51 protein-coding genes, 1 tRNA gene, 1 pseudogene and 1 riboswitch (1 of these 54 running past the window's edge) are annotated in these 57,671 nt (G+C 41.7%); of the genes and pseudogenes, 26 read left to right on the top strand and 27 right to left on the bottom strand.

Annotated elements, in window-relative coordinates; all coding sequences use genetic code 11:
• Both AACX33_RS14205 and AACX33_RS14200 read right to left on the bottom strand, forming a co-directional pair.
• Positions 1 to 579: the 5' portion of a hypothetical protein gene (locus tag AACX33_RS14205; protein ID WP_193998829.1), read on the bottom strand. Its footprint begins 231 nt before the window's first position; only the first 579 of its 810 coding nucleotides appear in the window; the start codon lies at positions 577 to 579; its stop codon lies beyond the left edge, outside the window.
• Positions 580 to 799: 220 nt separating this feature from the next.
• Complete coding sequence (locus tag AACX33_RS14200; RefSeq protein WP_193998828.1) at positions 800 to 2,287, bottom strand: glycosyl hydrolase family 57; 1,488 nt, start codon at positions 2,285 to 2,287, stop codon at positions 800 to 802.
• A gap of 49 nt (positions 2,288 to 2,336) precedes the next feature.
• Between AACX33_RS14200 and AACX33_RS14195 the strand changes: the two genes are divergently transcribed.
• On the top strand, positions 2,337 to 2,633 hold the full coding sequence (locus AACX33_RS14195; protein ID WP_193998827.1) for a hypothetical protein: 297 nt from the start codon (positions 2,337 to 2,339) through the stop codon (positions 2,631 to 2,633).
• 49 nt (positions 2,634 to 2,682) lie between these two features.
• Here AACX33_RS14195 and AACX33_RS14190 read toward each other — a convergent pair whose 3' ends face one another.
• The 5 genes from AACX33_RS14190 to AACX33_RS14170 form a co-directional block, all read right to left on the bottom strand.
• Positions 2,683 to 3,534: an SDR family NAD(P)-dependent oxidoreductase gene (locus tag AACX33_RS14190; protein WP_193998826.1), complete on the bottom strand. Its 852-nt coding sequence runs from the start codon at positions 3,532 to 3,534 to the stop codon at positions 2,683 to 2,685.
• Between the two features lie 1,132 nt (positions 3,535 to 4,666).
• Positions 4,667 to 5,152 (bottom strand): plasmid segregation centromere-binding protein ParR, encoded by a 486-nt coding sequence (locus AACX33_RS14185; protein WP_193998825.1) that lies wholly within the window; start codon positions 5,150 to 5,152, stop codon positions 4,667 to 4,669.
• Between the two features lie 5 nt (positions 5,153 to 5,157).
• Positions 5,158 to 6,306 carry a ParM/StbA family protein gene (locus AACX33_RS14180; RefSeq protein WP_193998824.1) on the bottom strand — a complete coding sequence of 383 codons (1,149 nt, stop codon included), beginning with the start codon at positions 6,304 to 6,306 and terminating at the stop codon, positions 5,158 to 5,160.
• 252 nt (positions 6,307 to 6,558) lie between these two features.
• On the bottom strand, positions 6,559 to 7,173 hold the full coding sequence (locus AACX33_RS14175; RefSeq protein ID WP_193998823.1) for a DedA family protein: 615 nt from the start codon (positions 7,171 to 7,173) through the stop codon (positions 6,559 to 6,561).
• Between the two features lie 223 nt (positions 7,174 to 7,396).
• Positions 7,397 to 8,479 (bottom strand): Gfo/Idh/MocA family oxidoreductase, encoded by a 1,083-nt coding sequence (locus AACX33_RS14170; RefSeq protein ID WP_193998822.1) that lies wholly within the window; start codon positions 8,477 to 8,479, stop codon positions 7,397 to 7,399.
• Between the two features lie 632 nt (positions 8,480 to 9,111).
• Between AACX33_RS14170 and queC the strand changes: the two genes are divergently transcribed.
• Complete coding sequence (queC, locus tag AACX33_RS14165) at positions 9,112 to 9,789, top strand: 7-cyano-7-deazaguanine synthase QueC (RefSeq protein ID WP_193999097.1); 678 nt, start codon at positions 9,112 to 9,114, stop codon at positions 9,787 to 9,789.
• 98 nt (positions 9,790 to 9,887) lie between these two features.
• On the opposite strand, the gene AACX33_RS14160 is transcribed toward queC, so the two are convergent.
• Positions 9,888 to 11,240, bottom strand: a complete 1,353-nt coding sequence (locus AACX33_RS14160) for a CNNM domain-containing protein (RefSeq protein ID WP_193998821.1) — start codon at positions 11,238 to 11,240, stop codon at positions 9,888 to 9,890.
• An 87-nt stretch (positions 11,241 to 11,327) separates the two neighbouring features.
• Complete coding sequence (locus tag AACX33_RS14155) at positions 11,328 to 12,029, bottom strand: hypothetical protein (RefSeq protein WP_193998820.1); 702 nt, start codon at positions 12,027 to 12,029, stop codon at positions 11,328 to 11,330.
• A gap of 207 nt (positions 12,030 to 12,236) precedes the next feature.
• Between AACX33_RS14155 and AACX33_RS14150 the strand changes: the two genes are divergently transcribed.
• Positions 12,237 to 12,309: transfer RNA gene (locus tag AACX33_RS14150), tRNA-Ile, on the top strand.
• A 64-nt stretch (positions 12,310 to 12,373) separates the two neighbouring features.
• Here the strand turns inward: AACX33_RS14150 and AACX33_RS14145 are convergent.
• Positions 12,374 to 12,808, bottom strand: a complete 435-nt coding sequence (locus tag AACX33_RS14145; RefSeq protein ID WP_193998819.1) for a hypothetical protein — start codon at positions 12,806 to 12,808, stop codon at positions 12,374 to 12,376.
• 101 nt (positions 12,809 to 12,909) lie between these two features.
• Between AACX33_RS14145 and pyrE the strand changes: the two genes are divergently transcribed.
• The 4 genes from pyrE to AACX33_RS14125 all read left to right on the top strand — a co-directional run bounded on the left by pyrE (position 12,910) and on the right by AACX33_RS14125 (position 15,222).
• Positions 12,910 to 13,530, top strand: coding sequence for an orotate phosphoribosyltransferase (gene pyrE, locus AACX33_RS14140; protein WP_193998818.1), 621 nt, complete (start codon positions 12,910 to 12,912; stop codon positions 13,528 to 13,530).
• Positions 13,531 to 13,628: 98 nt separating this feature from the next.
• Positions 13,629 to 14,471, top strand: a complete 843-nt coding sequence (locus AACX33_RS14135) for an Rpn family recombination-promoting nuclease/putative transposase (RefSeq protein WP_193998817.1) — start codon at positions 13,629 to 13,631, stop codon at positions 14,469 to 14,471.
• A gap of 179 nt (positions 14,472 to 14,650) precedes the next feature.
• Entirely contained in the window at positions 14,651 to 14,884 is a 234-nt protein-coding gene (locus tag AACX33_RS14130; protein ID WP_227788691.1) for a DUF433 domain-containing protein, read from the top strand.
• Positions 14,881 to 15,222 (top strand): DUF5615 family PIN-like protein, encoded by a 342-nt coding sequence (locus AACX33_RS14125; protein ID WP_193998815.1) that lies wholly within the window; start codon positions 14,881 to 14,883, stop codon positions 15,220 to 15,222. Before AACX33_RS14130 ends, AACX33_RS14125 begins: the two co-directional genes overlap by 4 nt.
• 33 nt (positions 15,223 to 15,255) lie before the next feature.
• On the opposite strand, the gene AACX33_RS14120 is transcribed toward AACX33_RS14125, so the two are convergent.
• The 5 genes from AACX33_RS14120 to AACX33_RS14100 all read right to left on the bottom strand — a co-directional run bounded on the left by AACX33_RS14120 (position 15,256) and on the right by AACX33_RS14100 (position 20,662).
• The gene (locus AACX33_RS14120) at positions 15,256 to 16,086 is read right to left on the bottom strand and encodes a hypothetical protein (RefSeq protein ID WP_193998814.1); all 831 of its coding nucleotides are present in this window, start codon (positions 16,084 to 16,086) and stop codon (positions 15,256 to 15,258) included.
• 108 nt (positions 16,087 to 16,194) lie between these two features.
• The gene (locus AACX33_RS14115) at positions 16,195 to 17,430 is read right to left on the bottom strand and encodes a DUF3825 domain-containing protein (RefSeq protein WP_193998813.1); all 1,236 of its coding nucleotides are present in this window, start codon (positions 17,428 to 17,430) and stop codon (positions 16,195 to 16,197) included.
• Between the two features lie 226 nt (positions 17,431 to 17,656).
• A complete protein-coding gene (locus AACX33_RS14110; protein WP_193998812.1) occupies positions 17,657 to 17,824 on the bottom strand; it encodes a PCP reductase family protein in 168 nt (55 codons plus the stop codon).
• Positions 17,825 to 17,935: 111 nt separating this feature from the next.
• The gene (thiC, locus tag AACX33_RS14105) at positions 17,936 to 19,309 is read right to left on the bottom strand and encodes a phosphomethylpyrimidine synthase (protein ID WP_193998811.1); all 1,374 of its coding nucleotides are present in this window, start codon (positions 19,307 to 19,309) and stop codon (positions 17,936 to 17,938) included.
• Positions 19,310 to 19,316: 7 nt separating this feature from the next.
• Positions 19,317 to 19,413, bottom strand: a riboswitch (TPP riboswitch).
• Between the two features lie 229 nt (positions 19,414 to 19,642).
• On the bottom strand, positions 19,643 to 20,662 hold the full coding sequence (locus tag AACX33_RS14100; protein WP_193998810.1) for an Npun_R2821/Npun_R2822 family protein: 1,020 nt from the start codon (positions 20,660 to 20,662) through the stop codon (positions 19,643 to 19,645).
• Positions 20,663 to 21,032: 370 nt separating this feature from the next.
• Between AACX33_RS14100 and AACX33_RS14095 the strand changes: the two genes are divergently transcribed.
• From AACX33_RS14095 to AACX33_RS14085, 3 genes are all read left to right on the top strand, one after another.
• Positions 21,033 to 21,668: an rRNA large subunit pseudouridine synthase E gene (locus tag AACX33_RS14095; protein ID WP_193998809.1), complete on the top strand. Its 636-nt coding sequence runs from the start codon at positions 21,033 to 21,035 to the stop codon at positions 21,666 to 21,668.
• A 195-nt stretch (positions 21,669 to 21,863) separates the two neighbouring features.
• Positions 21,864 to 23,834, top strand: coding sequence for a serine/threonine phosphatase (locus tag AACX33_RS14090; RefSeq protein WP_193998808.1), 1,971 nt, complete (start codon positions 21,864 to 21,866; stop codon positions 23,832 to 23,834).
• Positions 23,835 to 23,905: 71 nt separating this feature from the next.
• Positions 23,906 to 25,162, top strand: coding sequence for a protein kinase domain-containing protein (locus tag AACX33_RS14085; RefSeq protein WP_193998807.1), 1,257 nt, complete (start codon positions 23,906 to 23,908; stop codon positions 25,160 to 25,162).
• A gap of 39 nt (positions 25,163 to 25,201) precedes the next feature.
• On the opposite strand, the gene AACX33_RS14080 is transcribed toward AACX33_RS14085, so the two are convergent.
• From AACX33_RS14080 to AACX33_RS14055, 6 genes and pseudogenes are all read right to left on the bottom strand, one after another.
• Positions 25,202 to 25,420, bottom strand: a complete 219-nt coding sequence (locus tag AACX33_RS14080) for a DUF4327 family protein (RefSeq protein ID WP_193998806.1) — start codon at positions 25,418 to 25,420, stop codon at positions 25,202 to 25,204.
• 603 nt (positions 25,421 to 26,023) lie between these two features.
• Positions 26,024 to 27,859, bottom strand: a complete 1,836-nt coding sequence (sppA, locus tag AACX33_RS14075) for a signal peptide peptidase SppA (RefSeq protein ID WP_193998805.1) — start codon at positions 27,857 to 27,859, stop codon at positions 26,024 to 26,026.
• 119 nt (positions 27,860 to 27,978) lie between these two features.
• A pseudogene (locus tag AACX33_RS14070) lies at positions 27,979 to 28,125 on the bottom strand (alpha-hydroxy-acid oxidizing protein); the annotation flags it as partial.
• Between the two features lie 186 nt (positions 28,126 to 28,311).
• Entirely contained in the window at positions 28,312 to 29,349 is a 1,038-nt protein-coding gene (locus AACX33_RS14065) for an AI-2E family transporter (protein ID WP_193998803.1), read from the bottom strand.
• A gap of 674 nt (positions 29,350 to 30,023) precedes the next feature.
• Positions 30,024 to 30,401: a type II toxin-antitoxin system VapC family toxin gene (locus AACX33_RS14060; protein ID WP_193998802.1), complete on the bottom strand. Its 378-nt coding sequence runs from the start codon at positions 30,399 to 30,401 to the stop codon at positions 30,024 to 30,026.
• Positions 30,398 to 30,703 (bottom strand): hypothetical protein, encoded by a 306-nt coding sequence (locus tag AACX33_RS14055; protein ID WP_193999129.1) that lies wholly within the window; start codon positions 30,701 to 30,703, stop codon positions 30,398 to 30,400. Before AACX33_RS14055 ends, AACX33_RS14060 begins: the two co-directional genes overlap by 4 nt.
• 270 nt (positions 30,704 to 30,973) lie before the next feature.
• On the opposite strand from AACX33_RS14055, the gene AACX33_RS14050 reads away from it, so the two are divergent.
• The 3 genes from AACX33_RS14050 (at position 30,974) to AACX33_RS14040 (ending at position 33,920) form a co-directional block, all read left to right on the top strand.
• Complete coding sequence (locus AACX33_RS14050) at positions 30,974 to 31,495, top strand: pentapeptide repeat-containing protein (RefSeq protein ID WP_193998801.1); 522 nt, start codon at positions 30,974 to 30,976, stop codon at positions 31,493 to 31,495.
• A 72-nt stretch (positions 31,496 to 31,567) separates the two neighbouring features.
• Complete coding sequence (locus tag AACX33_RS14045; RefSeq protein WP_193998800.1) at positions 31,568 to 32,737, top strand: class I SAM-dependent methyltransferase; 1,170 nt, start codon at positions 31,568 to 31,570, stop codon at positions 32,735 to 32,737.
• Between the two features lie 304 nt (positions 32,738 to 33,041).
• On the top strand, positions 33,042 to 33,920 hold the full coding sequence (locus AACX33_RS14040) for an NAD(P)-dependent oxidoreductase (RefSeq protein WP_193998799.1): 879 nt from the start codon (positions 33,042 to 33,044) through the stop codon (positions 33,918 to 33,920).
• Positions 33,921 to 34,010: 90 nt separating this feature from the next.
• Here AACX33_RS14040 and AACX33_RS14035 read toward each other — a convergent pair whose 3' ends face one another.
• Positions 34,011 to 37,133 (bottom strand): MFS transporter, encoded by a 3,123-nt coding sequence (locus tag AACX33_RS14035; RefSeq protein WP_193998798.1) that lies wholly within the window; start codon positions 37,131 to 37,133, stop codon positions 34,011 to 34,013.
• Between the two features lie 517 nt (positions 37,134 to 37,650).
• On the opposite strand from AACX33_RS14035, the gene AACX33_RS14030 reads away from it, so the two are divergent.
• From AACX33_RS14030 to bchD, 4 genes are all read left to right on the top strand, one after another.
• Entirely contained in the window at positions 37,651 to 37,869 is a 219-nt protein-coding gene (locus AACX33_RS14030) for a chlorophyll a/b-binding protein (RefSeq protein ID WP_193998797.1), read from the top strand.
• A gap of 36 nt (positions 37,870 to 37,905) precedes the next feature.
• On the top strand, positions 37,906 to 38,118 hold the full coding sequence (locus tag AACX33_RS14025) for a chlorophyll a/b-binding protein (protein WP_193998796.1): 213 nt from the start codon (positions 37,906 to 37,908) through the stop codon (positions 38,116 to 38,118).
• A 635-nt stretch (positions 38,119 to 38,753) separates the two neighbouring features.
• Complete coding sequence (locus tag AACX33_RS14020; protein ID WP_193998795.1) at positions 38,754 to 39,941, top strand: sensor histidine kinase; 1,188 nt, start codon at positions 38,754 to 38,756, stop codon at positions 39,939 to 39,941.
• 224 nt (positions 39,942 to 40,165) lie between these two features.
• Positions 40,166 to 42,205 (top strand): magnesium chelatase ATPase subunit D, encoded by a 2,040-nt coding sequence (gene bchD / locus AACX33_RS14015; RefSeq protein WP_193998794.1) that lies wholly within the window; start codon positions 40,166 to 40,168, stop codon positions 42,203 to 42,205.
• 69 nt (positions 42,206 to 42,274) lie between these two features.
• On the opposite strand, the gene AACX33_RS14010 is transcribed toward bchD, so the two are convergent.
• The gene (locus tag AACX33_RS14010) at positions 42,275 to 43,060 is read right to left on the bottom strand and encodes an RNA polymerase sigma factor SigF (protein WP_193998793.1); all 786 of its coding nucleotides are present in this window, start codon (positions 43,058 to 43,060) and stop codon (positions 42,275 to 42,277) included.
• Positions 43,061 to 43,730: 670 nt separating this feature from the next.
• On the opposite strand from AACX33_RS14010, the gene AACX33_RS14005 reads away from it, so the two are divergent.
• From AACX33_RS14005 to AACX33_RS13975, 7 genes are all read left to right on the top strand, one after another.
• Positions 43,731 to 44,459 carry a Bax inhibitor-1/YccA family protein gene (locus tag AACX33_RS14005; RefSeq protein WP_193998792.1) on the top strand — a complete coding sequence of 243 codons (729 nt, stop codon included), beginning with the start codon at positions 43,731 to 43,733 and terminating at the stop codon, positions 44,457 to 44,459.
• A gap of 392 nt (positions 44,460 to 44,851) precedes the next feature.
• Positions 44,852 to 45,974, top strand: a protein-coding gene (gene prfB, locus AACX33_RS14000; protein ID WP_193998791.1) for a peptide chain release factor 2 whose coding sequence is annotated in 2 segments (ribosomal slippage) — positions 44,852 to 44,923 and positions 44,925 to 45,974 — 1,122 coding nt in all. Because the reading frame shifts where the segments join, the coding sequence is not laid out codon by codon here.
• 166 nt (positions 45,975 to 46,140) lie between these two features.
• Positions 46,141 to 46,293, top strand: coding sequence for a DUF3285 domain-containing protein (locus tag AACX33_RS13995; RefSeq protein WP_193998790.1), 153 nt, complete (start codon positions 46,141 to 46,143; stop codon positions 46,291 to 46,293).
• 42 nt (positions 46,294 to 46,335) lie between these two features.
• Positions 46,336 to 46,863 (top strand): rRNA maturation RNase YbeY, encoded by a 528-nt coding sequence (ybeY, locus tag AACX33_RS13990; RefSeq protein ID WP_193999095.1) that lies wholly within the window; start codon positions 46,336 to 46,338, stop codon positions 46,861 to 46,863.
• 129 nt (positions 46,864 to 46,992) lie between these two features.
• Positions 46,993 to 47,448 (top strand): diacylglycerol kinase family protein, encoded by a 456-nt coding sequence (locus AACX33_RS13985; RefSeq protein WP_193998789.1) that lies wholly within the window; start codon positions 46,993 to 46,995, stop codon positions 47,446 to 47,448.
• A 156-nt stretch (positions 47,449 to 47,604) separates the two neighbouring features.
• Positions 47,605 to 48,204: an anthranilate synthase component II gene (locus tag AACX33_RS13980; RefSeq protein ID WP_193998788.1), complete on the top strand. Its 600-nt coding sequence runs from the start codon at positions 47,605 to 47,607 to the stop codon at positions 48,202 to 48,204.
• Between the two features lie 7 nt (positions 48,205 to 48,211).
• Entirely contained in the window at positions 48,212 to 48,979 is a 768-nt protein-coding gene (locus tag AACX33_RS13975) for an MBL fold metallo-hydrolase (protein WP_193998787.1), read from the top strand.
• 126 nt (positions 48,980 to 49,105) lie between these two features.
• Here the strand turns inward: AACX33_RS13975 and AACX33_RS13970 are convergent, their stop codons facing one another.
• Positions 49,106 to 50,332, bottom strand: a complete 1,227-nt coding sequence (locus tag AACX33_RS13970) for an FG-GAP repeat domain-containing protein (protein ID WP_193998786.1) — start codon at positions 50,330 to 50,332, stop codon at positions 49,106 to 49,108.
• A 444-nt stretch (positions 50,333 to 50,776) separates the two neighbouring features.
• Between AACX33_RS13970 and AACX33_RS13965 the strand changes: the two genes are divergently transcribed.
• Positions 50,777 to 52,087: an aminopeptidase P N-terminal domain-containing protein gene (locus tag AACX33_RS13965; protein ID WP_193998785.1), complete on the top strand. Its 1,311-nt coding sequence runs from the start codon at positions 50,777 to 50,779 to the stop codon at positions 52,085 to 52,087.
• A 176-nt stretch (positions 52,088 to 52,263) separates the two neighbouring features.
• On the opposite strand, the gene AACX33_RS13960 is transcribed toward AACX33_RS13965, so the two are convergent.
• On the bottom strand, positions 52,264 to 52,821 hold the full coding sequence (locus AACX33_RS13960; protein ID WP_193998784.1) for a Uma2 family endonuclease: 558 nt from the start codon (positions 52,819 to 52,821) through the stop codon (positions 52,264 to 52,266).
• A 369-nt stretch (positions 52,822 to 53,190) separates the two neighbouring features.
• On the opposite strand from AACX33_RS13960, the gene AACX33_RS13955 reads away from it, so the two are divergent.
• Positions 53,191 to 54,501, top strand: coding sequence for a hypothetical protein (locus AACX33_RS13955; RefSeq protein WP_227788686.1), 1,311 nt, complete (start codon positions 53,191 to 53,193; stop codon positions 54,499 to 54,501).
• 180 nt (positions 54,502 to 54,681) lie between these two features.
• Here the strand turns inward: AACX33_RS13955 and ftsH2 are convergent, their stop codons facing one another.
• Together ftsH2 and AACX33_RS13945 are read right to left on the bottom strand one after the other, a co-directional pair.
• Positions 54,682 to 56,568, bottom strand: coding sequence for an ATP-dependent zinc metalloprotease FtsH2 (gene ftsH2 / locus AACX33_RS13950; RefSeq protein WP_193998782.1), 1,887 nt, complete (start codon positions 56,566 to 56,568; stop codon positions 54,682 to 54,684).
• Positions 56,569 to 56,948: 380 nt separating this feature from the next.
• Positions 56,949 to 57,443, bottom strand: a complete 495-nt coding sequence (locus AACX33_RS13945) for a hypothetical protein (RefSeq protein ID WP_193998781.1) — start codon at positions 57,441 to 57,443, stop codon at positions 56,949 to 56,951.
• Positions 57,444 to 57,671 lie beyond the last annotated feature (228 nt).

The following is a 57,671-nucleotide window of genomic DNA, read 5'->3' as shown; positions in this document are numbered from 1 at the left end:
TGCTCCTGAATTTGTTTTTTCAGTAGTGTTTTGTACAGCTTGGTTAACATCCTGGGCTGTCTGCTGTACTGCATTCAATGTACTGGCTGCGGTTTGCTTAACTCCCTCAGCAACACCTTGGGCTGTGTCTAATGCATCACCGATATCACCAACAACCGCATGGCTAGCACCTTCTGCAAAACTCTTGGCTACATCTCCTACACCTCTGGCTGTATGTCCAAGACCTTCAGCTATGGTCTTTGATGCGTCTTTGACACCTCTCATGGTGTGGTTAAATCCCTCACCAATTCTTCTCCCAGCCAAAGCCCCAGCTAATGATCCCAAAGTTCCACCAATAAGTCCACCGATCAAAGCTCTACTTAATGCTGGATTCATGCTGCCTTTTTCTCTTTGAGTTTCGGCTTGAGATCCATTTTTTACTGCACTGGAACGGGATTCGCCTGTAGTTGTGCGGTTAGCGTCTTCTGTACTAGATACTCCTCCCATATCCGCCCTTGTTGTACCCACGCAAGATTGTTCTGTAGTGGTACGGTTAACATTTTCACTTTGATTATTCGCAGTCTGCTTAGTCTCAACCATATTAATATTCTCCTGAGATAAAAACGATTAAGTTAATCTTGGTGTGTTGTTATCTAAGGTCAATTTAGCGATTTTAGATGAAATCTTAACCGTTCTCAAGGCAGACATATGAGACTATACAGTCTATCTGTAGTTGATTTAATTGTAATGTTTAGTTGTAGCTACAAACACAAACTAATCCAAGTTTAAAAATGGCGATATATCCTCTAATTTACAATTTTTAGCGAGAGTCGGATAGGGTTTTCAGCAAGTTTTCGCCCCTTTGGTAAATATTACGTGCATGGTCAGTCCAGGAACCTTGTCCCCAGTAACGAAAACAACTCGTTTGCAGCAACAAATTATGTACTAGAAGATGACGATATTCTGATGAATTAGTTGGGAATCTGTGATCAATATTTTGATGAAATAAACTGCTTAATTCATACATGGGAGAGATGACATTTTCATATCCTTTTACCCAACTAATATGATTCGTCCAGGAGGCTCCATCCATGTGAAAGTTGGGATTAATTTGTTTTAATTCTTGAATAGCAGTTTCTACAGCTTCAGGTTGGCAGTTTTCAGGTGAAACTCTCTGCCAGATTTGATGTTGTCCTACTGGTTGACAGGTGGGATAGTCTTCGGTTTGACAACCAGCATCTGTGATTAATTCTAAATATTCTGTACCACACACCCCGACAACGCCAGCTTTACCTCCTCCTTGATTTACCATATCTCCCCAAGCTTGTTGGAAAGCATTGGGAAATTCATTCATCATGACTCCACCATTTTCACCATCCCCAATTTGACTGACAATCGGTGGAATTAAAACATTTCCTACTTGTTGTTTATCTAAGGTTTTGGCTTCATAGTAAGGTTGCATCTGAGCGACTAATTTAGTATCTGAACCTTGGGTTTTAATCAGGGCTGTAATACTAATTGTTTCGCCTTGGGAGTTACGAGCAATTAACCGATGTGGTAAGTGTTTGTGAGTCAGAGATTGACCGCTAATTGTTTCTACGGAATGTTCTTGTACAAGTAACCAGCGATAGCCGCATTCTTTCAGAGCTTTGATAAATGCAAATAAGGTGTCAGGATGATTTGGGAGGTGCATTTCTGGGGGAGAAAATCCTTTGACTCTCGCTAGTGCTGACCAACCAAAAATTGCGGCAAAATGATGTTGCCAGGCGACGATATGCAATTTAATATCGGCTATGGGTGTGGATGGAATGACTGCATGACCCCACATTGTCCCCAGCCATTCTACATAAGGTTGATAGGTGGGATCGCAGGTGATCCGTTTGAGATTATCTAAGATATCGTTGCGTCCCATTTGTCTGAGTCCCCACAAGAGATTCCCAGAGTAATCCAACATCACACGGGGATTGCAACCTTGATTGACGAGTTCGGGGATCAAGTCTCCCATGCGGCTGTAACAATGGGCGAAAGGTGCGGCGTTATGGTTATCTCCTTCGTGGGTATGTTCAAACATATATTGCAGATTGCTGATTAATCCACCATCATGTCCCGCAGGTATTGTGGGCTGGTGCATATGTAAGGCGATCGCAAATACAGCTTTTACATCCTCTAAGCGGATATTTGTGGAGGGTAAAAATACAGGTGCATCATGGTTAACTACAGAAAGCACCTCTGTTTCCCAACCGCAAATATTTGGTAAGTCATCGATGATTTCGGGCAAAGTAGGAAGCGTTGTAGGTAATGTCAGCATTTATGCTTGCTCCGAAATAAGTTAAATCTATTCATTTTGCACCGATTACATGAATACTCCCAGCCATGCAATTCTCAATTTGGTCATTTTTAATCAACAACTACGAGATCAAGCAAGTCCGGCGATTCTCATCGGTGCAGTCTTACCAGATATTCCCATCTTTATGTTCTACTTGGTGATGAAGTTTGTTTACCGTCTGCCAGAAAAGCAGATTTGGTCAGATGTGTATGATCAACCTTTTTGGCAAAATATTGGCTCTACGTTAACAAACTGGGGTAAGGGAATGCTAATTGCGGTCAATGTGTTCTACCTGGTGGGTTATTACCGTTTTTATCTGAAAAGTTAAAGAAATTGACCGCAGGATAAAATTATTAAATTTTAGGGGGAGAGAAAATTCAGGTTCTTGACCATAACAAATCGCTAAAACGATAAATTTTGGTCATAAAACTGCGTTTGGCGGTAAGCTGTGGTTTTGTCACAGTTGGCGGAGTGGCGATTTGCAAAATTATCTCTAGTAGCCAAGGGGCTAAACGCTGACACCAAACTGCTAAATGACTTTGCCAACCAACTAAAATTTCTGGTGCATCTTTTTGCAATCCAGAGACGAGTACCTCCGCGACTTCTTCGGGGTTCATGGGGATCACCCAGCGAAATAATTTTAAGTCACGCGCCATATCTGTGTCTGTCAGAGTGGGTAATAAGGCAATCACCCGGATGTTGTGTTCGGCGAGTTCTCGACGCAAGGCTTGGGTAAAGCCGATGATGGCAAACTTGGTAGCTGAGTAAGTCGCCATTGTCGGTGCTGCTACTTTCCCCATCAAACTGGAGACATTGACGATTGTTCCTTCCTTTTGGCTGACCATGCGTCGGGCGATGAGGCTGGTGAGGTTGTACATTCCCAATAAGTTGACTGAGAGTTCTTCTTGCACTTGGGGTAGTTTGGTTTGCAAAAAGGACGTTTGATAGGCTACGCCTGCACAATTAACCAGCAGATGAATGGGGCCATAGTTGCGCCACAATTGCGCTACAGCTATGTTGACTTCAATTGTCTGAGTTAAATCAATGGACAAGATTGTGGTTTCTACGCCCATGGACTCAATTTGGTGAGCCACTTCAGTGAGCTTTTGGCGATCGCGTGCTACCAAAATCAGCCGCTTGATCCCTCGTTGCGCTAATGCAAATGCGATCGCCTTACCAATACCACGAGAAGCCCCAGTAATCAGAGCAACTTTGCCTTGAATATTCATCGGTTTTAACCTCCAAAATTGGTGTCTTACCCTACTCTTCGTGATTGCCGACAGAAACAATCAAAGCTACTCGCTTGCTTGCACAAGGTAAGACAAATAATTCAGTCGTTATTGAAATCAAAAGATAAATAAGCCTTTGGCAACGAAATATTCCTGGGTAATCTGCATTGTTTAATCAAGACATTTCTGCCTTGTTTTCCAGATCAAAAATCAACACTACACACAATTGGCTGAATGGATATAGCTCATAGGTTTCATCTCTCCTAAATTCAGAGCGTTCACCAGCATCGTTACCAATACACACGTTAACAATTAAATCAATTGATTGCAATATTCTTTAATAAGTATTTCTTAACATTTCTTAACTTAAAGTATAAATATTAAAATTATTGCCTAGTAGGACTTACACAATAACTCCCTGAAACTGTGATTCCTCCGTGAATTTTGCGCCCTATTTGAGTCCTAGACAGATAAGTTTTTATGAATACTTGGGGAAGATTATTTCCATTTCCTGACAATTCAAAAGTCTCGGATACTTATTGATTAAACTACGCGACTTTTTGCCCTAGCAGTCACAAAAAAAGACACAAGTAAGTGGGCGTAAATAAAGTTAACTGGTGGGGGTCGTCATTGGTCATTGGTAAGGGTTTTATGGGTGTTTACGAGTCGTAATATAGTTTGGTTTTTCCGAGTCCTATCTACATATACCAAGTTGGCTGATAGTTGCAATAGCAGAAAATCTCTAAAATGGGGCTAAATTCATACTTGGTTTCAGCAACGCCAATTTTTCAGTAGTGCTGTTAGCGGAGGCATAGGGTATGGTTACATCACGCAAGCTATCACCGCAATCATCGATTCTTAGTGATATTTTTGTTATGGGAACGGGACAGGGCGCTGAGGACATGAAAAAATTCCCCAACCAATTCACAGCAAGCATTTCACTTTTGACTTTTGACTTTAGCTATACCTCGCCCCTACTTCCTCCGATCGCACTTTTTTGGCAAATTTTATATACTGATTCTTCAGGATATTTACGTAATTTTAATTCTCAAAAATATTAATAATCCTTAATAGTAAAAACTATTAAGGATTGCTAAAAGGAGCGAATAATGCTCACAAACCTAATTCTTTCTTAAAAATCATCAAGAAACTGACTTAGGCGGCTGATGACGGGATCAACCTCTTCCGGAGGGTTATCAGTATAAGTAGTATTAGTTACTTCTTGTACTGGTGCTGATGGAGTTGCAGGCTGAATAACTGGCCGCTCAGTCACCATAATTGCCAAATCCGCCATTTGTTGCGTAAGTTGCAAAATATGGCTTTCTATCGACTCCAAACGCCGAGATTCATTCGCAAAAAAACGTTCCTCTAGGTCAGCCACTTGACGTTGCAACTGATCGATTTTGGTTTCAACCGAATCTGTTGTTACTGTTTTTGGACTAGGTTTTACAGTTTCCGGTACACATAAAGATTGCCATAGGGCTTCTTTACAGATGTCGCTAAAAGTTTTGTCAGGTAGTTGCTCCAAATAGTTTTCCACAACTGCTAACAAGCTTTCATCAGCAACTTCTGGGTTAAACGTGACCGATTTAACTACCTTTTTTGACCATTGGAACATCAGTTTTAAGCCCTAGCAGCTCGAACGGCGGACAATTGCGCCTCTCCATAAATATACTGCCCCAAAGCGTTAGCCTGGCGGGAAGGTGCAGCTAAATGGGCATTAATTTGGGCTTCTTTAAGTAAACGTTGAACGTCTTCCCAGAAGAATTCACCACCGCCCCCAGTGATAATCACATCAGTAACCCGCTCTGGCAACCAGGCTAACACACGACTACAAATGTCTCGCGAAAACATTTCTATGAGGTTGGGGAGAAAATCATCAAGGTTGGTGGGCTTACTTGCACCTTTAGGACGATATAAGCGTTCACCTTTGGGTTTGTTGACCGCAGAAATCAGTGCTAAAGATTGACTATCAGCGCCCTCTATTTCGGCAGCTACCATGTCATAGAACTTGTTCATGCCAAAGTCTTCACTTTGAGAAGCACCACGGGCAAAACGGAAGTTATCTACCATCAAAAGATCAATGGTTTGATGACCAATATCGACAACTGCCACCGAGATTTTTGTGAAATCGGGGACGTTACTACTTGTCTTAGGTTGAGCTTCCGACCAGAGAAGACTGCCATAACCTTCTGGCATCACCCAAACTTTGGTAATATTCAGCGAAATAGATTCGCCGCGGAAGTTGAACACATGAGGCCCACTTACCTGGCTGGTCAAGGCGGCTTTTTCCTTTTCAAATTGTTCTAAAGAAAGGAAAGGAAGACCCATGATCACGGAGATTTCATCTTTGAGTTTGAAGTAGCCAGCAGTAGCCAAAACTTTGATTAGTGCATCCTCTACTTTTGATTGTCCGACTCCTAAATTCGCCCCAAAGTCTGCTGCTATCTGACCAACAGCATAGCCATTACCTTGATATTCCAGCCATAAATCCATGAGAGGGTCAGTAGCTCTGGCTTCAAAAACGCCACCTTTGACCTGTTCTATGGACATTTTTTTGACGTTGGCAGGTACGAACACTACATTGGCTGGTTCGCGGCTGATACAAGTTTTGGTAGAAGTTCTGCCTAAATCCACACTGAGAATGGTTTTGCCTCCCAGATTTGGCCGATTGGCTCCAGGATTAGCATTCATTGGAGTAGACGCTGACATCCTATTGAGAGGTATGGCGGCGGCATTCATTGGGGTAGCGGCGGAAGGTTGATCTGTCATGAAAACTCCTAATCCTTACTTAACTTTAAAAATTTATCATGCTCAACTGACAAACATTTGAGATACCAAAAATTATAGGCTCCGTCAAGTGTAGCTAGAAATACGCCAAATGTTTAGTTTAGGCGATATTTTTTTGGTGCGATCGCTACGGGAACTATAGACTTATCCCAGGCTTATTCAGCATTATTTGGCATAATTTAGGCGAATCTTGAGCATATGTAACTCTCAAGTCCAACTTAAAGTGGCTGTTTCTTAGCTTCTGGTATTTTTTCGCTGACGTTTGACTAACCAGCCCACAAATGCCAGCAGCAGAATCCCGATCACGATTTTAGATACAGGTGCGAGGTACTTTTCCACTAGTTCATACTGACTACCCAACGCGTATCCGGAGTATGTTAGCAAACCGACCCAGACAGCACTACCCAGAGTTGTATAAAATAAGAATGGTAGCAAGTGCATATTGCTGATCCCTGCGGGAACAGAAACCAAAGTGCGAATTCCCGGTACAAGGCGACCGATGAATACTGCTCTATTACCTTGCTTGTCAAACCATTTCTTTGCCTTAGTGATATCCTCGCTAGATATCGTCAACCACTTGCCGTACTTGTCGGCTAAAGTTATTAAACGCTGTTCACTCAAAAACTTACCTGGATAGTACCAGACAAGTGCGCCCACTACAGAACCTAAAAGTCCGGCAAAAAATACGCCAAAGATATTCAGATTATCTGGGGTTGTCCTGGCGGTAAATCCTGCCAGTGGCATAATCAATTCTGAAGGAATGGGCGGAAACAGGTTTTCTACGAACATCAGTAGAGCGATTCCCCAATAGCCCAAAGAGTTAATCGTATTAATTATTGATTCGAGCATCAAATTTCTTCCTGAAATTTTCTCTCCAGTCTTGTGGATAACTCTAGCTTACGTTTCTCAAAGGTGAATGATCTCTGCTTGCTGGAGTTGAAAACAAGTAGGGAGTCAGGAGCGGTAGAGATCAGGGGATCAGGAGAGAAGGAAGAGGATGAGGTGTAGGGGCGCAGAATACCCCCGTTCCCGGCTCACCTGCTGGGAAGTTTCCTTAACCCCATTCCCTCTTTTACACTGTTGGGGTTAAAGACTGCACTTTCGCTTCAGATTGCCAGTCTAATGGATTCAAAACCCGATCTTCCAAAGCCATTTGCTCAATTAAACTTGCTAATCTGAGGGCTTTGAGGGCTTGTTCACCACCTACCGAAGGTTGATTCCCACCGTGTACGCAATTGACGAAATGCTCCAATTCTGCGCTCAGGGGTTGGACATTAGTGGTGTAAACTCTCTCAATCAAACCATCCTGCCGATAAAGCACTTGTCGATGGTCAGTCAAAGTATTGTGATTTGTTTGTCGGTGAATTAAAATTTCATTATTGAGAAAATCTGCTTCTGTAAATGAGTTTTTGCAGTGAGCTACAATGCGGCGGATTTTGCGGTGAGTGACTTTGCTGGCAGTTAAAGTGGCAACAATACCATTGGCAAAGCCCAGGGTAGCTGTCACGTAATCCAAATAACCAGAATCCAAAGAACGAGTACCGCTAGCCGTTAATTTCACCACTGGAGAAGCAGCTAGTTCCAATAGCAGGTCAATGTCGTGGATCATTAAATCCAGCACCACCGAAACATCATTTGCCCGGTCTGAGTAAGGACTCATGCGATGAGCTTCTAGGGCCAGCAAGTTTTCTGTTTTTAGAACTTTACTCAGTTCCTTAAATGCGGGATTGAAACGCTCAATATGACCCACTTGCAGAATGCACTGAGAATCAGCCGCAGCATTTACTAGTGATTCTGCCTCAGAAATGCTGGCAGCAATTGGCTTTTCAATCAAAACATGAATTCCAGCCAATAGACAGTTGATGCCTACTGCGTAATGCATCCGGGTGGGGACAGCAACACAAACTGCTTCCACATGAGGTAGCAAGTCACAGTAATCTTCAAAAAAATGTCCCTTGTATTTACTAGCTGTTTCTAAACCGCGTTCAACATTAATATCTGACACACCGACTAGTTCAACATCTTTCATTGAACTCAGTATGCGCGCGTGATGTTGTCCCATGTTACCTACGCCAATTACGCCTATGCGAATTGGTTTTGGTTGATTGCGCTGTGTATATGAATTTGGTTCTGCCACTGACATGCTATTTTGCACTATTATTCTCTCCTCAACCACCAAATTTAGAGACGCTACGGCCGTTGGCATTTATACTTGAAAGCCAGTTATGCTCTGTCGAAAACCATCCAGATGGTAACATAGAGGTTACATTTATGAAGAATTTCAAAGTTGGGAATCAGTTCCCCAAATTTGGCTTTTTTTTGGATATTAAGTTGTAAATTGATTAATATTTTTTTCTTTACATAAAATATGCTATGTTTTTTTATTGACTTTATAAACCAATGAAGACGTAAGTAATAACTCATAAAAACCCTTGGGTATTAATAACCGGGATCAATATTTAACTTGGCACAATTCAAAAATAATATTGTTTTGTGATCAAAAATACAGAAATTTGAAAAAACGGCACGGTGATGGTTGTATGAAAAAAGAATATATTGGGAATTGCCACCACTGAAATACTCAAGCAATTTTGGCATAATTTCTGCAACTTCTAAATATTCAGCCGTCTATCTGTTTCCAGGGGCTGGTATAGGCAGTTTTGTTTGGCTATGTGAACACAGTAAAAACCGCCATAACCAAAATGGGTTTATGAGGACTGTAGCATTGTTTCTGGCATTTTGTTGAAGTGTGATTTGGCGATGGGAAATCCAAAAGTTGAAACCGAGATGAAAGCTGTAATTTTATTGTCTGGAGGATTAGACTCTTCCACAGTTTTGTATCAAGCCAAAGTAGATGGTTATGAATGTTACCCGATTTCTTTCGATTACCAGCAGCGACATCGGCGAGAGTTGCAGTCAGCTTTCCTGGTAGCTGAAAAAGCTGGGGTAGTTAAACATCAGGTGGTCAATTTTGACTTACGACAATGGGGTGGTTCGGCACTGACAGACGACACAATTAATTTACCCCAAGAGCGATCGCTCGAACAGATGTCGCAAAATATTCCAGTTACCTATGTACCGGCACGGAATACAATCTTTTTAAGTTTTGCCCTGGGCTATGCGGAAGCGATCGCATCTGAACGGGTCTACATTGGTGTTAACGCCCTAGATTACTCTGGATATCCTGATTGCCGTCCCGACTATATCCAGGCGATGCAGAAAGTTTTCCAGCTAGGAACCAAACAAGGACGTGAGGGCAACCCGATCAAAATTGTTGCACCTCTAATTGATTTGAAAAAAACCGAAATCATCCAACTTGGCAACCAATTGGGAGTTCCTTGGGATCTCACTTGGTCTTGCTATGCAGGATACGATGTCGCTTGCGGTGTCTGTGATTCTTGTCGTTTAAGGCTTGCAGCTTTTGCAGAATTGGGGTTGAAAGACCCCTTGCCTTATCAGCAGTAGGGAGTGGGGAGTGGGGAGTGGGGAGTGGGAAGGAGAAGACGGTAACTTCCAAATGACCAATGACCAATGACCAATGACTAATGACTAATGACTAATGACTAATGACTTGCGTCTAAGCGTCGCACTTGAATTTGATGTAGGCGTGGACCGACGGCTGAGACAACGGTAAATTCCAGATTCTCATAGTAGAAGGTTTCGTCTTTGACGGGGATTTTCTGGAGTTGATACAGCACAAAACCCCCCAAGGTTTGGTACTCCTTTGTCAGGGGTAAGTTGATATGTAAAACTTCGTTGAGGTCTTCGAGGTTGATTTGGGCTTGCACCAAAAATGTTTGGTTGTCTAACATTTCCACCAGCAAGTCGTCCATGTTGTCTGGTTCGCCTGCGTTACCAATAATTTCGGCAATGACATCTTGGATGGTCACCAATCCCACAGTACCGCCAAATTCATTGACTACTATCACCATAGCGGGCTTTTCTTGCTGCATCATAGGTAATAGTTCACTCAAGGGGGTTTGTTCCGGTACAAAGCGAGCGTGACGCATCCAAGGTTGGATATTTGCTTCTGGAGTTAATTTCCCTATTGCTAAAGGTTGTGCCAAATCTTTAAAATAAACTATGCCGCGAATGTCATCTAAAGAGTCTCCAATAATCGGATAGCGCGAGTGACCAGTAGAGATCATTTCTTGAAGTAAGGTCTGGAAAGTGGCATCTTTTGACAAGGCTGCAATGCTAGTCCGGGGAGTCATCACTTCTTGGGCTATGACATCACCGAACTCAAAGACATTATTCAACAATTCTCGTTCTGAAAGCTCTAAACCTGTTGATTCGCGTTCTGTGGAGATGATTAGCTGTAGTTCCTCTGGAGTCACAGGCGATCGCCAACTTTGTCCAGTGTATTCGATGCCAAACAGCCGCAACAAAAATCGGGTTGATTGGTTGAGAATCCAAATGAAGGGGTTAAAAAAACGCACGATCGCTTTGACTGAAGGCCCCAAAAATCGCGCTAGATCCTCGGAGTACAACAAAGCTAATGATTTAGGACATAGTTCACCTAAAACAATTTGCAGATAGGCTATTAAAAAAAAGGCGATGGGAATTGATAGGGAATGAGCGATCACATTACTCATCTCTAAGGGTAAAGGCCAGGATTTGACCCATGACTTCACCAGTACAACAATGGAACTTTCACCAATCCATCCCAGCGCCAAACTAGAAAGGGTAATACCTAACTGAGTTGTCGATAATAATCTTTCAATACTACGTTGTAGACCTTGAACAGCGATCGCCGGAATATCTCCAGCCTGAACCAGCTGATGAATACGCGATCGCCTGACTGTCACCATTGAAAACTCTGCCGTCACAAAAAAAGCATTGATCGCAATCAGCAATAGCACTGATAACAATCTCAGCCCCACATCCGTCCAAATTAAACTAGAAAAACCACTCACCGCCAAAGCTCGTGTAAAAATTACGCCCCCATCTTGGGATTAAGTATCAGGTAGCCAGAAAACTTTTTCCCACCCCCCAAATCCCATTTACCGTTCTACAGGAACATTTAACACCTCTAGCTTCAGCTTTTGAGCCGGATAATCTGTGAGAGACAGAGATATCTGATTCACATCATCCAGTAAAGCTGTAGGAATAATCACCGTACCGGAAACGGCTGGGCTATCAGGAGGTAATTCTGCTGGTAAACCCTCTGTACTAGCACTCAGTGTGCGTCCTTTTTCGTCGCTAACATCCAAAAAACTATACAAAAAGCGCACAGAATCAGTCCCTTTATTCTGCATATTCACTCTCATGAGCAAATCACCACCAGAGTAGCGAACAGATTGCACAGCAAAAGTTACACCCTCACTCTGTGCAGTCACTGGAAATCCTGGTTGAAGTTTTTCTGCAACCACTGCTGGGGGTTTTTCCTTGGGCTTCTGCCTACTGATTCTAGTTTCCTCGTCATTTTCCTCTAACTTTTCTGACTTAGCAGCCTTAGTCTTACCCTCAATTCGAGCCTTGACAATTTTCAGGATCTCATCTTCTTTCAATAGTGCCACACCTAACTGCTGAGAGTTATTGGCCTTACTGCTAGGAAATTTCGTGCTAGGGCGACCATCTGGGGTTGTCACACCTTTGAGCGCTGAACTCCCCATCTCAAAACCTAAAAACGCACTCACCGAACCTGCACCCAGCATCAAGATTAACAACGTTAAAGTTAAAAGTACAGTGGAATTTATTTTCATCGCTGACAAGCTATTGCCGAAAAATCCTGGTCTATTCTAAGCTTATTGAAGATTCAAAGTCTTGAAGCTGTGTACCGAAATCCTTAAAAGAACTTAATCAATACTAGTCTGCCCTATTTCCGAGAAAATATGTAGGTAGTATGAATATCGAATCAACTATTGTGGAGTTTACACAAGCGGTCAAATTACGCTACAATAAAAATTCGACCAGGGTTGGCCGAGCGGTTGAGGCAGCAAACTCATAATTTGCCCAAGGCAGGTTCAACTCCTGCACCCTGGATTTTGTCAGTTCTGAGTAAAGACGAAGACGCGATTAATCGCGTCTCTAGCAGTAACTTCTGATTTTACTGCTTTGTCATAGATTCAAATCGGAACTCAGTCCCAACTCTGAGCTTATTAGCATTCAGGCGAGGAGACATCAGCAAAGATGTGTCATAAGGATTAGGTAAATCCGGAGTGCGAAGATAGGGATCATTGCCTACCTGCTGTTGGAGGACATCACGATAGACAGCGTTAACTAAGTCAGCATCACGGGCAATTTCGTTTTCTGGGAAAGAATTCTGCAAAACCGAACCAGGACCCAGAATTACGTCTAACTGACGCTTGGGGGAGCTATTCTCGTAAAAGTTGCGATCGTGTCGAAAAAAAGCCCGCTCAATCACATCATTTGTGGTTTCATAATTCGGTGTTACCGTCTGAGCAACTACAACAGAAGGAAAAGCCACACCAGAAACTAGCAACCCTAATAAACCACCAAAGGTTTTAAATTTTATCCCCATATTCTGCACACCTCAACTTTTGGGCAAATCGTAACTTATGCTTAATTTCAGAACTCTGATCAGTTCAATCTTTGGTGTAACACAACTTTGACTGTTTTGTAATGACTTATACTACTGAAACCTTTACCCAATCAGATATTTGTGCAGCTACTACTGACCTGACTACCCTGCGCCACAAGCTACTAAATTTATTTTGCCAACTCGCTTATCAGGAAGGTGATTTTGTCCTTTCTTCGGGACAAAGCAGTTCTTACTACATTAATGGTAAGCAGGTAACACTTCATCCCCAAGGGGCTTTAGCCATTGGTCGCATTCTCTTATCCCTGTTACCCACAGATACTCAAGCTGTAGCAGGTTTAACATTGGGTGCTGATCCCATTGTCTCAGCCGTGAGTGTGGTTTCTGCTTATGAAAATCGCCCCATACCAGCGCTAATTATTCGTAAAGAAGCCAAAGGTCATGGAACCAGAGCTTATATTGAAGGGCCTAATTTGCCCGAAGGTGCAAAAGTCATCGTTTTGGAAGATGTCGTGACTACGGGGAAATCTGCCATGAAAGCCGTTGAGCGTCTTCGGGAAGCTGGTTATACGGTTGATACCGTAATTACACTTGTAGACCGACTACAAGGTGGTGCAGAGTTTTATCAGTCGGTGGGGTTGAACTTTCACGCGGTATACACGATTGCTGATCTTCAACAACGGTATCAAGAATTAGCTAATTAATTGGGAAATTAGGGTCGCGCTGCGACTCTCCCTAGTACAGTTTTTGATAGCTTTCTTAAATATTTATCTCTACTACTTGTAGGCGCATCTACAATACCATGACAAAATCCGCAGATGTCAGCACAAAACGCTTGATTAGCCTCGCACCTGATAACTGGGTAAAATGGGTAACGCAAATTCCCGATATTACAGCACAGGAAATACTCAACTCAGAATTTCAATGGATAAGTCGAGAAAGTGATGTTTTAATTCGTGCTAAAAGTCCCCAGTACGGGAATTTTCTCGTTCTCAATGAATTACAACTGCGTCCCACCCTGGATATGCCCCGAAGAATGCGTGCTTATGCGGCACTTGCAGAAGAAAAATATAAATTGCTGACGTATCCTGTATTAATCAACATTCTCAAAACTACGAACGCAGAAATATCTACAACTTATGAATCAAATATTGCTGGTTTGCGGGCAATTCAAGATTATCGCGTGATTAATTTGTGGGAAGTTGATGTAAATATTGCTTTTGAACAACCTTTACCATCTTTGCTGCCGTTTGTGCCAATTCTCAAAGGTGGGGAAAATGAGTCTACAATTCGAGAAGCTCTACAAATACTCCGGGCTGATGAACAATTAAACCAACTTGAGACGGTTCTAGCATTTTTTGCTACTTTTGTATTAGATAGCGCCTTAGTTCAGGAAATCATGAGGTGGGATATGGCTGTATTACGTGAATCGCCTTGGTATAAAGAAATCTTAGAACGCGGACGACAAGAAGGTACTGAGTTGGCATTGCAGGGTATTGAGATGCTATTAGAGATGAAGTTTGGCAACGAAGGTTTAGAGTTGATGCCGATAATCTCTCAAGTGAATGATTTGGAGCGATTAAAATCATTTCAACAGGCAATTAAAACTGCTAATACAGTTGAAGATTTGCGAGAGATTTTGTGATGCGATCGCATTCTCTCATATTTGCTCATAAAGGCGATCGCGCATTTTCTCAAAATAAATTAAGCAATAAAATCTGTATACAACAATCATCATGAACATTGAAAATATTGGAAAAAAGCGTATAGCCAATTTATCATATCGAAATTATGGTAAAATATAATTTTATATTCCAATAAACCATTAATTCAATGAGTGAATTATTGACTCGTATCACGCAAATTTCGGGTCAATGTGGGGGTCGTCCTTGCATTCGAGGTATGAGAATTAGAGTCAGCGACATTTTAGAAATGTTAGCGGAAAATGTCAGCGTTAGCGAAATTCTAGAGGACTTTCCTGATTTAGAACCAGAAGATATTCAAGCTTGTCTTTTGTTTGCTGCACGTCGTACTGATTTTGTCCGGTTGACAGCATGAAGATTTGGATTGATGCTCAGTTACCGCCAACATTGGCAAGTTGGGTAACAAATACTTTTGCTATAGAAGCCTTTTCATTAAGAGATATTGGACTCCGCGACGCTAAAGATATAGAAATTTTTGAAGCTGCAAGAATCGCTAATGTCATCATCATGACTAAAGACAGTGATTTCGTGGATTTGGTTTGTCGGCTAGGGATACCCCCTCAAATTCTTTGGCTGACTTGTGGAAATGTTACTAATCGTAATTTGCATCAACTCCTGAATTTGACATTAGCTGATGCCTTGGAAGAATTACGCCAAGGAGAAATGATTGTGGAAATCAGCAATCGTCAGTAAGCAATTACAATATTTATCGTGATTCTATTTATTTTATCTCAAAGCGATCGCACCCTTTACTACATTTGACTTAATTCGATCAAAGTCTTCTTTCAGCAAAAAATAAATAGTCCTTTCATCCTGTATTTCCTGTTCCAAATGTGACAATTCTGTATAAATCTCAAATAAATTCCTCTCATCCTTTGCATTAAAAGATTTAAAAACTTTTTTTGCTATTAAACCCAAGCATATTACAGAATTAATTCTAGCAATAATAAAGCTAGTTCTTTCTTTATATTCTTGAACAGAATGCGACTTTAAGGAATTAAATTCTTCATTTGTACTAGGGAAGTCGTAAGATGTAAAATTTTTTATATCTTCCAGTAATATATTTAGCTTTCGGCAATATCTTACAATAATACTTAAGTTGCTTGACTTGAATAATTGAATATCACCCAATTTTTCTTTGTATAAATTATCATTTTTAATCGTACTGGCTCTGTCCTTGATTCTTTCCACATATTTTAATAACCCTCTTCTCTCTTCGTCTGTTCGTTTTGGGTCAGAAAAAGTAATGTTCAGAGAATCTGCTGATGTCGAGCCAATAATTGTTTGAGCATTAATAGTTAATCTGTTCTGTACTTCCTGACAAGCGATACGAATGTTGTAGATATCATCAAGTTGATTACTGATAACAAGATCCCATACTTTGGAAACATCCTCTAATAAGTTTTTATATTTAAAAGAGTTAATAACCCAATTTCCGAAAACTATGCCTAATGCAGTTCCCATTCCCGCAATTACTGGTTGTTGCCAATAATCTACCAACGTTTTTAGGCATCCTATAAAATTCACTATATATCCTTCCCAAGCGGTATAAGGCATTAAATTAATTCAAAATTAGGCATCTTAAGGTAATCGATTAAAAAATAAGATTTTTATATCAATATAGATTTCATATTCCAGACTGAATAAATCGGGTATCTTGTTCTTTTAATCGTCTTCACCATCATCCTGAACGATATTTTGTGCTATCAACCAGTCACTATCAGGACGGCAAACTAGGCGAGCATTACTGTATGCCCAATCCAGGGGAAGAATTGTATGTCCAAGATAACTACCTGATTCAGTTTGTTCTGTTACTAATGAAACATCGACTTTATTATCGTCAATAAGGGCTAATGGAAGTAAAAGAGACATAATATTTCGGGTCGGAAAATACATTGGAATAGCAGTTTTATAATTCCATTTCACCCGTTTAATAGCCAATCTCAATGCAGCATCTAATCTATCTTTTATGGCTCTAAACGCTCGCGTATCTTCTTCAAGTGCTTTACCAAATCTCTTAAAGTAAGAATATTTACTCTGATAATCCATTTTTGTTATATCTTCCAAACTAAAGTTTTGAGGAAGATTTTGTTCAAGAAAATTTAAAGGAAGGCGAATTGTATTGTCTACTATAATATGCTGATAATCAAGTTTTGGTTCTCCTGCTGAAATATTGTACAACATATCTGCTGTATTACTAAAATAGTTTGCTTGTTCTGGCATCTTAGTAAATTGACGTACTAGCGTTTTTCCAGCCCAATCTTGACCCTCTATACAAAAGTCGGAAAATTCCCATTCTTGTCGCCTACTTTTGCTTTTCTTGAAAAGTGCAAAAATAGGTTCATAATACTTGTCAACCAAGCCAGTGTTAAAAGTAGCAAATTCTTCTGTAGTAATAATCTTATCCTTTTCTTGAGTCAGCCTATAGAAAGTATAAAATAAGTAGTTATCCAAAATGCGATATTTGTCTCTTTCAAACTCTGGTTTATCGCCGTAAAACCATTGTTCATACAGAGCTAGTTCTCCCAGCTTATTTAAAGTTTTTTTCATATCTCCAAGCCAAGCCCACTCAAAAAGTGCAGCTTTAGGACTTGAATTTTGTTTATTCTTTAGTTTAACTTGTGGTTTTGGTTTTGTTGCCATACCATTTTTCTTTAATTGTGGAGATTCTTCAATCAGCCTTCCCATAGCAACAGGAACTTCAGATGAGTCATCGTGTTTTAGCTCTAATAGGTCAGCGTAATCCCCCAAAAAATGAGACAGTTTGAAATACCCTGTTGATTTAAAATCAAATTCATCACGGAGAAGGCTGCCAAAATCTGATAGATAGAACCAACCATCTTTTGTTTGACATTTCTGTGCAGCTTGAATAATTATATTGCGAATGTCTTCTTGACTCATATTTTACTCCCATCCTCATTAGCTAATAGATCAAAGTAGTAACGCACCGAACTCTTGATAATGGTGCGTTACGAACTCCGTTCTAACACACCCTGCTGGCGTGACAAGGCTAAAATCTATTGCAATATTTTAGCCTTGCCACGCCACTACAATACTCTCTGCGACTCTGCGTGATATTTAATTATAAATATTTTGCGTTTTGCCAAAAATGATATTAGTTAAAATTTTAATTAAATTGTTTTTTCACATCTTCATAAATTTCTAGAGTGATTAGAGAGATACTATTCTCCTCAGCATAGACTTCAATCTTTTTACGGGCAAAAGGACGGACAAAAAAAGGGATTTCCTTGAGTTTAGCTTCAGCGTCAGCAGTCCATTTAATTGATTCACTCATTGATTTTTAAGGCTTAATTTCAATATAAATATTTCGATTTTTCTAAATTCACTCTCAAGATTAATATCGTTACCAGGTTAACCCCAGTAACGACATTTAACGAGAATTACCTTAACCTTGAGTTACAGGTTCCTTCGCCAAGAACTTCTCAAGTTCAGTCAACGCATCAGCATCAACTTTGGTTTGCATGGGGCAGAACTTAGGCCCACACATCGAACAAAATTCAGCAGTTTTGTAAATATCTGCTGGTAGAGTTTCGTCGTGATACTCTTTAGCTCTTTCGGGGTCTAAAGATAATTCAAACTGACGATTCCAATCAAAGTTATAACGAGCTGCTGAGAGTTCATCATCTCTGTCTCTCGCACCTGGGCGATGTCTAGCAATATCCGCAGCATGAGCCGCTATTTTATAAGCAATCAAACCATTGCGGACATCTTCGGCATTGGGCAAACCTAAATGTTCTTTAGGTGTAACATAGCACAGCATTGCAGTTCCGTACCACCCAGCCATTGCCGCCCCAATTGCCGAAGTAATGTGGTCATAACCAGGAGCAATATCTGTCACCAATGGCCCCAATACATAGAAAGGTGCTTCAGAACACTCTTCCATCTGCTTCCGGACATTAAACTCAATTTGATCCATTGGGACGTGTCCAGGCCCTTCTACCATCACCTGTACATCATGTTCCCAGGCTTTGCGGGTTAGCTGTCCGAGGGTTTTCAGTTCTGCTAATTGTGCAGCATCTGAGGCATCATGAGTACAGCCAGGACGCAGGGAATCACCCAAACTAAAAGAAACATCATATCTTTTGAAAATCTCAATGATGTCGCTGTAATGGGTATACAGAGGGTTTTGTTTGTGGTGATGCAGCATCCACCGCGCCAAAATACCACCACCACGGGAGACAATACCTGTGATGCGATCTCTGACTAAAGGTAAATGTTCAATTAAAATCCCGGCGTGGATAGTTTGATAATCTACACCTTGTTGGGCGTGTTTTTCGATAATGTGCAGAAAGTCGTCGGCGGTGAGATTTTCAATTGTGCCGTGGACACTTTCTAAAGCTTGATAAACTGGTACTGTGCCAATAGGAATAGTTGAAGCATTAATAATAGCGGTGCGAATTTCATCTAAGTTACCTCCACCTGTGGACAAGTCCATCAGGGTATCAGCACCGTATTTCACCGCTAGATTCAACTTATCCACTTCTTCTTGAAGATTAGAAGAGTTGGGAGAAGCGCCGATATTAGCATTAACTTTACATCTGGAAGCGATGCCGATCGCCATCGGTTCTAAGTTAGTGTGATTAATGTTAGCAGGGATAATCATCCGTCCCCGCGCCACTTCATCACGAATGAGATCCGCCGGCAGGTTTTCCCGCTTGGCCACGTAGTGCATTTCTTCGGTAATAACACCCTGACGCGCGTAGTGCATCTGAGTTACGTTACTCTGACCACGACGTTTAGCAACCCATTCTGTCCGCATATTTGAATTCCTCAATAAACAGCTTCCCTCCGCTGGTATTAGCCAGACTCAGGTGTTAAGGGTGTGATCTCAGCCTGAATTTTCAGGCACCCCTAGCATGAATGAAATTGTAGCACTTTAGAGGATGTTTGAAAAGTCAAAGTGAGTCAAAAATTATGCAAGTCGTCTAACCATAATACGTATCATCGCAATATAAATAAACTGATTGGCTATCAACTGCTGCTTCTGATGGACTAGGTTCACGTCCTGCTGCCACTCTCACCCAATGGTAAAGTTTGTTAGGTTTGCAATTAGTTCCCACTGCTCCCATGTCAAATCAGTAGTTTCCAACTATCAATTCTTGATTTTAATTAATATATTCTTCTTGATTTTATTAAAAATTTGCTGCCAAATGCGATAAATTCTGACTGCAAAATTAGCTTTCTTTAAATAACTTGGTGCTGCCTCCGGTTGATTCATAAATCTGTAATGTAAAAATACTTCTTGGTGTGGAATATTCGTATATTCACCTTGGCATAATCTTTTAAATACTTCGCATTTATAACCCATATAATGAATTCGATGAATTGGCTTTAAATCCTCCTTGTTAAAGAGTACATAGTCCTTTTCAACAAAAGGATCAACTCCAGCAATATTTCCTGTTCTCACTCTAGCATCTTCACTTAATGTATAGTTAAAAATTTTGCAATTAAGTTTAAAAGTGATGTAACTAAAAAGATAAACTTCGTCCCACCATCCTCGAATATTTATAAATTTAATTTCTTCATCTTCTAATAAATTATGCTTGATTTGTGCTAGCAATTCGTCATTTATTAAGGTAGATTTGGATGCAAAAAAATCAGAGCAATGGCACTGTTGTTTAATATCTTTTTCCTGATGGTGGTATTTATCTTTTATTAAATCAACGGAAAGGAAACTCTCTGTTTTGCGATGCTCCCAGTCGTCAAAAATACAATCATAATCAGTTAGCTTGTTAAAACAATCATCCAGTGAGGACATGACTAATTCATCGCTATCTATATAAATAAAATTTTCAAAAATACCATCGAAAGAACACATTTTCCTAATAGTATTAGAACCGTGATACCAAGCTGTCTGCTTTAGTTCTATAAATCTTTCACTTGCCCATATTTCTGAAGCAAAATCTTGCCATTTGTTCAAAGATTTTTCGTTATCAAATAAAAATATGTTTTCTAAATTTAGGTTTTTAAGTTTATCGATTTTGTGATCATAGGGGATAATACAAATTGGAATCTCAGTATCGTAATTTTTTCTAATGCTATTTATTAAAGCAATAACTTGATCGTATACATTGTCATTTGCTAAAGTGTAAATTCCTTTTGGGAAAGTCATAATATATTCTCGCAAAAATATTCTTATTTTCATAGCATATCATTTTTGATCTGCCTATAGCCTTTATAAAAATCAAAATTATTTTTGGACTGAGATTAAGTTTGAATACATAGATTTAAGGATAAAAAAGCTGGAGAATTTAAGCTAATCATTGTCTAAACACAAAAAATAATTTCCTACCCTTTGGGTTCGCCAGTTTAGACAACACCCCCTACCCTACACTAGACTTGTCTTTACATGGTTATAAATATTTTCCTCAAATTAAATGATTCATTTTGCGGGGTTGGTGTCCTCCCGCAGCTGAAATGTTTGTCGCACTGTCAGCCTGTAGGTCATTAAAATTGACTGATAAGCAATGACTAAATAACTAATGGCTAATCATTACCGCTATATGATTTTTTACAAACCCTATGGAGTCCTCAGCCAGTTTACGCAGGAAACACCAAAACATAGTACCTTGAAGGACTATATCCCGGTTCCGGATGTTTATCCTGTGGGGCGTTTGGACTGGGACAGCGAAGGTTTATTACTATTGACGAACGATGGACAATTACAACATCGCCTCGCTCATCCTCGGTTTGGACATCAACGCACTTACTGGGTACAGGTAGAACGCATTCCTGATGTCGATGCTATCAACCAGTTACAAACAGGTGTGGAAATTCAGGGTTATCGGACTCAACCAGCGCAAGTCAGACTGTTTTTAGACGCGCCACATCTACCTGAACGCCACCCGCCAATTAGATTTCGCAAAAATGTTCCGACATCTTGGTTGGAAATGACATTGACTGAGGGCAAAAATCGCCAAGTGCGGCGAATGACTGCGGCTGTGGGATTTCCCACGTTACGACTGGTCAGGGTAAGCATCGCTCATCTCCATCTGGATGGTCTACAGCTAGGTGAGTGGCGCGACCTCATGCCGTCAGAACTCGAATTTTTGCATAATTTGCCTAAAAATTACCAAAGAGTTTCTAGGGCTATTACTACCAGGCGGAAGTCAAGCTAGAGGATTTTCCAGAAAAATTAGCGACAAATATCTGAAATATTGGGCTAATATGCGTCACAATTAATACGTCCACCAAAATTCACTGGTAAAACCCCAATTAATTGTACTTCTACTCTAGGCAGAGGCAGCCAATTGTGGGACTTTGGATATTAGTGACTAGAAGCAGCTTGGAAAGGCAATTGAGGAACTTCCATTATGCTGATTTGCCCTCAGTGTACATTTGAAAACCCTAACACTAACAAATTCTGTCAAAGCTGTGGTGCATCCCTGACCCACAAGGTTTGTCCTGAGTGCAGTACGGAAGTACCCGTGAACGCACAACTTTGTCATAACTGTGGTGCGGAATGCGGAATAGTTTGGCAAGCAATTATTGCCAAGTCAAGGACTGGGGAAGAAAGTGAAGACACGACTGTTACAGAAGAGAATCAAGAAATCTCCCCTACTTCCACCATTTCCCGATTACAACTCTCAGTAGGTTCTTACTTAGACCCAGAACAGCGTTATCAATTATTAGAACCGCTATCAGCCGCAGAGGAAAATATTTCTCAGGCGGAAATTTTGGTGAAGGTGTTGGACTGTCAGCCATATCAAATATCGCCGATTGAGGCCATACTCGCTAATCAGCAACAGGGATTGGTGGTGCCATCACTGGAAATAAGTGAAGTTTCTCGTCTGGCGAAAGCTTATATTGTCTTACAATCCCAATCTCACCCAGGTATACCAGCAATTCATGATGCCTGGCAAGAAGATGATCTACAGGTGCTACTGATCGAAGACCGTTCAGATTGGCAGTCTTTACTGGATTTATGGCAATCTGAAACAACGTCTACGTTACAAATTTTACACTGTCTTTATCAGATGACCCAACTCTGGGCTGTATTAGAAACGGTGAATTGTCGTCAAAGTTTGTTGGAGTTGGCGAATCTGCGCTTAGATGAAGACCAAACGCTGGCGCTACAGAGGTTATATGTAGAACCACTGAATGAACAGCCAAGTAGGACATCATCTGAAGAGGGAGAAGTAGAAACATTTACTATCCCAGAGCAACTTTTAACTATTCAAGCTTTGGGGCAAGTTTGGCAGGCACTATTTAGACAATCCCAACGGACTCAATTTGGTTCTGTAGTGCAGATTTTGGAAGATTTGGCACTAGGTAAAATTCAGACTGTAGAGCAGTTGCGATCGCGTTTAGAAGACATCGCGGCTGAATTAGAAACACCTATGACCAGCACTGCTGATTCAATGGAAGAAAAAGATATTGCGACACCCACTATTTTGCAATTCGATGATTTAGATGATTTCTCTGCCAAAGCTGATGATATGCCAACTGTTGTGCTGTCAATGCAATTGAGCAGTTTGGAAGATGCAGGACGCACTGATGTTGGTCGTCAACGTCATCACAATGAGGATTGCTTTGGGATTGAAACCAAAATCAACAAGCTGGAATTGCCCAAAAAACAAGTTTTACAAGCCCGTGGTTTGTATATCCTCTGCGATGGTATGGGTGGTCATGCAGGGGGTGAGGTAGCCAGTGAGTTGGCAGTTAATACCGTCAGAGAATACTTTGATCAACATTGGATTACGAAGCAAATGCCCCTGGAAGCTATGCTGCGTGAGGCCATATATTTAGCTAATCAAGCAATTTATGAGGTAAATCAAGAAGAAGTCCGTTCTGGTATCAAGCGCATGGGTACTACCTTGGTTATGCTCTTAATTCAAGGTACTCAAGCCGCAGCCGCCCATGTGGGAGATAGTCGCCTTTACCGCCTGACACGCAAGCGGGGATTGGAACAAATCACAGTAGATCACGAAGTAGGTCAACGAGAAATTTCTAGAGGCGTGGAAGCTAGCATCGCCTATGCTCGTCCGGATGCGTACCAGCTAACTCAAGCTTTAGGGCCTCGTGATCAAAACTCCATTAATCCCGATGTGGTGTTTTTTGAAATTACTGAAGATTGCCTTTTCATTATGGTATCGGATGGTTTATCAGATAATGATGTCCTAGAAAATCATGGACATAATCAACTGCTTCCCCTACTCAGTTCTGGCGCTAACTTGCAAAAGGGAGTTACAGAATTAATTGATTTAGCAAACCAATACAATGGTCATGACAATATTACTGCTATACTTATCCGGGCCAAGGTGCGCCCAGATATGGACAGTTAAAGATACCTGGTGAATGATTTCTTCACCCTCATCCCCAATACCTAATTGTTTAAGCTTATGCAGGTCGTATTGTGGTTATTCTGACCTTGTTAGAACCGCAACAAAAAAAGCCACTCCAGCAGTGGTGTTTTGAAAATTCCGCCGTAATTCGCATTGGTCGCGCGGGGGATAATGATGTGGTTTTATCTGATAGTTTGGTTTCGCGGCACCATTTGGAATTGAGGCAAGTTAATTCTGCCAAAAATAAAAATGTTGCTTCTTGGCAGGTGTTTAGTCAAGGCAGTAATGGTACTTTTCTGGACGGTACGCTGGTGCTTAATTGTCCTTTACCGGATAATTCCCGGCTGCAACTGGCACAGGGAGGGCCAATATTACAATTCCAATTGCAAAAAATCCCCGATACTTTGCTGCGATCGCCTGAAGGTGGCGAAGAACAAGAAAAAACGCTGGCAAATTTAGCCTCCACTTGCAACCACGAAGGTAATTCCCCGAATAATCTATTTTGTATTCATTGCGGTCAACCTCTGAGGGTTCAACATAAAATTCGCCAATATCAGGTGTTGCAAACTCTCGGACAGGGCGGTATGGGTACTACTTATCTCGCTTGGGATGCAGCAGGTCTGATTTCTCAAAAACCACAATTGCTGGTTTTAAAGCAAATGAATGCTGACATGGCTAAAATTGCCAAAGCCCAAGAGTTATTTGAACGAGAAGCGAATACTCTCAAATCCCTTGACAATGCGGGGATTCCCAAGTATTACGACTTTTTTGTAGTTGGTGGGAAAAAATACTTGGCTATGGAATTAATTCATGGCCAGGATTTAGAAAAAAAAGTTTATGCCACTGGGCCTGTAACGCCCAGCCAGGCGATCGCTTGGATGATTCAAACCTGCGACATATTACAATATCTCCATAGCCAAAATCCACCACTCATACACCGTGATATCAAACCCGCTAACCTGATGGTGCGAAATGCCGATAATCAGATAGTAGTGTTGGATTTTGGGGCTGTGAAGGAAATTGGGACGACACCTGGCACTCGTATTGGTGCGGAAGGTTACTGCGCTCCTGAACAAGAACGAGGACAACCCTTAACTCAATCCGATTTATATGCCATTGGGCCGACGCTAATTTTTCTGCTCACAGGCGAAAATCCTTTCAAATTTTATCGCCACAGAGGTCAAACTTCCCGCTTTGATGTGGTCAAGATTCCCACAATTAGCCCGCAACTGAGAGAAATTATTGAACGCGTCACGCAGCAGTTGCCACGCGATCGCTACCAAAGTGCTAAAGAACTGGCTGTAGCATTAGCTGCTTGCCAGGTATAGGGAGTCGGGAGTAAATACTTACTCCCAATGCTGGATGCCCTACTCTTCGTCCCACGCTTCCACTTCTAGCAATTCGCCAATTGGATCTTGCATAGTAAAGCCAAAGTCTTGCAGTTCCTGTTTCCAGTGCTGCCAGTCGTTGCCATAGAGTAATGCAATTTTCCAAATGCTATCAGTTGGTTTGATAATATTGGATTCGATGAGTGATTGCACGTTACGCTGCAATTTCACCATTGGGTGAATCACTTGCTGAGTCATAGCCTCGATTCAATTCAGATTTTGTTTGGTAAATACTTAATCAAAACTGCTTTCCGTTTTGCAATTGTCATCGATGCGTTGAGGATTGTAATTGGCAAAGCAAGTCTTAACCTCTTAACTATACCATAACAAGCTCTACTAGTTGGCTGGAAAATTTGGTTTTGTACGGTAATCACCACTACATTACTGAAATTCTGCCGAGCCGACATCGGTGATGCTATACGCGAAAGCTAGCCATACTAAAAATTACATGGAAAGATAACTGGGGAAGACCTGCAAATTTTTTTGTTTTATAGTCACCAGAATCTTTGTGATTGTTAACAGACCATAGAACCTGGGAGTTTTTGATGATTTTTGCGTAATGGTGCCAGAAATTTGATTACGCATACTTAACCCTTATATAGACTATCGCAAACATCGAGAATTAAACAAACTTCTGAGAAATCTTTATATAAATTTAATAATTACCCCCAAAATTTAACTCCTGAATCGGAAGGATAATGGTGGGTTACGCTGCGCTCACCCCGACTACAATTTTTGGGGAATTTATTTTTTGGTGTTCCCTTAGCCGATGAGTGGAAACAGAACACCGAGAGAAAAAACTTACTCCAGCCGAAAATTGAAGGGTAAACGAGTGTAAATCCCTTGAGGATCATTCATCTTTTGGAGAATGACCATTTCCTGTTGGAGTTTTTGAAATTCCGCCATCAGGGAATTAGATGGTTGAACTGGCATTCCCACAATCTCTAAAATAGTGCTGATTTCTTGAACCGCGCGGCCAAAAAAGCGTTCTTCCAAGGTACTGACTCTCGGATACTCTTGCAATTGCCAATCGTTATCCAGTTTAGCTTGCTGGGCAGCATATGCAATAGCCGCATTCAGTCCACCGATTTCATCCACCAAACCGATTTGTTTGGCGGCCATTCCTGACCAAACTCGACCTTGGGCAATTTCTGCGACTTTTTGGGCTGGTAATTTCCGACCTTGAACAACTTTATCGAGGAAGAGATTATAAATGCGGTCAACGCTGCGCTGATAGATTTCCAACTCTTGGGCTGATTTTGGGCGTGTCACGGTTTGATTGTCGGCATAACGTGCAGTTTTTACCGTATCCCAAGTGATACCATTCTCATTGGCTATTTTTTGCCCATTAAATAGCACTCCAAATACGCCAATGGAACCTGTAATTGTCGTTGGTTCGGCAAAAATGCGGCTGGAATCGCTCGCAATCCAGTAACCACCAGAGGCGGCGACATCACCCATTGAGACGACAACAGGTTTGACTTCGCGAGTCAATTGTACTTCTCGCTGCATCACCTCGGATGCGGTAGCGCTACCTCCGGGGGTATTAATTCGCAAGACAACAGCTTTGACATCATTATCTTCGCGTAGTTGATTCAAGATTCTGGCAAAGCGATCGCCACCTACTTGATCATCTTCCCCGCTACCATCGACAATTTCGCCTTCAGCATAAACTACAGCAATTTTATTTTGGGAGTTGCGTTCTACACCCAAGGATTTACCGGAAACTTGAGCGTAGTTTCTCAGATTAATTTGCCGGAATGAGCTATCTGTCTGATCGCTGGGTGTTAATTTTTTCAGTTCGGTAACGACTTCATCCTTGTATCCTAATTGATCCACCAAACCACTGGCTTTGGCTTCAGTTGCTGTGAGGATCGCCTGAGTATCTGCGATCGCTTGCAACTTTTGAGGGGTAATTTTGCGACTAGAACCGACTGTAGTCCGCCAATCTCCCCAAACATCGTCGAGTAATTTTTGAATTTGTTGGCGGTTTTCTGGACTCAACTCGTTGAGGATAAATGGTTCAATTCCGCCTTTAAATTTGCCTACCCGCACTACCTGAACACCAATTCCGAACTTTTCTAAAGCCCCCGCCAGAAACATCGGTTGGCTACTCAAACCCTTAACTTCCATCAAGCCTATGGGATTCAGGATAACGGTATCCGCCACCGAACTCAGGTAATAGTCCCTTTCACTCAAACCCACACCATAAGCGACAACCTTTTTTCCAGATGCGCGGAACTTCTCCAGCGCCTGGCGTATTTCTGTCAGGGACGCAAACCCCGTGTTAGCAGATGTAGTTGTTCCGGTTGCGTCTAAATAAATACCGACAATTCGCGGATCAACCCTGGCTTTTTCCAAGGTATCGAGAACGCTACGGAGTGTCATCCTATTGACTTCGGCTCCTGATAAGGCTCGTTGTAGCAATTCGCCAGAACCAGGAGGACTATCGGTAATATTCATTGACAAATCAAAAACCACCACTGACTGATCTTTGACTTGGGGACTAGTATCTCTGGAGCTGGTAACTGCAAATAACAGTAATAATAGTCCTGTTGTGCTGATACCGCAGAAAATCATCAGTCCGAGTACAGTACCTAGAATACTAGCAAAAGTTTGTTTGAAAAAATTACGCATTTTAGTTATTTAGTATAATCGACGAAAAGCTTCAGGTTTCACCCGATCGGAAAGTCTGGAATGAATCGCGGGAAGATTTATTGTATTCGTTGTCAAGTTTGTGAATTCTGCAAGTTATTTCATTTCCTGTTGCTAGTACAAAATAATACTATAGTAATTTCCGCAAGCAACACCTTAACTAAATCATACAATGCTGCTTTCGATTCCACTTTCTTTAGAAAAGGCATAGTCAAACCAGCGACATCGGCTTTGAGGGCGATCTCCTTCCAGTCCATTGGTCATTTGATGCGATCGAACATCTTCTTCTAAACAGATACAGAGATGATCCGCTGGGCGTGACTGGGTTGGTGCTGAGTTGTTGGTAAGGGAGTTCACTGGTAAATATAACTCAAAGCAGTTGTCATCACTATTGTTACAGTTATCGAAATTTTGTGGTATTACCTGGTGATTGTCTAATTTCCCCCCTGCATTTCCTCAACTTTAAACATACTAATTAATACTCCTGCAATGGGAATTGATAGAAAAATTCCGACTAAACCTGCTATTTTTGCCCCTACTAATAAAGCAAAGAACATGAAGACTGGATTCATATTGATTGAGCCTTGCATAATGCGTGGCATCAGTAAATTTTCTTCTATTTGCTGAAGGACAATACAACCAATTAATACTTGCAGACTCAGCCAAATGCCTTGAGGTAAAATAATCAGAGCAACTAGGGTAATTCCAATTGTAGCGCCAATCCCAGGAATCAAATCAAATCCCCCGGCGATCGTCGCTAAAAATAAGGCATAAGGTAATTGGAGAAAGATAAATAAAATAAATGCTGAAACACCAAAAAATAAAGATAATAATAAACGACCCCAAAAGAAGCCTAAAAAGTTTTGTTGAACTGCTAAAGTCAGCTTATTACGAACATTTGCCGGAAAAATCTTGATCAGAAAATCCCAAACCCTTTTGCCATCTAACAACATAAAAAAAGCTACAACTGCAATCAAAATTAAATCAATTAAATTCGTTAATAAAACTTGAGCTGTTGTCCAACCCGTGCCAATTACTGCTAAAACTTGATTGCGTAACTCCTCTTCAACCACTTGAAAATCCACTTTAAAATTAAATCTAGTTAGGATATTTTGTAATTTGTCTAATAGGGAAATAGCATAGTCAATAAATTGAGGTGTTTGTTCCAGTAATTGTTGAAATTGAGATAGTATGGCAAAACCCAAAGTTGCTATCAACCCACCCAAAACGAGCAGACTCACTAAAAAAACTATAACAACTGCAATGCCATGTGGTAAAAAACGTTCAGACAACTTGACTGGATAACTCAGCAAAAATGCCAAAATCCCAGCAAATATAAAAATGACAATCACTGTGGAAAAATAAGCAAATACTTGCACAATTGCCCAACCAATAGCTAACAGCAATACATAGCGAATCAGCTTTGTATTATTCAGTTGCTTCCATAACCTTATGACGTTTGGCTCATTCATAATTTAGACAAATTTTATCTGATATTAGTTAATAATAATTCTCTATAGATCTTGAGAATAATTTTGTTCAATAATTAGCCAGGATTACATCTACCTCCGGTGACGTTTTTTCGGATGAAATGACTGATTATGCTGTTGTTCTGCCGAGATATGTACAGCATATTCAGAGGTAATAATGGCAGAGCCGCGCTGTTTCGCGTAAACCTTGGTAAATTCCGCTCCTAAAAACAGAATGTGAGCAGCGTAAAAAATCCCAGTGATCAATAATCACAAACGAGCCAGCCACGCCATAAGCAGAACCAAAATCAGTTCGACTGAGGAACTGTCCAAACAAATACTGTCCTACTAAAAATAAGAGTGAGGTGATGAATGCACCAACAATAGTATCACGCTAGGCAATATCGGCATCTGGTAGTATACTATACATCATAACAAGTATTAATGTTGTTCCGCCAAAAGTAATAAATAAGCTAATGAATTGCCACAGATAACCTGAACCGGGGACTAATTCAGAGGTATTGTCTTTGCTCGCATGGAGAGTTGTAAAATGTAACACCTAAATGCTTGCGCCGTGAGTATCAGCCGAACAGTTACAGCAAGCCTTATTTAAACCTCCGCGTACCTACCCTGCGGGTTCCGCTTGCGGTATGCATAAACCTTTGCGCCCCTTTGCGTTAAAAAGGATTCTCAATATTTAGTCCAGTAATTCCTTGAAAATCATTAACATTTCTTGTTACTAAAACTGCATCTTGATTTATGGCTGTAGCGGCGATAATTGCATCAGGAAGCTTAATTTTGTACTGTCGTTTTAATTTAATTGTTTGATCTTCAATATCTCGTAACAGTGGAACTGACTTAAACTGAGATAGCAAATCTTCAATCGACTGCTGTTCATCTGCTGATAAACCCGGAAAACTTAGTAATTCCATGCGAATAATTGGTGAAATAAGGACTTCGTGCAAATGCAGAAATTTTTCTGTAAATAATGAACTAACTGTGAACTCATCAGCCAGATAGTAAATAAAAATATTCGTATCATAAAGATATCTCATTCATCCCATTCCTGACGTAGAGTATCTAAATGAGCCAGAATAGCTGATTTTTTATGGTTTAAAATTCCTTGAGCTTGAGTAATTTTTTCATAGTTCTGGTCAACTGCTTCCCCAAATTGAGAAACTGGTGTATTTTTAAGCGAAGTTTCCAAATGGCTTAAACCAGACTCATGTTCTTCAATTTGATCATCTATGAACAAAACAATTACTTTTACACGGCTATGTTTATGAGCCATTAAAGGGGTATCTAAACAAAGTTGACCGTTTTTATCAACACTTGCCATTATTTCTTGGGCTATCATTTTTGTTTCCCTTATTAATCACAGAATAAAAAGAATTATCTTAACAGTATATCATTTGTTAATTGTAAATCATTTATAAATATCACTCTTAAGGATGAAATTAACTTACTACTCTCGATAGTGGTGGAAGCAATTCAAAATAGATAATCTAGATAAAGGGAAACCAAAATTCACCACACAAATTCTTAGCGGCGCGGACTGAGGATTGCTGAACTCAATTTGGATTTTCTCGAAGTTACTGAGCAAATTAACAACACTCGCACAATATTTATGAAAGTAGATGAACTCCTGAAAAACTATATTGCAGGCGTTAGAGATTTTACTGGCGTTAATCTCAGTGAGGCGGATTTAAGAGAATCTGACCTGAGTGGCGCAATTTTAGATGGAGCTATTTTAGATGGCGCTAAACTGAATCATGCTAATTTAGTCCAAACTAGTTTCATTGGAGCTGACCTGAACGGAGCCGATTTGAGTAATGCTAATCTGACTGAAAGTAACTTAGTTGGTGCTATGTTGGATGGTGCTATTTTAGATGGTGCTATTCTAGATGGTGCTGATTTGAGTCAGGCTAATTTGGAAGTTGCTAATCTCATTGAAGCGGATCTGAGTGAAGCCGATTTGCAGGAAGCTAATTTACAAGCAGCAAATTTAGATGGAGCCAACCTGAGTGGAGCAGATTTAAGTGTAGCTGATTTGACTCAGGCGAATCTCTCGGAAGCCGATTTGAATGAGGCTAATTTGAATGGTGCGAATTTGGAGGATGCGGATTTAAGCGGCACAATTTTAGATTAGGGATTTTTTAAAATAATGGATGATGGTGGGTTACGCTGTCGCTAACCCACCCTACATTTTTATAGTTTTTGCATGACTTCCAATTCAGCATTGTGTCAAGCGATCGCCTATCATATTTCTACCAGTCCTCAAAGGCGAATTACTTTCGCTGAATTTATGGATTTGGCTCTATATCACCCTGAACACGGTTACTATTCTAGTCATGCTGTGAAAATTGGATTTCAGGGGAGTGATTTTTTTACTTCGCCTCATCTTGGTGCTGATTTTGGCGAGTTACTGGCGGAACAATTTTGGCAGATGTGGGAGATTTTAGCTCGTCCTGTACCTTTTTCTTTGGTGGAAATGGGAGCCGGTCAAGGTTTACTGGCTATGCATATCCTCAAGCACTCTCAGCTACATCACCCAGATTTTTTCGCGGCGCTGGATTATGTGATTGTGGAGAAGTCGCCAAGATTTCAGCAAGAACAGCAGCAACGTTTGCAAGATTTTTCTGTCCGTTGGTGCAGTTTAGCAGATATCCCTTCTGACTCGATGACTGGCTGCTTTTTTTCTAATGAATTGGTGGATGCTTTTCCTGTACATCAGTTTATTTTAGCAGATGGGGAAATGCGGGAAGTTTATGTGACCACCGGGAAAAATGAGTCTGAACCGTTGTTTGTGGAAGTGACTGGAGAACTTTCTACACCGGAACTGCAAAAATATTGGGATTTAGTGGAGATTGATTTAACTGCTGGTTATGAAGATGGCTATCGTAGTGAAATTAATTTGGCGGCTGGTGACTGGTTGGGTATTGTAGCTGACCGCTTGCATCGGGGGTATGTGTTAACTATTGATTATGGCTACCCGGCTCATCGTTATTATAATCCCAGGCGTTCGCATGGAAGTTTACAATGCTACTATAACCATCGCCACCACGATAACCCTTATATCAACGTCGGGATGCAAGATATTACCGCCCATGTTGATTTTACGGCTTTGGAACGCTGGGGCGATCGCTACGGTTTAGAAAAAATCGGGTTTATCCAGCAAGGTTTATTTTTGATGGCTTTGGGTTTAGGCGAGCGTCTTTCAGCCATTTCTCACCAAGATTTGCCCCTCTCACAATTATTGCAACGAAGAGAAGCACTACATCAGCTCATAGACCCTACAGAATTAGGTAACTTTGGCGTTTTAATTCAAAGCAAAGGACTCCAACAGACAGAAATTGCTCAACCACTTCAAGGACTAACGATACCAAGCTAAAATACGGACAAGCTAAGAATGCTATCTGATGCCGAGATAGATTAGCATAACATTGACTACTGTGCAGATTCAGATAACAGGAAAGTATTAATTATGACGGCGCATGAACTTTTTTTATTGATAACACTACTTAGCCCCGGCATCTTACTATCGGTGATCATTATGGTGACATTTGCCGCAGGTGGTTGATTTTTAGTCAGTTATCAGTGAACAGTGAACAGTTATCTCTGGACAATGATAATTGTTCACTAAGCGTACAATCAAACATACGACTGGCGACATCTGTACTAAAGGAACGTAAAAAATGAAGGTGGCATTTCTGGGAACTGGACTCATGGGATTACCGATGGCTCAACGGTTGTTAGCAGCCAACATAGAGCTAGTAGCCTACAATCGCACCCCAGAAAAATTAGCCCCACTACAGGCCGCTGGTGCAGAAATTGCCGTACATCCCCGCCAAGCAATTCGTGCGGCTGATTGCATTATTCTCATGCTGACTAACGCCGCCGCAATTTATCATGTTTTGCTTTCGGATACTTCTTGGCGAACTCTAGAAGGGCGGACTGTGATTCAGATGGGGACTATTACTCCTACAGAAAGCCAAGAAATTAGAGATGCCGTAATTGGTGGCGGTGGTGAGTATATAGAAGCTCCCGTATTAGGTAGTATTCCCGAAGCCAAAGCTGGCAAGCTGATTGTGATGGTAGGCGCTGAACCCGAACAATATCAACGCCATTTAAAGTTACTGCAAAATTTTGGTGCAGAACCTGTACTTGTGGGTTCAGTAGGAGCCGCGGCGGGTGTGAAGTTGGCACTAAATCAACTCATTGCTTCCATGACAACTAGCTTTGCTCTCAGTCTAGCTTTTGTAGAGCGTCAAGGTATCGACATAGATTTATTTATGCAAATCTTGCGCGACAGTTCACTTTATGCGCCTACTTTTGACAAAAAAATGCGGCGGATGTTGGATGGCGATTATACCAATCCCAACTTCCCCACAAAACATTTGCTCAAAGATACAGATTTGTTTATATCAGAAGCCAAATCATTAGGTTTGGATCTCAAAAGTATTGAAGCTGTGCGACAACTTGTGCAAACAGCTGTGAAAATGTCTTTTGCTAATGATGACTATTCATCAATATTTTCTGCCATTAATCAATGGGGAGAAGCGAGTGGGGAATGAGTTATTAGTCATTAGTCATTAGTCATTAGGAAGTCAAAATTCTTCTCCCTACTCCCTACTCCCTACTCCCCACTCCCTACTCCCCACTCCCTAGACTAAAACTACAGCTAGCGCTCCTCCTAATGCGGAAAACACGGCTGAAACGAAGGCTGTGGCAAATAACCACCAAGAAGCGGCGGCGGCGGCTTTGCGGGTTTCTTCTGCTTGCCGTTGTGCTTGATGCTTTACTTCTTCTAGGCGGCGTTGTGTTTCATGCTGTAAGCGTTCGGCACGTTGCAATACTTTGTTGCGCGCCCGTTCAATTTGGTCAATGACTCGGTTGGCATCTGCTTCAGATATGTCCTCACGAGAACTCATAATCGCCACTAGGGTGTCTCGGTCGAAAGAAGAAAGGCGATCGCGTAATGCGTCAAACCCTGCCTGTGGATCATCAAAGAACGTGCGGACATCGCGCTTGATGCCATCATAGTTGAGTTCAGGACGATCTAAGGCGTTGAGATAGTTACGGATACGGTCAAAAATCCCTTCTATGACATCTTGAATTCGCCGTTGCATACCCCTGATTTGTGAGGTAAATTGATCCCGCACCGAGACGATATTATCGGCAATTCTGGCGGCTTCTTCATCGGTCATATCTTCCCGAATTTTCAGCAAAGCAATCACTGTGTCACGGTCGAAATGTGCCAGGCGATCGCTCAAAGTTTCCATTCCCACTCGCGGATCATGCAACAATAATTGTAAGTCGCGTTTAATAGCTTCTGGGTTAAGTTCTTCTTTACCAGTTTGGCGCAAATACTCTGACAAATAAGCTTGGAATGTTTCCACTCTTTGCTGTGTGCGAGTAGCTAGACGACGAGGTGCGCGGACAATATTCCGAATCGAAGTTTGCACGGAATCAATGACTTGATTGACTTGCTCTTCACTCAAATCTCGGCGTTGACTCAATAACTTGACTAAAGTATCTCTGTCTACCTGCGACAAGCGACGGCTCAGGGCGACGGCTCCCTCTCTCGGTTGTGCAAATAATCTGCTAAAATCCCGTTGAATACCTTCAGGATTCAATTCTTCTTTGCCAGTGTTCCGCAAGTAATCGGTGATGGTAGCGGTTACAGAGTCGTACTGTTCCTTAGCTTTGTGTGCTAAAGCGTCAGGTGTATGGCGGATATTATGCCAGGAGTCTTCCACAGCTGCCATAATTTGATTAACTTGCTCTTGACTCAAATCTTGACGTTGACTCAATAACTGGATCAAAGTATCGCGGTCAAAGCGAGCTAATCGGGCGCGGAGGGCGATCATTCCCGATTGGGGGTCTTCGATCAGCTTTTGCAAATCGGCGCGAATCGCATCAGGATTTAACTCGGCTTTGCCAGTATTCCGCAAATATGATTCTATATTCAACCATAAGGTTTCTGCTTGGTATTTGGCTTGTTCTGCCAATCCTTGAGTTTCTACTAAGACGCGATCGCGTTGGTCTTCTAAATCGTTGAGAATCGGGTCTACTTCGTATGGTTGAAGATCATTGCGTTCTAGCAATATCTGCTGCATTTCCCGGCGGTCAAGTGATGCTAACCGCAGCGAGAGAGTTTCGTAATCCGCTTCTGGATCTGATAATAATGGTTTAAAGTTCTGCTCAATTCCTTCTGGAGTCAAATCTGCCTTATTGGTCACCAGGAGATAACTTTCTACTCGGCGTTGTAAGTCCTGAGCAATCTCTCTTTGTTCAGCAGCGCTGACGATGATTAATACCTCTTGGCGGACAGTTTCTAGCTGGTCAGCAATACCCTGGATTTGTCCTTGGGTTAGTAGTCCCCGTTGTTGGAGGGTATGGGCGAAATCTTTGGCAGACAGTCGCTCTAGTTCCCTTTTAACTATACCAGGGTCGGCGGCTGGGTCATAGATCACATCACGAAATTCTTCCCCGATTCTTCCTGGACTCAATTGCCAAGCATAGGTATTGAGTAGGTAGTTTTCCACATCAGCCCGAATTGGGCTATAGGGTTCTGAGGATCTGGGTAAACCTAGTTTATCAGCTTGTTCGATGGCTTTGTCTTTCGCCGTGGTGAGCGATCGCCAAATTTTCTCGACATCAATATCAGATAAATCTGTTCGTCCCAACACAATACCAGTCAGCGCCGTGATTCCCTGTTGTAAAGTCTGTTGCATCAGACCGGGTTTTTCTGCTGTTGGTGTTGCTGCTTCTGAAGTCCGCGTTTCAGAAATTAACCGATCCAATTTGGCGTTGAGTTCATCTGTCTTCGTTTGTCCTGGGGGAAGTGACTTCAGATAATTAACTAACTCACCTAAATGGTCTTGAGTGGGTTTTTGCTGACTGACCACCTGCTGCCAAACATTGTATAGTGTGTCAGCAATCCGGTTAACGTCTCGTTTAGAAAGGTCAGTGCGACTGCTGATTAAATCAATAAACCTTTGGCGGTCAATGTTGCGGAGGTCTGGACTCCCAGCGATCGATTGAAATTGTGGATCTTTGAGTAAGCTTTCAAAATCCCTACGAATGTGGGATAAATCTAATTCTGGGGGACGTAGCTGTTCCAGGTAATCTTCTATATTTTCCCGAATACTAGTGGGGTCAATAGCATTCCCAAATTCCCGACGCACAGCAGAGGCCGCAGCTTCAGCCGTTGCTACTACCTGCTGATTGACAGCTTTAGCACCCAATGCAGCCGTAGCCGTCCCCATAATCGCCTGAAAACCGGAAGTAGCGGAATTGACCACCGAGCCAACTAAGGAGCCGACAGTGGTCGAACTGACCCACACCAGGAGCAAAAAGTATGCACCCCAAATGACTAATCCCAGGATTGCGCCCAGTCTGGGATCTAAAACCAGTAGACTTAATTTAACTGCGAGGAAGCAAGCGATCAATAATGCGATCGTCACAGTAATTAATGTCCACAACCCCAATGCTGTCCCAATTTTGCGAACCGTACCTCCGAAACTTCCCACTTCCCCAACCACCCCATCTGAGTTGGATGAACGCCCCAAGTAGGAAATACCAGCTGCGACGGAGAGATTAGTTAATACTAGTTGGAAAGCAAAAGTCAGGATCACACCGGAAATTAAAGCGACAAAAAAGCGCGGCCCAGAATTCAGAACTGATGCTTGCGCTGGTGTAATCCCCGTGGGAACCACTGGAGCCTGCGCCAACCATAATACTGGGTTGTAGACTCCCAGGATGTTTTCCGTACATTCAAACATTATATTTCCTTTTTCTAAGTTTAAGTTTGGGGAAGATGAGGAATTTCATCAGAAGCAATTAAACATCTATTGATTCCTGTCTCTATGGCAGTACCCAACTCTTGATAACTTTCAGAATCGTGGAATTTAGCTGTTTAATGCATCCCTCTAAAGTTTGAAAACTATATCTAGCGCTAGGTAGAACTTTTGTTATCTAACAGGGGAAATTTTGCTAAAATTAGTCGGAATATCAAGTTAAAAGGTCATGATTTCTCAGGTGAAAGGCTTGATTTTAGAATCGCTGATCAAAACAATTTTCTCTGCTTAAATCAGAGAAATAGTCTCTTTCCTCAAGTGTTAATTTACATTTATTTATAATTAAGCTTTTCATCACCTCCTCAAGGTGGATTTGCCCATACTGATAAATTTCTGATTATCGTCCACAAGAGGTGTGTGTAGTTTGTACCTACAGATGGAAAGCAATTTACTGATGATTAGGTAAATTAAAGTTAAGCAATAAATAATGTAGGACAAAAAAATGGAAACTAGAGAAACTCGCCCTTCCACTGATTTACCACCAGTTGCGCTGGAATACAATGGTAGAGATCGAAATGCATTTCTGTTTGGCTGGACTCCTCAATCCGAACTCTGGAACGGTCGGTTCGCAATGATTGGCTTTCTGGCTTATTTACTGTGGGATTTAGCTGGATATAGCGTTCTGCGGGACGTGCTACATCTCATTAGTTATTCACGATAAAAAACTCAAGAATTAGTTGAATTTTGGAGTCAAAAAATGGAAACTAAAGAAGCTCGTTCTTCCACTAACTTACCACCAGTTGCTAAAGCTTATAACGGTGTAGACCGCAATTCATTTCTCTTTGGTTTTAACCCTCAAGCCGAACTGTGGAATGGTCGGCTAGCAATGATTGGCTTTCTGGCTTACCTACTTTGGGATTTAGCTGGATATAGTGTGCTGCGCGACATACTCCACTTGATCAGATATTAGTCATGAATGTGGCATGAGAAGCTAAACAAAAACTGGCATTTTCAAGTCAAAGCTGACAGTTATCCGTAAAGTGGGTTTAATACCCGGATGTGAATAACTCCTCAATCATACAGATAGGAGACGGCGGAACCAAAATTGGTGACCGCCTTTTGCATTGTGTATTATGCACTCTACACCAGCGTCGGTGCGGGGGAGTTTGAAGAAGAGGCCAGGGAGCCATGAATCAGGGGGATAATTCCGATGGAGATTCCCCACCTCTTCGTTGAACTATAAGACTTTTATTTGATTTTTGTGGGCGTAGCCTGCGTTATGTGCTAAAAAACTCAGTACAACTCAAAAAGGCTTTTTCCCACTCCTTGCTTATGCAAGCTATCGAAAATCAAAGCGGAGAACTATAGGAATCCGATTTGATTATTGCAAAAATCTAAGTATATATAGGATGTGTTATGGTTTTAGCCTAATGCACCGTCTTCCAGGTCTTGGTGCCGTACTCTCGTCGATCACACATCTTACGTGTGTTTCATAAATCAAAGCAGATTACTATATATATAATTAATTTTGTTGATCTGTACTACACTCGCTAAGATTATTGTATATGTAAGTTTACCCATCTACTCCAGACACACTTGAAAATAATGGATTTTAGTCTGTTACTGGCTGAAAGTACTGATACAATTCTCAAAAAATGGGTAGGAGCAGTTCTTAAAGATAGGAAAATTGAAAGTGCTGAAGACTTACCTTATACAGCTATCCAGAATGATCTTCCAGATGTATTAAAAGCAATGGTAACAGTGCTTTCAAAATCGGAGGGTAGTGATATTCAGTCAATAATTACTGCTAGTTGGCATCATGGAATTCTTCGCGCTAAACAAGGCTTTGATCCAGCAGAAATTACTCATGAATACCATTTATTGAGAATGGTAATATTTGATACGATTGAATCAGATTTACTGAAGGGAAAACCTTCAGAAATTATCCGTTCGATGCGTTTAATTGATGCTGTCATAGACGAAGCGATCGCGCAGTGTGTCAATAGTTATATTCAAGAACGCTTACAGGAATTTAAGCAGTTGTATTCTTCACTAGTGCTGCATAATCAGCAACTCAATCGCTTAGTTATCGCCAATCAAGATCATATTTCTCAACTCGCCCATGATCTGAAACATCCTTTAAGTTCGATTATTGGGTACTCAGATTTATTTTTACGCCAACAACGAAAAAAGCCAGAACTAAAAGATAACTACGCCAATATTGAACATATTGAGCGCGTGTTACGCAATGGTAGACAGTTACTCCGTTTGATTAATGATGTCCTCGAAATTTCCAGGTTTGATGCAGGTCAGATACAACTCCAACCAGCACTGATTAATGTCCGTGATTTGCTCGACAATGTATGTGAGATGTTCCAGCCTTTAGCTAACGAAAAAAAATTACAAATGGTTGTCGATTACGATAGTATTCCTCAAGAAGTGGTCACAGATGAATTTCAATTACAACAGATTATGACTAATCTGGTTAGTAATGCGATTCGATATACAGATGCGGGAACTATTAGTATAAGATGCCATTTGCTAGATAATAATCATTGGTCAATCGCAGTTTCTGACACAGGAATTGGAATTGCACCAGAAAACCAAACGCGCATATTTGAACCATACTTTCGTGCTAATTCTAGTAATCGGTCTTATCTTGCCGATAGCACTGGCTTGGGATTGGCTATAGTTTCACGTTTGGTAAAATTATTACAAGGTAAAATTGATTTAGTTTCGGAAGTAGGCGTAGGTTCTAGTTTTACAGTAACTATGCCTTTAGAACTAGAGTAATTCAACAAACAGCAAAATTTCTTATAATCACAAATTTTGCTTTTTGACAGTATTTTTAATGATATTTATGAGTGAATATGTATCTGCCTAAATGAGCTAAAAAATGATTTAAATCTCTTGGTGGTCACCTCCTTACCTCTGCGCCTCTGCGTGAAAAAAAAACCCTTAACTTCATGTACCAAAAATTGCTATGCTAAAAGCCAAGACCAGCTATTTTGCTAACCATGCCCGCGCCTACTATTAACCCCACAATCACAGCCTTTCCCTTGACAGCTGTAGTCGGTCAAGAAGCAATTAAATTAGCCTTGCTGTTAGCAGCAGTAGATCCCGGTTTGGGAGGAGTGGCGATCGCAGGCCGTCGCGGTACGGCAAAATCAGTCATGGCTCGTGCTATCCACGCCTTACTACCACCCATCGAAGTTGTTAAAGGCTCGATTAGTAACTGTGACCCCAACCACCCAGAAGACTGGGATGATTATCTGTTCGCTGAGTATGGAGACAAAGATATTCAAGATGTCCCCACAGCAATTATTCCAGCACCCTTTATCCAGATTCCTTTAGGAGTGACAGAAGACAGACTCTTGGGTTCTGTGGATGTAGAAAAATCTGTCCAGCAAGGTGATACGATTTTCCAGCCTGGGTTACTCGCCTCAGCCAACCGCGGTGTGCTGTATGTGGATGAACTGAATTTATTAGATGACCAAATATCAAATCAGCTATTAACAGTATTATCTGAGGGACGCAACCAGATTGAGCGCGAAGGTATTAGTTTTCAGCATCCTTGCAAATCCTTATTTATAGCCACCTATAACCCAGAAGAAGGCGCATTACGGGAGCATTTACTCGATAGAATTGCGATCGCTCTTTCTGCTGACGGTATCCTGGGCTTAGATCAAAGAGTATCAGCTGTCGAGCAAGCGATCGCCTATTCTAAATCTCCCCAAGCATTTCTCCAGCAATACGAAGAAGACTTAGACTCACTGAAAACCCAAATTCTTCTAGCGCGGGAATGGTTGAAAGAAGTCACCATCACCCAAGAACAAATAACCTATTTAGTAGCCGAAGCCATTCGGGGTGGAGTCCAAGGACATCGCGCCGAACTATTCGCCGTGCGTGTAGCTAAAGCTGCGGCGGCTTTGGAGGGACGGACAACAGTCAATGCCGAAGATTTGCGTCGGGCTGTGGAGTTGGTAATTGTACCACGTTCCACAATCGTCCAGACCCCACCACCAGACCAACCACCACCACCCCCACCACCACCACCTCAGAACCAAGAAGAAGAAGACCAGCAAGAACCCGAAGACGAAGAACAGGAAGAACAAGAACAAGAACAAGACGAACAAGACGAACAACAACCCCCCGACATCCCAGAGGAATTTATTTTTGATCCTGAAGGAGTAATTCTGGATGAAAGTGTGCTTTATTTTGCCCAAATGGCGAAGCGACAAGGCAAATCCGGTAATCGCAGCATTATCTTTTCTGATGACCGGGGACGCTACATTAAGCCGATGTTACCCAAAGGTAAAGTGCGCCGCATAGCGGTAGATGCGACTCTGAGGGCGGCTGCACCCTATCAAAAAGCCAGAAGGGAAAGACGACCAGATAAAAAAGTTATTGTCGAACAAGGCGATATCCGTTCCAAGCGCTTAGTCCGCAAAGCGGGAGCATTAATCGTATTTGTCGTGGATGCTTCTGGTTCAATGGCTCTGAATCGGATGCAATCAGCCAAAGGTGCTGTGATGCAACTTTTGACAGAAGCTTATCAAAACCGTGACCAAGTAGCCTTGATTCCCTTCCGGGGAGAACAGGCTGAAGTATTATTACCCCCAACACGTTCCATAGCCTTGGCACGTAACCGCTTAGAAAGACTACCCTGTGGCGGTGGTTCGCCCCTAGCACATGGTTTAACTCAAGCCGTCCGTGTGGGTGTAAATGCCCAAATGAGTGGAGATATTGGGCAAGTTGTGATTGTCGCGATCACCGATGGACGAGGTAATATTCCCTTAGCGCGTTCTTTGGGTGAACCGTTAGAACCAGGAGAAAAACCAGACATCAAAGCCGAATTGTTAGAAATTGCCGCGAGAATCCGAGCTTTGGGGATGCAACTATTGGTGATTGATACCGAAAGTAAATTTGTGTCTACTGGTTTTGCTAAAGAGTTATCGCAAACAGCCGCCGGTAAGTATTATCATTTGCCCAAAGCCAGTGATAAAACCATTGCCGCCATGACTAAAGGTGCGATCGCTGATTTAAAATCACGATAATTAGTCATTAGTCATTAGTCATTAGTCCCTCTGGGGATTTTTGACTTTTGACTTTTGACTGAACAGACTTTAAGACCCTGTTGGCACTGTTTGTGGTTGTAAATAGCAAATTAGATCCTGAATGCCTTTTTGCAAATATCGCGTAACTGTCATTGGACTAGTGCCAATATTTTTCGCCGCATCCTTGCGAGAAAGTTCTCTTAAAAACACCATTTCTACTGCCATCCGGGGCTTGTCTTCTAACATATTGATTGCCCCTTGCAGTTGTTGGCGTTCTTCATATTGTTGCTGAAGCACAGTAGAACGAGGACAAGGAAGCGCCTCACCCAGTGTGATTTGGCAATCAACATAATGGACTGCCGTAGCATCCAAACTCAAAGGCATCCGATTTTGAGCCGCTAACTTAGTTTCTTGCCATTCTTGTACAGAAACTTGCAATTTCTCAGCAATTTCTGCATCTCTGGGAGAGCGACCCAAGGAAATTGCTAATTCTTTGCGAACCTTTTGCCCGTCGTTGTACAGTTCTTGCCAACGACGAGGGATTTTTAATAGACTACTGCGATCGCGTAAAAAGTGCAGCATCTCACCTCGAATATATGGCACTGCAAAGGAACTAAAAGCGTATCCTTGGCTAGGGTCGAAGCGTTCAATTGCCCTAATTAAACCAAAATAACCGATTTGTTCTAAATCTTCATAAGGTTCATGACATTGATGACTGAATTTATGAGCAATCTTTCTGACTAAGCCCGTGTGTAACTGTACCAGTTGATTACGAAGTTTAATAGAGGGATTTTGGTGGTATGAGTGCAATAACTCCATACCATCAGTTCGCATAGAGGATTCACCGGTTGCCATATAAAAATTCCTTTTTTATAACTCCTTTTTCTCAAAAAAATGGAGTTTCGTATATTGCCTTCAAATCTCTCATTATTTTCCTTAGTCAAGGCTGAATAAACCATAGTCGTTTTACTGAAATTAGAAAAACTTCTACTAACGTCATCAGTATTTTTACTGAGATTTTTAGGTTTTTATCTGTTGTTAGTTATTTTATTTTTTCAATTAATAATTGATCCCAAAAAAATGTTGAATTTTGGCAACAGCAGCTAGCTATTTATGCTGAGAAATGCTTACCTGTCCCGATATACGTATTTTTATTTAAATGTAATATATCCTGATACTAAGTGATGCTCATAAATAGCATCTAGAAATGGGGGTGATAGGGGGGACAAAGAAGGAAAGGGTTTAAATCCCCGTAGGAAACAGTTTTGAACTTTGAATTGTTTCATCCCCCTCAACATTTTAGGACTTACGCTCAAATTACGGAATAACGTTCGCGTAGCGTGCGCGTAGCGCATACCACAGAGACGCAGTTCGCGCAGCGTCTCGTAGAGAGGACACAGAGGAATAAGGGTTTGAGAGAGTTTTTGCGTAAGTCCTGCATTTATCAGCCTGAAGTTTCGCTGTTAGCCACAAAAGTGGGTAAAAATGGAAATAAACCAGATATACATCTTCAAAAAACCGACTTATGAGCAATACCAGCAACTTTCGTGACGCAATTCGTGAGGCTAAAACTCAAACCCTCATTGGACCAAATGTCATTGCCAATGCCCTACCCTTTGTCGGTGGCGGTCTTGTGCTAACTGCCTTGGGAACCTATGGCGGTCTGGGCGTTATCCGTACCAACCCCAGTATTTTCTTTCCCACCTTCATTGGTGCAATGATTATGCAGTTAATTCTGTTCTTTGTTGCCCGAAATGTTGCCGAAAAAGGTAACAAAGGTTTAGCACTACCTCTACTAGCCACCTACAGTCTCTTATCTGGATACACCCTCAGTGGCTTAGTCTTAGTTGCCTTACAAACCCAAGGCGTTGGCATTCAAGGCATTGGTATAGCCGCCCTTGGTTGTGGCGTTACCTTTATTGTCGCTCGTCAAATTGGTTCCAATCTTTCCGAAAAAGATGGCATGGCTTTGACAAAAACTATCAGCTTAGGTGTAATTGCCTTGGTTATTGTCTGTCTTGCCCAATTTGCGTTGGCCATGTTTGGTGTTTATACGCCCAGTTGGTTAGAAATCGGCATCTCCGGTTTAGGGGTTTTCCTGTTTGTGGGAGTATCTGTAGTTGATTTCTACATCTTGCCCCGGACTTATAGAGATGACCAGTATTTACCTGCGGCTTTGTCGATGTACCTCACCTACGTCAATCTGTTTGTATTTATCTTGCGCTTGCTAATTGCCCTGAGTGGTCGTGATTAAGCGTCACATAATTTTAGATTTTGGATTTTGGATTTTGGATTGACCCGAATGGCACGAAGATAAGCCGAACCCTCGTCAGGGCAGGGTGTGGGAGGGGTGGGAGGTGTGAGAGGTGTGGGGAGAACGTTCGGCTCCTCTTCCCCGTCTTCCCACACTCCCCTCTCTTCCCACACTCCCCACACCCAAAAGCCAGTTATATCAAAGCTTTGCGCTTAACTTAGTGCCATTCGGATTGACCCCATAAATCTGATGGCTTTTACCACTAGAAAAAATCCAAATTAATCATTAATTGTCCGCCGTGGTTACTCTCAATCAACCACGGTTTTTTGTAAAACGATAAAGAATAGGCATTTTATACTACAATAATTAATCGACCTTCTTTAGCAAGGACTATGGAAGTATTAGAACTCAAACGCGAAATCGAAATATTGTCCGGTCGTCTGGGTAAAGCCCAGGACTATCTTTGACATACCTGCACTGACTGCCAAAATTCAAGATTTAGAACAAATAGCCGCACAGCCAGAATTGTGGGACGACCAAACTCAAGCACAACAAACGCTGCAAGAACTTAACGACCTGAAAGCCCACCTCCAGCAATATGACCAGTGGCGTTCTAGTCTGGAAGATACCAAAGCCGTTGTTGAGCTATTGGAGTTAGAAACTGACGAGGCACTATTGCAAGAGGCAGAATCTACAGTCACCAAGCTCAATCGTGAACTCGACCAGTGGGAATTACAACAGTTACTTTCTGGCCCCTATGATGCTGAAGGGGCAGTGTTGACAATTAATGCTGGTGCTGGTGGTACAGATGCCCAAGACTGGGCTTTTATGCTGATGCGGATGTATACCCGTTGGGCAGAATCCCACGGTTACAAAGTCAGTTTATCCGAAGAATCAGAGGGTGATGAAGCTGGGATTAAATCAGCAACACTGGAAATTACTGGTCGCTACGCTTATGGTTATCTGCGCTCAGAAACAGGCACACATCGCTTAGTACGCATTTCACCTTTTAATGCTAACGGTAAGCGACAAACCAGTTTTGCTGGCGTGGAAATCATGCCGCAGATAGACCACTCGGTACAACTAGACATTCCCGACAAGGATTTGGAAATTACTACATCCAGGGCTGGCGGTAAAGGTGGGCAGAATGTCAACAAAGTAGAAACAGCAGTCCGAATTGTTCACCTACCCACTGGACTGGCTGTGCGTTGTACAGAGGAACGCTCTCAGCTGCAAAATAAAGACAAAGCCCTCGCCCGCCTGAAGGCTAAACTGCTTGTAATTGCCAGAGAGCAACGCGCCCAAGAAGTCGCCGAAATTAGAGGTGATATGGTGGAAGCGTCTTGGGGAAACCAAATTCGTAACTATGTGTTTCACCCTTACCAAATGGTCAAAGATTTGCGAACAAGTGTCGAAACAACTGCGATATCGGATGTCATGGATGGCGACCTCGATGCGTTTATTCAAGCCTATCTGCGCCAAGAAAACCAGCTAGTAGAAACCACTCCTGGGTAAAGAGGCAGGGTGCAGGGGACAGGGTGCAGGGGGAGTTGGAAATAACTTTACACATCCTGGCTGCTTCACTTGCTTTCCCCTGAACCTTCATAATAGGCAAAATGGTAATGGAAGCCTAGCTAAACTGTTACATTGATATGTAGAAGAGTTTTATGACCAAATTATTATGAGCAACTCACCAACAGAACCCAAACCTAGCTATGTAAAACTGGCTATGCGAAACATGGTGCGTAAGGGAGGCACTTCCATGAAGCATTTTGCACTCACCACTATAGGGCTTTTAGCTGTTTTCGTGGGTCTTGCTTATCTAACTCACTGACAACCAACCAAAATCGAAAGCTTTGAGGAGAGTTTATAGGTGGTGCAAGTTGAATTAGATGTGCAGGATTTGTTTTACGAATCGTCCCCAAAAGCAGCGATAGATTGTGGGGATAACCATACTCGAATTTCTCCGGAAACTTGGTCAGACTGGTTTCATGGCTGGTTGGAAACGCTACACCCTCATCTGCCGCCAGCGCCAAGTTATGAAATAGGGCTGCGTTTGACCGATGACGCGGAAATTCAGTCATTGAATGCTCAATATCGTCATCAAGATCAACCCACAGATGTTTTGTCTTTTGCGGCATTGGAGGTAAATTTTCCTCACAGTCCGGAAATGCTGGCTGCGCCTTTGTATCTAGGTGATATTGTAATTTCGGTAAATACGGCTCAACGTCAAGCTCAACAGCAAGGGCATAGTTTGCGAACCGAGTTAGCTTGGTTAACCGCTCACGGGCTACTGCATTTGTTGGGTTGGGATCATCCAGATGAAGAGCAGTTGATGCAAATGCTCCAACAGCAAGTAGAATTGCTGAGGACAATCAGTATTGATATTGACATAGAATATTAAAGATTCTTGATGTCTGTAAATGTTTATAATACTTGTGTAGAAACTTGCCTCAAACTGGATTGCATCATCAAAAATCGTAAGATCAGTGAGATTCCTCTGTAATTACTTTATTCTTCTATGTTTAGGCTTATGTCCCAACAAGTTTCGCCTCCATCAACACCAAATTGCCTACCAACCCTCGTCAAGAAAGAACGGGAATTTTCCTGGCAAGTTGCTTCTAATTTATTGATTAGCTTTAAATATGCCTGGGCTGGAATCAGCTACAGTTTTCATACTCAACGCAACTTTCGCATCCACCTCAGTGTATGTGCTTTGGCGATCGCCTTAAGCATTTTCTTGCATCTGCAAGCAGTAGAAATTGCCGTCATTGCGATCACCAGTGGTTTAGTGTTGGCATTGGAATTACTGAATACAGCCGTGGAGTCCCTTGTAGACTTAACAGTGAAGCAGACATATCATGAGTTGGCCAAAATCGCCAAAGATTGCGCTGCTGGTGCTGTGCTTGTCTCCGCCTTGGTAGCTGTACTGGTTGCGGGTACGCTCTTGCTGCCGCCTCTGGTGATTTTAATTATGTCAAAGTTCTAGGTTTGCTTGTTATCCCACCCTGTCTGATAATATTTGAGAACTGGACAAACTGTGTAGATGTCGGCTTCTGCCTGGGCATCGGTTTATATGTCTGATAATGTTCGATAATTAATGACTACAGATAGTATGGGTGATAGAAACCAGGAGTTATAGGCTTTGATTATAGTCATTGATAATTATGATAGTTTTACATATAACTTGGTGCAGTATTTAGGAGAACTAGCAGCAGAGTTCCCTGTGGCATCAGATATAAAAGTTTTTCGTAACGACAAAATCACAGTAGACGAAATTCGAGCCTTAAATCCAGAGCTTGTAGTCATTTCTCCTGGGCCTGGTCGTCCAGAAAACGCCGGTATCTCCCAAGATTTGATTAAACAGCTAGGTCACAATTTACCCATTTTGGGTGTGTGTTTGGGGCATCAAAGCATTGGTCAAGTATTTGGTGGTAAAATCGTTTCGGCTACAGATTTGATGCATGGTAAAACTTCCCAAGTGTCTCACACTGGAGTAGGTGTTTTCCAGGGATTAGAAAATCCGATGGTCGCAACCAGATATCATAGTCTAGTTATTGACCGTGAAACCTGCCCAGAAGTATTAGAAATCACCGCTTGGGTTGAAGATGGCACCATTATGGGAGTGCGACACCGGAACTATCCTCACATTCAAGGAGTCCAGTTTCATCCAGAGAGTGTTTTAACATCTTCCGGAAAGCAGTTATTACGCAACTTTCTGGAACAATTACAGTCGAGAGAGTAATTAATTCATGAAACGACGACAGTTGATGGGCTATGCTGGGGCGGGGTTAGTCACAGCGCTGGTGACTAATTTGGGTTCCCACCTGAAAGCTAACGCGCAATCTAGCGGTTTATCAGTTAAGTGGTTGGGTCATACTTGCTTTCTATTTACTGGTGGCGGGATAAGAATTCTTGTCAATCCTTTTCAGACGGTTGGCTGTACAGCTGGTTATCGTCCACCAAAAGTCGAGGCGGATTTAGTCCTAATTAGCAGTCAATTGCTAGATGAAGGTGCGGTAGATGGACTACCGGGAAACCCCAAGCTTGTATATGCACCAGGTGCTTACGAGTTTGAAGGTATTAAGTTGCAGGGAATTGCCATAGACCATGACCGCAAAGGTGGTAGGCAATTTGGCATCAATACGGCTTGGAGTTGGCAGCAAGGGGGAATTAATATCCTACATTTAGGAGGCGCTGCTGCACCTATTTCCACTGAACAAAGAATCCTCATGGGTCGTCCAGATGTGGCATTAATCCCAGTCGGAGGCAGTGATAAAGCGTATAATGCCCAAGAAGCCATGCAAGCCACTAGGGTGTTAAATCCGAAATTGGTGATTCCCACTCACTACCGGACACAAGCTGCTGATGCGGCTAAATGTGATATTTCGCCAGTGGATGAATTTCTTGGCTTGATGCAGGGCATGACAGTACGTCGGGGTAATACTGATACTATTACTGTTAGCTCTAGTAATCTCCCGCAAAATAGTGAGATTCAGCTTTTAAGCTACAAATTTTAAAGTTCTGATTCTACGCTTGACACTGGAAAAATTAACTTTGATATAGTAATTAAATAGGGGCAATTCATGAATTGCCCCTACTAGAAATCGCTATAATTTTAGACTATTGCTATTCAAAAATTAGTCTTAGGCAGTGAACCATTGTGGGCTAAGTCTATTTTCTTCAGCAACAAAAGACTCAGTTGCTGTTGTGCCATTCATAGACCAAATTCTATCTACACCTGTTTGCCCATCACGCCAGTAGATATCAGTTGTGCCATTACCATCGAAGTCACCCAATGATGGGGTCAAACCAGGAGCAATGCTTGGTAGGAAAGCTTCAGTACTGACTGCTGTACCATCCATTAACCAGGCGGTGTTCTCACCAGTTACCTGATTATTCCAGAAGATATCAGTCTTACCATCGCCATTGAAGTCACCAATAGAAGATGTCCAGGATGAGTCTCGTGTTGCTAGCGCACCTTCAGTGACAAAAATACCATTCATTGTCCAAATCTTGTTCTCACCTGTTTCACTGTTGCGCCACAGTAAATCAGTTCTAAAGTCACCATTGAAATCACCTAGTGTAAAGTCCCAGCCTGCGTCTTGCGATTGCAGCGTGAAGTCAGTCTTGTTCGTACCATCCATGAACCAAACTTTGTTCTCACCGGTTGTTTGATTGCGCCAGAAGACATCACTCTTACCATTACCGTCGAAATCAACAATAGTGGGAGCAAATGATGCGTCTGTGACTTCTAGAACCGCTGCGTCAATAACTGTAGTGCCATCCATTGTCCAGATAGCATTTTGACCGCTTTGAGCATTATGCCAGAAAATATCGGTCTTGCGATCGCCATTGAAATCGCCAATGCTAGCTGTCCAATTGGGGTCAACTGTTTCCAGTGCCACGGTATTAGCTATTCTTGTGCCATCCATTAGTACAAGCCGATTCTCACCTGTTGCTTGATTACGCAACAAGAAATCAGTTTTGCCATCACCGTTGAAGTCGGCAATGTTATAAGACATCGATGATAGGTCATATTGACCCAAGGAAGCTTCTTCGATAATCCTTGTTCCATCCATCAGGCGAACGATGATTTCACCTGTTTCAGCATTTACCCAAAGTTTGTCTGTTTTGCCATCAGCGTTGAAATCAGGAACTATCGCTGCACTGGTTAAGTAAGGATTCGGGTTGGGGTTTGAGCCTCCAAATAAATTGGAGATTGTGGCTGTATTGTTTAATTGGGAGGAGCTACTACTACTGGGTAAAGTAGTATTTAATTCTGGGGAAGACTCAGATAATAAAAACGCCGATTTTGCCAAAGATTCATCAAATGAATTCTTTATTGTCTGCTCAAATCCAGAAGTAGGCATAGTGTATTTTTATGACTTGTTGTCATATAAGTTTTACCTTTTTTATTTAATTAAGTTCTGTAATTAAAAAACTTTTTTTATGATTTCAATATTTCTTTATAAACATTTATTTTTAATAATTGTCAGTCTTCTTATACATTTAGAGTTTTTGTTTATGTTTTTAATTTTTGAGTAAATTATCATGATTTATAGACAATAGATTGATATTTGTTGGATGGATTATGACGAAAAATATATATTTAAATAGCGGGTCATTTTCTGGAAAAACTTGTTATTTTAACTACATAAAAAATCCGGCGATTGAGCTTAACACAGATGTTGATTGGCGTGTAAGCTAGTAATCAAATAAATATTGGCTAAGATAATGGAAATTAGACACAACTTTTCCTAGTACAAAGCTGCCTAAAGTGTAGAATAATACTAAAACTTACAAATTGATTACTTATGCAAGCAGAATATCAGCAACGTCGCGATCGCTTAATGGCAAAAATTGGTAATGGTACTGGGATTTTTCGCAGTGCGCCAATGGCAGTCATGCACAACGATGTGGAATACACTTATCGTCAGGACAGTGATTTTTTCTATCTAACTGGGTTTAATGAACCGCAAGCAGTCGCAGTTTTAGCGCCACACCATGCAGAACATCGGTTTGTGTTGTTTGTCCAGCCGAAGGATCGAGAAAAGGAAGTTTGGACTGGTTACCTTTGCGGGGTGGATGCAGCCAAGGAAATGTATGGTGCAGATGCAGCTTACCCGATTGCTGAACTAGATGAAAAGTTGCCCCAATATTTGGAAAAATCTGATCGCATTTACTATCATTTAGGACGCGATCGCAGTTTTAATGATACCATCCTCGGACATTACCAAAGTCTACTGCGGACTTATCCCAAGCGTGGCACGGGACCAACTGGTATTGAAGATACTGGAACTATTCTCAGCAGTATGAGATTGGTGAAAAGTGAAGCAGAATTAGAATTGATGCGCCAAGCGGCTAAAATTGCTGTGGAAGCACATAATCGCGCGAGGGAAGTGACCGCACCCGGACGTTATGAGTACGAAATCCAGGCGGAAATAGAACATATTTTTAGGCTACGGGGTGGGATGGGGCCAGCTTATCCTTCGATTGTGGCTTCTGGTGTGAATGCCTGCGTATTACATTACATCGAAAATCATCGACAAATGCAGGATCAGGAATTGCTATTGATTGATGCTGGTTGTGCTTATGGTTATTACAACTCTGATATTACCCGGACATTTCCCGTAGGTGGTAAGTTTACACCAGAGCAAAAAACATTGTATGAGATTGTTTTAGAGGCTCAAAAACAGGCGATCGCTCAAATCAAACCCGGTAATACTTTTAACGCCGTTCACGATGCAGCAGTACGTGTCATCACTGAAGGACTAGTAGAACTTGGCATCCTCAAAGGCGAAATTGACAAGTTAATTGAGGAAGAAAAATATAAACCTTATTATATGCACCGCACCAGTCACTGGTTAGGTTTGGATGTTCACGATGTGGGAGTTTACCAACACGGTGAAGATAAACCGCAGATTTTGCAACCAGGTCAAGTGTTGACAGTGGAACCAGGACTTTATATAGTTCCAGATACCAAATTAGCAGAAGACCAACCAGAAACTGACCCCCGCTGGGTAGGGATTGGGATTCGCATTGAAGATGATGTTTTGGTGACACCTACAGGTTATGAAGTGTTAACGGCTGGGGTTCCCAAAGAAGTAGCTGAAGTGGAACGATAAACAATGGGGATGGTTTACACCGTCCCTGTTCAGTTATCAGTTATCAGTTATCAGTCAGGATTGACGCAAAAACTCTCTCAAACTCTCATTCCTCTGTGTTCTCTGCGTCTCTGTGGTTAGTTATTCCGTAATTTGTGCATAAGTCCTAATCAATTATCAGTCTTGAGGCTTACTGTTTACTGATTGCGATCGCATATCTGTTCCACAGAAATAGAAATATCTGGAAATGCCAGTGGTTGAATTCTTCCTGTAGACAAGGTTTGTTTTGTCGCATATTCTCCATCTAGGATGTCTCTAAACACCACTAAATGTAACTTTTTGAGATTTACAACCCAATATTCTAAAATACCTGCTGCGGCGTAGATTTTGCTTTTTAGCTCTAAATCTTTCTCTAAACTAGAGTTAGCATACTCAATTAACCAGTAAATATTCTCTGGATAGGGATGATGTTCTCGATACTCCCGTCCTAAACGTTGAACAATTGCCAGATCAGGTTCTGGTTCCGAGTCGTTGGGTAGGGTAATGGGTTTAGCATGACGAATTTTAGCGCGATCACTCAACAACTTTGCTAAAAATTCACCAGCTTCATCACTACAATAAGCATGGGGTTCTCCTTCTGGCGACATTTCGACAATTTCTCCTTCCAGCAATTCCACCTTGCGCTCATCTAAAATACCAGCGTCAATCATGCTGTGATATTCGTCAATCGTCCACTTAGCCACAATCACGTTCATGACGATTGATTCCTCCCAATAATTCTTTCATATAATATACACTTGTGCTTACTCAGCGAGCGATGTTGATCAAAATTTATTGTAAAACCTCAAATGGTAGATATTAAAGAGCCTTCCCAGTCAAAGTTATTGGGTGCAGGTAGATCAGGACAAGTTTTTTTAGTTAATACACCCGCAGGTTCTATTGCTAGAAAAATCTTCTTTGAGGACAAGATAGCCAACTTAATTCATTATTTTTTCTTTGGCGTTCCTAATCCTTACGTTTGGAACAAAAACGCTTTAAGCTGTGCTTACTATCGCCGCAAAATATTAAAGAAACTGGTTAAATTTTGGTTTGATTCTCAACTCAGGGTTGCGGACGCATTCGAGATGGGATGGAATGAAGAATTTCAAGCCTATCAACTAGATACAGAATTTATTCAAGGAAGACACGTTGAACTACACCAACCTTTCAACCAAAATCAAGGTGAAGAGTTACATGAGTTAGTTCACGTTATTATGATACCTTTGCAAAAAAGACTGATTGAGTCTGGCTTTGATGGTCTGGTTTGGCAGGCTGGTAAAGGTAGTCCCACCGCTTTAAATAATTTTTTATTAGAAAGTCGTACAGACGGAAAATATGTTTTTGTTTTTATAGATTGCGAGTCTGGTGTTCCGGCATTATTTCCGATAAATTTTTTCACCCTTTTTTCGTTTTATTTACCAAAGGCATTTAAACATGGCAACCCATTATTTGATGATGTTGATATTAGGAAATTAAAACAATATATATCTCAAGAAAAAGTCAAGTTAGAAGACAAACTAGGGATTGAAGAATATTTAGAAATATTAGAGCAGGTTGAGCATCTCGAATATCATCAAAAAAAATGGAAATCAATGAGGAGGTTTCATAGAAGCATTAAGTATCAATTACATAAAGGTTATATCACCGAAGAACAGGCTAAATGGTTTTCTGAATATCCTTTGATTTGGTATATACGTGAGGTAGGTGAAATAATTAGTAGAGGCTTTAAATTACTGATAATTTCTCTGCCATTAAAAATAGTTTGGAAATTAAAAAGCATTCATTACAAAAAATTAGTTAAGCAGTTGGGAAAATTTATATTTTCTCAGCGTTATAGATTACAAATTGCTAGAGATTACGTCTCTAGTAGAATTCTGGCTTGGCAACAACGTGGTCAACTCAAACCTGAAGAAGCTGATGATCTTTGTACACGTTTATCCAGTGAAAATGCCAGTGCTTATTTAACTGATTTTGGGGTTCATCTGAGCATTAAAGGATTTTTCAAAGTTCTAGAAATTTTAATATTACCAATATTATATTCTGCGGGATTTATTAATGAAATAGTAGTGATAATTTGGTTAGCCGTTGGCGGTCCAGCATATAGGACTATCTACACATCTTGGAGAATGATCCAAGAAGCCAGGGAAGGTAAAGAAGTCCCTTGGTTAGCATTGATTGTAGGTTTAATTCCTACTTTTGGGACTTTAGCTTATCCTTGCCAGATGATTTATTCAGCGACTGGAAAAAGAAGCAAACTCGCTCAATTTATTGTCTATGATTTTTTGACGAGATTGGGGGCAAAAATTCCAGCCTGGGGTGGTGAAGATACGCTGACTGAACATTTTTTTAATAATTGTGCTGATAAAATTGTGCGCTGGTTTAAGAAAAGAGGTTAGTTAATTTAAGATATGAACACCTCCTTTTCTCCCCCTCTGCGCTCTCTGCGTCTCTGCGGTTCGTTTAAAAAATTCCATTCATAAATCATTTTATTTGATGAGTTTTCGTGTGTTTATCGTTAGTAAAAAAATAGGGATGGTATCAACCATCCCCATTAATCTCAAATTCAATTCAAAACCTTACAGTTGTGGTACAAACTGAGCTTTATCAGGTACTTCAGCGTACTCAGCCACAATTTGGCGGAATTCTTCGCCGTCAATGGTTTCTTTTTCGATGAGCAAATCTACTAAGCGATCGCACACAGTACGATGATCACGCATAATTTGTTTAGCGTTGTCGTAGCATTTTTCCACGATTTCGCGGACTTGAGCATCAATTCGCGCTGCAATGGATTCCGAATACTCAGACCGGGTTGTCCAATCACGACCCAAGAATACTTCACCTTGTTGGCTTTCCAGTGACAGCGGCCCTAAGTCGGACATCCCGAAGCGGGTAACCATTTGGCGAGCCATTCCTGATAACTGCTGCAAGTCTCCACCCGCGCCAGTTGTGACTTCCGCAGCGCCAAAGACGACTTCTTCAGCAGCGCGTCCACCCAAAGCACCAGTAATTCTAGCTTTGAGTTGAGAACGGGAAATTAATCCTTGTTCTTCGTTGGGAGTAAACCAAGTTAAACCCTGTGCTTGTCCGCGTGGAATCAGAGTCACTTTCTGCACGGGGTCATGTTCTTTTAACAAAGTCCCGACTAAAGCGTGTCCGACTTCATGGTAAGCAATCAAGCGCTTGCTCTTGCTGTCTACCAATGGAGTTCCTTCCATACCCGCAACTACCCGATCCACTGCATCATCAATTTCGTGGATGGTGATTGCTTCTTTGCGCCTTCTAGCGGTGAGAATTGCGGCTTCGTTGAGCAAGTTAGCTAAATCAGCACCAGTGAAACCAGGAGTGCGACGAGCGATCGCATCTAAAGATACAGTAGGGTCAAGTTTCTTATTCCGGGAGTGAACTTGTAAGACTTCCAAACGCCCTTTAATATCAGGTGCATCAACAGTGATTTGGCGGTCAAAACGACCGGGACGCAACAATGCTGAGTCTAGGACATCAGGACGGTTGGTGGCAGCAATAATAATAATCCCTGTATTGCCTTCAAAGCCATCCATTTCGGTGAGCAATTGGTTGAGAGTTTGCTCTCTTTCGTCATTACCGCCACCAATACCAGCACCCCTTTGCCGTCCCACAGCATCGATTTCATCAATAAAGATGATACAAGGAGCGTTATCTTTAGCCTTCTTGAACAAATCGCGGACGCGGGATGCACCCACACCCACAAACATTTCCACAAATTCTGAACCAGAAATACTAAAGAAAGGAACACCAGCTTCCCCAGATATAGCCTTAGCTAGTAAAGTTTTACCAGTTCCTGGAGGACCAATTAACAACACACCTTTAGGAATGCGTGCGCCTACAGCAGTAAACTTTTCTGGCTGTTTGAGGAAGGTAACAACTTCTTGTAGTTCTTCTTTAGCTTCTTCAATACCTGCTACGTCGTCAAATTTGACTCCGGTTTTGGCTTCCATTTGGAAACGAGCCTTAGATTTGCCAAAGTTCATCGCTTGACCAGGGCCACCGGGCATATTGCTAGAGCGACGGAACAAAAAGAACAATCCAGTAATCAATAAGATTGGAAAAATGAGATTCCCCAACAGTCCCCAGATAGCGCCATCATTACGCATGGGGTGGGCATCAAAACTAATGTTTTTTTCTTTGAGCTTGGTAATTAACTCAGGAGAATTAATCGGCAGATCCACCCGCCACCGTTGCACACGATTTTCGATATCTTGATCGTTTGCTTCAACAATTGCCGTTCTACCACCTTCATACAGATCCACACTGGTAACACGGTTAGCGTCCAAGTATTCCAGAAAGCGGCCATAGGTCATGCGGGTATTGGCTGCATTTCTACTCATGTCAGCAGGAGCGCTAGCAAATGCCCCTTGCCAGAAGAAAAAGCCAATTACCAAAGCAGGCAATGTCCAGAGTACTGCGACTCTCCAGGAGAATTTCATTTTAATTTGCCTCTAGATGCCAATACAATTAACCATTTCTAGAAATCGATGATGCAATCACCTGTGACTAGATTAGGTGTGCCATTTTGTTTAATTTGATCTTTGATCTTAAATCGCGATAGAGCCATTAGGGCATTACGGCGATGTCAAAAAGTATCTTAATTAAAGTTAACTTAATTTTAATACAACTTTGCACCCCAAGAGAAGCAACCCAGGAGATGAACAGAAAGATAAAATCGCCACAACAACTATCTCACGGTCATTGCAGCGTTTCTACATCACTGAAAAATTAATCAATTCTGAATGAGAAATGGAGATTTGGTTTTTTTCATCCCCTCATCTCCCTCATTTTCCTGATCCAGACGCGATCAATCGCATCGCTAATTAACTTGTGTAATTTGTAACGTATAAGGAAAATACTTGTCTTTTTCGTATGAACCCACCCAAATTTGGTAATCTCCTGGTAGCCATTCCCCAACTATGCCGGGATTTTTGCCATCAAAATCGTCATTGCACCAAGTTCCGCCAGGGCCTTTGACAATCAGGGTGGTGTCTTGAGGACTTTGTACCAGTAGCTTCAGGTACTCAAATCCACTTGTTAATTTAAATGTATGTCCTGGGGTTTCACCGACAAATCCGGTACATGGGCCAGTGGGTGTTTCCGATCGCCCAGCCACTTTGTTTCCTGCTACTGAGCCGCCACTCATGCCTCGAACGGTCAAAGGATCTGGAGAAAATTTTTGGTTGATCGTGATGTCTCCAAATATCGGTGATGCTTCTTGAGCATCAGCTACGGCATGAATTCCCGATGTGATGCCGAGCGTAACTATCATCAACGATAATTTTATCCTCTGGTTTAGCGCTATTTTCGACATTGTGGTTACATAAGTTGCTCAGTGTTTTGTCATGACACGAATTTTACATAGCAAGTTCCCTGAATTAGGGAAATTGACTAACCATTGTAGATGCGGTCAAGGTCATAAGTCATGAGTAAATAGTCTCTGGTTTTCTGTGACTTGGAATGCTGGGGATTGAAGGAGCGGGGGAGCAGGGAGCAGGGAGCAGGGGAGCAGGGAGCAGGGGAGCAGGGAGCAGGGGAGAAG

This window comes from Nodularia sp. LEGE 04288 (assembly GCF_963896525.1).
Classification (GTDB): domain Bacteria; phylum Cyanobacteriota; class Cyanobacteriia; order Cyanobacteriales; family Nostocaceae; genus Nodularia.
Note: the sequence above shows the minus strand (reverse complement) of the source record. Positions and strands in the feature narration are given on the sequence as shown.

Excerpts from the sequence above, each read along its gene's own strand:
- AACX33_RS14200 (WP_193998828.1), bottom strand. The coding sequence starts at position 2,287 with ATGCTGACATTACCTACAACGCTTCCTACTTTGCCCGAAATCATCGAT.
- AACX33_RS14195 (WP_193998827.1), top strand. The coding sequence starts at position 2,337 with ATGAATACTCCCAGCCATGCAATTCTCAATTTGGTCATTTTTAATCAA.
- AACX33_RS14190 (WP_193998826.1), bottom strand. The coding sequence starts at position 3,534 with ATGAATATTCAAGGCAAAGTTGCTCTGATTACTGGGGCTTCTCGTGGT.
- AACX33_RS14185 (WP_193998825.1), bottom strand. The coding sequence starts at position 5,152 with ATGTTCCAATGGTCAAAAAAGGTAGTTAAATCGGTCACGTTTAACCCA.
- AACX33_RS14180 (WP_193998824.1), bottom strand. The coding sequence starts at position 6,306 with ATGACAGATCAACCTTCCGCCGCTACCCCAATGAATGCCGCCGCCATA.
- AACX33_RS14175 (WP_193998823.1), bottom strand. The coding sequence starts at position 7,173 with ATGCTCGAATCAATAATTAATACGATTAACTCTTTGGGCTATTGGGGA.
- queC (WP_193999097.1), top strand. The coding sequence starts at position 9,112 with ATGAAAGCTGTAATTTTATTGTCTGGAGGATTAGACTCTTCCACAGTT.
- AACX33_RS14155 (WP_193998820.1), bottom strand. The coding sequence starts at position 12,029 with ATGAAAATAAATTCCACTGTACTTTTAACTTTAACGTTGTTAATCTTG.
- AACX33_RS14145 (WP_193998819.1), bottom strand. The coding sequence starts at position 12,808 with ATGGGGATAAAATTTAAAACCTTTGGTGGTTTATTAGGGTTGCTAGTT.
- pyrE (WP_193998818.1), top strand. The coding sequence starts at position 12,910 with ATGACTTATACTACTGAAACCTTTACCCAATCAGATATTTGTGCAGCT.
- AACX33_RS14135 (WP_193998817.1), top strand. The coding sequence starts at position 13,629 with ATGACAAAATCCGCAGATGTCAGCACAAAACGCTTGATTAGCCTCGCA.
- AACX33_RS14125 (WP_193998815.1), top strand. The coding sequence starts at position 14,881 with ATGAAGATTTGGATTGATGCTCAGTTACCGCCAACATTGGCAAGTTGG.
- AACX33_RS14120 (WP_193998814.1), bottom strand. The coding sequence starts at position 16,086 with ATGCCTTATACCGCTTGGGAAGGATATATAGTGAATTTTATAGGATGC.
- AACX33_RS14115 (WP_193998813.1), bottom strand. The coding sequence starts at position 17,430 with ATGAGTCAAGAAGACATTCGCAATATAATTATTCAAGCTGCACAGAAA.
- AACX33_RS14110 (WP_193998812.1), bottom strand. The coding sequence starts at position 17,824 with ATGAGTGAATCAATTAAATGGACTGCTGACGCTGAAGCTAAACTCAAG.
- thiC (WP_193998811.1), bottom strand. The coding sequence starts at position 19,309 with ATGCGGACAGAATGGGTTGCTAAACGTCGTGGTCAGAGTAACGTAACT.
- AACX33_RS14100 (WP_193998810.1), bottom strand. The coding sequence starts at position 20,662 with ATGACTTTCCCAAAAGGAATTTACACTTTAGCAAATGACAATGTATAC.
- AACX33_RS14095 (WP_193998809.1), top strand. The coding sequence starts at position 21,033 with ATGGCTAATCATTACCGCTATATGATTTTTTACAAACCCTATGGAGTC.
- AACX33_RS14090 (WP_193998808.1), top strand. The coding sequence starts at position 21,864 with ATGCTGATTTGCCCTCAGTGTACATTTGAAAACCCTAACACTAACAAA.
- AACX33_RS14080 (WP_193998806.1), bottom strand. The coding sequence starts at position 25,420 with ATGACTCAGCAAGTGATTCACCCAATGGTGAAATTGCAGCGTAACGTG.
- sppA (WP_193998805.1), bottom strand. The coding sequence starts at position 27,859 with ATGCGTAATTTTTTCAAACAAACTTTTGCTAGTATTCTAGGTACTGTA.
- AACX33_RS14065 (WP_193998803.1), bottom strand. The coding sequence starts at position 29,349 with ATGAATGAGCCAAACGTCATAAGGTTATGGAAGCAACTGAATAATACA.
- AACX33_RS14060 (WP_193998802.1), bottom strand. The coding sequence starts at position 30,401 with ATGAGATATCTTTATGATACGAATATTTTTATTTACTATCTGGCTGAT.
- AACX33_RS14055 (WP_193999129.1), bottom strand. The coding sequence starts at position 30,703 with ATGATAGCCCAAGAAATAATGGCAAGTGTTGATAAAAACGGTCAACTT.
- AACX33_RS14050 (WP_193998801.1), top strand. The coding sequence starts at position 30,974 with ATGAAAGTAGATGAACTCCTGAAAAACTATATTGCAGGCGTTAGAGAT.
- AACX33_RS14045 (WP_193998800.1), top strand. The coding sequence starts at position 31,568 with ATGACTTCCAATTCAGCATTGTGTCAAGCGATCGCCTATCATATTTCT.
- AACX33_RS14040 (WP_193998799.1), top strand. The coding sequence starts at position 33,042 with ATGAAGGTGGCATTTCTGGGAACTGGACTCATGGGATTACCGATGGCT.
- AACX33_RS14035 (WP_193998798.1), bottom strand. The coding sequence starts at position 37,133 with ATGTTTGAATGTACGGAAAACATCCTGGGAGTCTACAACCCAGTATTA.
- AACX33_RS14030 (WP_193998797.1), top strand. The coding sequence starts at position 37,651 with ATGGAAACTAGAGAAACTCGCCCTTCCACTGATTTACCACCAGTTGCG.
- AACX33_RS14025 (WP_193998796.1), top strand. The coding sequence starts at position 37,906 with ATGGAAACTAAAGAAGCTCGTTCTTCCACTAACTTACCACCAGTTGCT.
- AACX33_RS14020 (WP_193998795.1), top strand. The coding sequence starts at position 38,754 with ATGGATTTTAGTCTGTTACTGGCTGAAAGTACTGATACAATTCTCAAA.
- bchD (WP_193998794.1), top strand. The coding sequence starts at position 40,166 with ATGCCCGCGCCTACTATTAACCCCACAATCACAGCCTTTCCCTTGACA.
- AACX33_RS14010 (WP_193998793.1), bottom strand. The coding sequence starts at position 43,060 with ATGGCAACCGGTGAATCCTCTATGCGAACTGATGGTATGGAGTTATTG.
- AACX33_RS14005 (WP_193998792.1), top strand. The coding sequence starts at position 43,731 with ATGAGCAATACCAGCAACTTTCGTGACGCAATTCGTGAGGCTAAAACT.
- AACX33_RS13995 (WP_193998790.1), top strand. The coding sequence starts at position 46,141 with ATGAGCAACTCACCAACAGAACCCAAACCTAGCTATGTAAAACTGGCT.
- AACX33_RS13985 (WP_193998789.1), top strand. The coding sequence starts at position 46,993 with ATGTCCCAACAAGTTTCGCCTCCATCAACACCAAATTGCCTACCAACC.
- AACX33_RS13975 (WP_193998787.1), top strand. The coding sequence starts at position 48,212 with ATGAAACGACGACAGTTGATGGGCTATGCTGGGGCGGGGTTAGTCACA.
- AACX33_RS13970 (WP_193998786.1), bottom strand. The coding sequence starts at position 50,332 with ATGCCTACTTCTGGATTTGAGCAGACAATAAAGAATTCATTTGATGAA.
- AACX33_RS13965 (WP_193998785.1), top strand. The coding sequence starts at position 50,777 with ATGCAAGCAGAATATCAGCAACGTCGCGATCGCTTAATGGCAAAAATT.
- AACX33_RS13960 (WP_193998784.1), bottom strand. The coding sequence starts at position 52,821 with ATGAACGTGATTGTGGCTAAGTGGACGATTGACGAATATCACAGCATG.
- AACX33_RS13955 (WP_227788686.1), top strand. The coding sequence starts at position 53,191 with ATGGGATGGAATGAAGAATTTCAAGCCTATCAACTAGATACAGAATTT.
- ftsH2 (WP_193998782.1), bottom strand. The coding sequence starts at position 56,568 with ATGAAATTCTCCTGGAGAGTCGCAGTACTCTGGACATTGCCTGCTTTG.
- AACX33_RS13945 (WP_193998781.1), bottom strand. The coding sequence starts at position 57,443 with ATGTCGAAAATAGCGCTAAACCAGAGGATAAAATTATCGTTGATGATA.